The organism is Uliginosibacterium flavum (assembly GCF_040566545.1).
In the GTDB taxonomy this organism is placed as follows: domain Bacteria; phylum Pseudomonadota; class Gammaproteobacteria; order Burkholderiales; family Rhodocyclaceae; genus Uliginosibacterium; species Uliginosibacterium flavum.
The window spans coordinates 112489-154943 of sequence record NZ_JBEWZI010000012.1 but is presented as its reverse complement, the minus strand read 5'-3'; the positions used below and the strand labels follow the sequence as shown (position 1 = coordinate 154943).

39 protein-coding genes and 1 pseudogene (1 of these 40 running past the window's edge) are annotated in these 42455 nt (G+C 61.9%); 23 read left to right on the top strand and 17 right to left on the bottom strand.

Translation table 11 applies throughout. The features are described 5' to 3' along the window. The first annotated feature begins 48 nt into the window (after nt 1–48). The gene (locus ABXR19_RS12725; RefSeq protein ID WP_354601521.1) at nt 49–975 is read left to right on the top strand and encodes a restriction endonuclease subunit S; all 927 of its coding nucleotides are present in this window, start codon (nt 49–51) and stop codon (nt 973–975) included. A 204-nt stretch (nt 976–1179) separates the two neighbouring features. On the opposite strand, the gene creD is transcribed toward ABXR19_RS12725, so the two are convergent. Beyond that, a complete protein-coding gene (gene creD / locus ABXR19_RS12720) occupies nt 1180–2529 on the bottom strand; it encodes a cell envelope integrity protein CreD (RefSeq protein WP_354601520.1) in 1350 nt (449 codons plus the stop codon). A 232-nt stretch (nt 2530–2761) separates the two neighbouring features. Here creD and ABXR19_RS12715 point away from each other — a divergent pair, with 232 nt between their 5' ends. The 5 genes from ABXR19_RS12715 (at nt 2762) to uxuA (ending at nt 7210) form a co-directional block, all read left to right on the top strand. Continuing rightward, the gene (locus ABXR19_RS12715) at nt 2762–3805 is read left to right on the top strand and encodes a dienelactone hydrolase family protein (RefSeq protein ID WP_354601519.1); all 1044 of its coding nucleotides are present in this window, start codon (nt 2762–2764) and stop codon (nt 3803–3805) included. Nucleotides 3806–3990: 185 nt separating this feature from the next. Continuing rightward, the gene (locus ABXR19_RS12710; RefSeq protein WP_354601518.1) at nt 3991–4878 is read left to right on the top strand and encodes a LysR substrate-binding domain-containing protein; all 888 of its coding nucleotides are present in this window, start codon (nt 3991–3993) and stop codon (nt 4876–4878) included. A 173-nt stretch (nt 4879–5051) separates the two neighbouring features. Further along, entirely contained in the window at nt 5052–5909 is an 858-nt protein-coding gene (locus ABXR19_RS12705) for an SDR family oxidoreductase (RefSeq protein ID WP_354601517.1), read from the top strand. A 14-nt stretch (nt 5910–5923) separates the two neighbouring features. Then, nucleotides 5924–6130, top strand: a complete 207-nt coding sequence (locus ABXR19_RS12700) for a hypothetical protein (protein ID WP_354601516.1) — start codon at nt 5924–5926, stop codon at nt 6128–6130. Between the two features lie 24 nt (nt 6131–6154). After that, a complete protein-coding gene (gene uxuA, locus ABXR19_RS12695) occupies nt 6155–7210 on the top strand; it encodes a mannonate dehydratase (protein ID WP_354601515.1) in 1056 nt (351 codons plus the stop codon). A gap of 316 nt (nt 7211–7526) precedes the next feature. Here the strand turns inward: uxuA and tyrS are convergent, their stop codons facing one another. Further along, nucleotides 7527–8801: a tyrosine--tRNA ligase gene (tyrS, locus tag ABXR19_RS12690; RefSeq protein WP_354601514.1), complete on the bottom strand. Its 1275-nt coding sequence runs from the start codon at nt 8799–8801 to the stop codon at nt 7527–7529. A 259-nt stretch (nt 8802–9060) separates the two neighbouring features. Here tyrS and ABXR19_RS12685 point away from each other — a divergent pair, with 259 nt between their 5' ends. Continuing rightward, nucleotides 9061–9246 carry a CsbD family protein gene (locus tag ABXR19_RS12685; protein WP_354601513.1) on the top strand — a complete coding sequence of 62 codons (186 nt, stop codon included), beginning with the start codon at nt 9061–9063 and terminating at the stop codon, nt 9244–9246. 91 nt (nt 9247–9337) lie between these two features. Beyond that, nucleotides 9338–9529 carry a hypothetical protein gene (locus ABXR19_RS12680; RefSeq protein ID WP_354601512.1) on the top strand — a complete coding sequence of 64 codons (192 nt, stop codon included), beginning with the start codon at nt 9338–9340 and terminating at the stop codon, nt 9527–9529. A gap of 46 nt (nt 9530–9575) precedes the next feature. Here ABXR19_RS12680 and ABXR19_RS12675 read toward each other — a convergent pair whose 3' ends face one another. The 3 genes from ABXR19_RS12675 to ABXR19_RS12665 form a co-directional block, all read right to left on the bottom strand. Then, complete coding sequence (locus ABXR19_RS12675; RefSeq protein WP_354601511.1) at nt 9576–11039, bottom strand: choice-of-anchor I family protein; 1464 nt, start codon at nt 11037–11039, stop codon at nt 9576–9578. Between the two features lie 408 nt (nt 11040–11447). Beyond that, entirely contained in the window at nt 11448–12461 is a 1014-nt protein-coding gene (locus ABXR19_RS12670; protein WP_354601510.1) for a zinc-binding alcohol dehydrogenase family protein, read from the bottom strand. A gap of 11 nt (nt 12462–12472) precedes the next feature. Further along, complete coding sequence (locus tag ABXR19_RS12665; protein ID WP_354601509.1) at nt 12473–13435, bottom strand: DMT family transporter; 963 nt, start codon at nt 13433–13435, stop codon at nt 12473–12475. 109 nt (nt 13436–13544) lie between these two features. On the opposite strand from ABXR19_RS12665, the gene ABXR19_RS12660 reads away from it, so the two are divergent. Beyond that, a complete protein-coding gene (locus ABXR19_RS12660; protein WP_354601508.1) occupies nt 13545–14441 on the top strand; it encodes a LysR family transcriptional regulator in 897 nt (298 codons plus the stop codon). 88 nt (nt 14442–14529) lie between these two features. Here ABXR19_RS12660 and ABXR19_RS12655 read toward each other — a convergent pair whose 3' ends face one another. The 8 genes from ABXR19_RS12655 to ABXR19_RS12620 form a co-directional block, all read right to left on the bottom strand. Next, on the bottom strand, nt 14530–15213 hold the full coding sequence (locus tag ABXR19_RS12655) for a thiopurine S-methyltransferase (protein WP_354601507.1): 684 nt from the start codon (nt 15211–15213) through the stop codon (nt 14530–14532). A gap of 530 nt (nt 15214–15743) precedes the next feature. Then, nucleotides 15744–18896 carry an efflux RND transporter permease subunit gene (locus tag ABXR19_RS12650; protein ID WP_354601506.1) on the bottom strand — a complete coding sequence of 1051 codons (3153 nt, stop codon included), beginning with the start codon at nt 18894–18896 and terminating at the stop codon, nt 15744–15746. A gap of 178 nt (nt 18897–19074) precedes the next feature. Beyond that, the gene (locus ABXR19_RS12645; RefSeq protein ID WP_354601505.1) at nt 19075–20583 is read right to left on the bottom strand and encodes an efflux RND transporter periplasmic adaptor subunit; all 1509 of its coding nucleotides are present in this window, start codon (nt 20581–20583) and stop codon (nt 19075–19077) included. Further along, on the bottom strand, nt 20580–21845 hold the full coding sequence (locus ABXR19_RS12640) for a TolC family protein (protein WP_354601504.1): 1266 nt from the start codon (nt 21843–21845) through the stop codon (nt 20580–20582). The genes ABXR19_RS12645 and ABXR19_RS12640 overlap by 4 nt, the downstream gene beginning before the upstream one ends. Further along, a complete protein-coding gene (locus ABXR19_RS12635; protein WP_354601503.1) occupies nt 21842–22336 on the bottom strand; it encodes a cupredoxin domain-containing protein in 495 nt (164 codons plus the stop codon). The genes ABXR19_RS12640 and ABXR19_RS12635 overlap by 4 nt, the downstream gene beginning before the upstream one ends. Nucleotides 22337–22346: 10 nt before the next feature. Beyond that, entirely contained in the window at nt 22347–22679 is a 333-nt protein-coding gene (locus ABXR19_RS12630; protein ID WP_354601502.1) for a copper-binding protein, read from the bottom strand. Nucleotides 22680–22753: 74 nt separating this feature from the next. Further along, nucleotides 22754–23122, bottom strand: coding sequence for a hypothetical protein (locus ABXR19_RS12625; protein WP_354601501.1), 369 nt, complete (start codon nt 23120–23122; stop codon nt 22754–22756). An 89-nt stretch (nt 23123–23211) separates the two neighbouring features. Beyond that, nucleotides 23212–24522 (bottom strand): putative acyl-CoA thioester hydrolase, encoded by a 1311-nt coding sequence (locus tag ABXR19_RS12620; protein ID WP_354601500.1) that lies wholly within the window; start codon nt 24520–24522, stop codon nt 23212–23214. A gap of 352 nt (nt 24523–24874) precedes the next feature. On the opposite strand from ABXR19_RS12620, the gene gatB reads away from it, so the two are divergent. From gatB to ABXR19_RS12605, 3 genes and pseudogenes are all read left to right on the top strand, one after another. Continuing rightward, nucleotides 24875–26338 (top strand): Asp-tRNA(Asn)/Glu-tRNA(Gln) amidotransferase subunit GatB, encoded by a 1464-nt coding sequence (gatB, locus tag ABXR19_RS12615; protein ID WP_354601499.1) that lies wholly within the window; start codon nt 24875–24877, stop codon nt 26336–26338. 57 nt (nt 26339–26395) lie between these two features. Continuing rightward, nucleotides 26396–26695 carry a hypothetical protein gene (locus tag ABXR19_RS12610; protein WP_354601498.1) on the top strand — a complete coding sequence of 100 codons (300 nt, stop codon included), beginning with the start codon at nt 26396–26398 and terminating at the stop codon, nt 26693–26695. Nucleotides 26696–26713: 18 nt separating this feature from the next. Next, nucleotides 26714–27475, top strand: a pseudogene (locus tag ABXR19_RS12605) (YoaK family protein); the annotation flags it as partial. 217 nt (nt 27476–27692) lie between these two features. Here the strand turns inward: ABXR19_RS12605 and ABXR19_RS12600 are convergent. The 3 genes from ABXR19_RS12600 to groES all read right to left on the bottom strand — a co-directional run bounded on the left by ABXR19_RS12600 (nt 27693) and on the right by groES (nt 30606). Beyond that, complete coding sequence (locus tag ABXR19_RS12600; protein ID WP_354601497.1) at nt 27693–28292, bottom strand: hypothetical protein; 600 nt, start codon at nt 28290–28292, stop codon at nt 27693–27695. A gap of 225 nt (nt 28293–28517) precedes the next feature. Continuing rightward, nucleotides 28518–30161, bottom strand: a complete 1644-nt coding sequence (gene groL / locus ABXR19_RS12595) for a chaperonin GroEL (protein ID WP_354601496.1) — start codon at nt 30159–30161, stop codon at nt 28518–28520. A 154-nt stretch (nt 30162–30315) separates the two neighbouring features. Continuing rightward, nucleotides 30316–30606 (bottom strand): co-chaperone GroES, encoded by a 291-nt coding sequence (gene groES, locus ABXR19_RS12590; RefSeq protein WP_354601495.1) that lies wholly within the window; start codon nt 30604–30606, stop codon nt 30316–30318. 306 nt (nt 30607–30912) lie between these two features. On the opposite strand from groES, the gene ABXR19_RS12585 reads away from it, so the two are divergent. From ABXR19_RS12585 to ruvA, 11 genes are all read left to right on the top strand, one after another. Beyond that, nucleotides 30913–31455, top strand: a complete 543-nt coding sequence (locus ABXR19_RS12585; RefSeq protein ID WP_354601494.1) for a hypothetical protein — start codon at nt 30913–30915, stop codon at nt 31453–31455. A gap of 154 nt (nt 31456–31609) precedes the next feature. Continuing rightward, a complete protein-coding gene (locus ABXR19_RS12580; protein ID WP_354601493.1) occupies nt 31610–32440 on the top strand; it encodes a hypothetical protein in 831 nt (276 codons plus the stop codon). Nucleotides 32441–32658: 218 nt separating this feature from the next. Continuing rightward, nucleotides 32659–33339 (top strand): hypothetical protein, encoded by a 681-nt coding sequence (locus tag ABXR19_RS12575; RefSeq protein ID WP_354601492.1) that lies wholly within the window; start codon nt 32659–32661, stop codon nt 33337–33339. 30 nt (nt 33340–33369) lie between these two features. Beyond that, nucleotides 33370–35046 carry an OmpA family protein gene (locus ABXR19_RS12570; RefSeq protein WP_354601491.1) on the top strand — a complete coding sequence of 559 codons (1677 nt, stop codon included), beginning with the start codon at nt 33370–33372 and terminating at the stop codon, nt 35044–35046. 154 nt (nt 35047–35200) lie between these two features. Continuing rightward, nucleotides 35201–36001: an ABC transporter permease gene (locus ABXR19_RS12565; RefSeq protein ID WP_354601490.1), complete on the top strand. Its 801-nt coding sequence runs from the start codon at nt 35201–35203 to the stop codon at nt 35999–36001. Nucleotides 36002–36009: 8 nt separating this feature from the next. After that, nucleotides 36010–36840: an ABC transporter ATP-binding protein gene (locus ABXR19_RS12560; RefSeq protein ID WP_354601489.1), complete on the top strand. Its 831-nt coding sequence runs from the start codon at nt 36010–36012 to the stop codon at nt 36838–36840. Between the two features lie 5 nt (nt 36841–36845). After that, entirely contained in the window at nt 36846–37673 is an 828-nt protein-coding gene (locus ABXR19_RS12555; protein ID WP_354601488.1) for a hypothetical protein, read from the top strand. Between the two features lie 49 nt (nt 37674–37722). Then, entirely contained in the window at nt 37723–38439 is a 717-nt protein-coding gene (locus ABXR19_RS12550) for a PspA/IM30 family protein (RefSeq protein WP_354601487.1), read from the top strand. A 1-nt stretch (nt 38440) separates the two neighbouring features. Next, on the top strand, nt 38441–40270 hold the full coding sequence (locus ABXR19_RS12545) for an ATP-binding protein (RefSeq protein WP_354601486.1): 1830 nt from the start codon (nt 38441–38443) through the stop codon (nt 40268–40270). Nucleotides 40271–40283: 13 nt separating this feature from the next. Beyond that, entirely contained in the window at nt 40284–40733 is a 450-nt protein-coding gene (locus tag ABXR19_RS12540; protein WP_354601485.1) for a hypothetical protein, read from the top strand. A 250-nt stretch (nt 40734–40983) separates the two neighbouring features. Next, the gene (ruvA, locus tag ABXR19_RS12535) at nt 40984–41571 is read left to right on the top strand and encodes a Holliday junction branch migration protein RuvA (RefSeq protein ID WP_354601484.1); all 588 of its coding nucleotides are present in this window, start codon (nt 40984–40986) and stop codon (nt 41569–41571) included. A gap of 233 nt (nt 41572–41804) precedes the next feature. Here ruvA and queE read toward each other — a convergent pair whose 3' ends face one another. Continuing rightward, on the bottom strand, nt 41805–42455 hold the 3' portion of the coding sequence (gene queE / locus ABXR19_RS12530) for a 7-carboxy-7-deazaguanine synthase QueE (protein WP_354601483.1). It continues 3 nt past the right edge of the window; only the last 651 of its 654 coding nucleotides appear in the window; its start codon lies beyond the right edge, outside the window; its stop codon occupies nt 41805–41807.

Genomic DNA, 42455 nt, shown 5'->3' with positions numbered 1-42455 from the left:
CCCGAGTCAGCAGCTTCGCCAGAGGGGCTGAGAAGCTGAAGGCGATTTATGCGTTATGAGTTGTGTGGAATGGTATGCAATAAACCGGGGGTTTGCTCGACAGACATCCTAGTCTTCAGATTTAAATCTGAAACCAGCGCCATATTTTATGCGGATTACTTCCGAACAAGTTCATTTAATTCTGAAGTTTTATTAACGGTAGTAGGGCAACAACTTCCTCGAACATCGTGGGAGAGTATTCGAAAAATTCGAGTCCCAGCCCCCAATCCTGACGTGCAAAATGAAATCGTCGCCGAATGCGGTACCGTGGATGATGAAGTTACCTCCGCCCACGCCAGCATCGCAGCAGCTAGCACTACTGTCGAACGCAAGATCGCGCAGATTTACGCCTCGTCCTCACAAGTAAAAAAACTGCCGCAAATCGCGTTTATCAACCCATCCAAAACGGAACTACGCGCTATTTCTGACGATACGCTGGTTTCCTTTGTCGAGATGGCCTCGGTTAGTGAAGGAGGCCAGATCACCCACCGTGAATCACGCTCCTTGGGCCACCTGCGCAAAGGCAGTTACACCTACTTTGCGGAAAACGACATCATCGTCGCCAAGATCACCCCTTGCATGGAAAACGGTAAATGCGCCTTGGCACAAGGGCTGGAAAACAGAATGGGGATGGGTAGTACCGAATTTCATGTTCTTCGTGCGGATCCGGAACAGGTGCTCCCTGCCTATCTTTTCGCGCTGATCAATCGCGCGACCATCCGGAATGCTGCTGCCAAAGTCATGACCGGCTCAAGCGGTCACCGGCGCGTCCCGGCAAGCTTTTACGAAAATCTGGAAATCCCTTTGCCAAAACTGGCCGAGCAGCGCCGCATCGTCAATGAAATCGAAGTCGAGCAACACGCCATTGCCGCCGCCGAAGCCATCATCGCCGCCGCCCCGGCTCGCAAACAAGCGATTCTTCAGCACTATCTGTAACACCCATTTGTCGGCGGTAAGAAACGGCTTTGAAATGGTGAAAGAGGAATGTCAGGAGGACTTTGAGGCGTTGTTGTAATCATCCGGCGCAATGCGCTGCGCTTCGATTGCTCCCTACATAGATCTACCTGCTAAGCCGCACCCAGCGGACCTCTCCCGGCATGCTGCCTGAAGAAGTCCGCCCCGCGCGACTCTTGAAGATGCTCAGCTCAGCGTTTTATCCTCGCCGCGCACCGCCAACAGAGCATGCCAATCCACTTTGCGCGTGGCCACCATCACGCAGGCCAGCAGGGCGAAGAGCAAGAGTGAGCCCATCAGCAGCGCGTTCTGCTCCGACAGCAGGATGACATAAAGCGCGCCGTACAAGGCACCCAGACCGAGCGTGAAGCCCGTTGCCAGACACAGGCTGCGCAACAGATGCGCGCTGTAGAAACCGATCAGCAGCACGCAGGCGCTGGCCGCCGCCAGATAGGCCAGACCGAAACCCAGCTGCTCGGACAGCGACAGCAGCATCAGGAAGAAAATCAGCAGGGCGGCGCCGATCAGCAGGTAATTCATCGGATGCAGATTCAGGCGACGCAGCAGTTCGAAGAGCAGGAAAGCGCCCAGGGTCAGGGCGATGAACAGCTCGGCATACTTGCTGGCGCGATCCGACATGGAGTAGATATCTACCGGATCGATCATGCTCACCGCAAAAGCATCCACGGCCAGCCCGCTCGGCGCGCGGGTGGCGGCTTGCCAGGTCTGGCGTGCATTCGAAGCCAACGCGCTGATTTGCCATTCCGCTTCGAATCCTTTATCGCTGATCGTGCGCGTCACCGGCAGGAAGCGCCCGCCAAAGGACGGATGCGGCCACGCGGAATTCAGCTGGGCGCTGGTCTCGCGGGCCAGCGGAACCATGCGGAAGGCATCGGTGCCGGCCAACTCCAGCGCCAGTTCGAAATTAACCGTGCGCCCGGCCAGCGTGTCCGCGTTCGGCAAGCTGGCATGCGCGCCGCTGCTCATCTGTTCGAAGCCGGTGCCCGCCTCCATCGCCAGTAACTGATTGTCGAGCTTGAGCACCGCCTTGCGCAGGCCGCGCGGATCGCTTACGGCCAGCACTGCGCGCGCGCCGTTGATGCGCAGCGTCGACACCGGCTGGCTGCGAACCAGACTCTCCAGCGCCGGCATTTTCAGCGCCCCCGCCAGCTTGCCCTCCAGCACATAGGCATTGATGTGGAAGATGCCGCGATGACGCGGATCACTGCGCAAGGCCGCATTGAGTTTGAGCATTTCGGGCAGCACGATCATTTCGTGCTTCAGCGTGCGCGCGTCCTGACGCAACACACTGCCATCCTTGCCCAGCACCGGCTCGTTCCAGCGCTCGGTGTAATCCACCACCAGCACCAGACCCGCCAGGGTCTGGCTCTCTGCCAGGCTTTCGGCAATCGATGCCCGCGCCACATCGCGATTCATGATGCGGTCTGACACCACGCCCCGCACCATCGTCCCGGCGACGAACAACAAGACCGCCAGCACGCCAATCATCAGCATTTTGAAAAGAAAACTGCGCATGAATATCTCCTGCAAGGATTGAACACCCGTGCAGGATGAAGTCGCGAGGTGAGGTGGCAATGAGCGCTGTGTGAAGCGACGGTGAAGTCCCCGGAGCCGCTCAGGATGATTTGATCGTCACCCTATGCAAAATTGCTGCAGCCCAGACAAATTGCCAACAATTTTGTCAGTGGAATACGGACGTAAACACCACTATTGTTTTCTTAGGCATTACTTGCGAAGGGGTCATCACATGCGCACCAAATTTGTAAGTGGGTGGCGGGCGTTGTTTCTCGTTTTAATCACGGTGTGCGCCTTGGCGCCACTGAGCGGGCGAGGGCAGGAGGCTGTGGGTGACTTCAAGGCCGGGCAGCCAAGCGGTGTCTATGCCTTCGCCAGCAGCACGCCAAAGACATTGCCGGACTTGCTCAAACCCGATCCCAAAGCCGACGCCGTAAACATTACAGGGCATCTGTTCATGCCGCCGGGCAATGGCAAGGTGCCTGCGGTGCTATTGATGCACGGTTCCGGCGGTATTTACGCGGCAATGCTTGATTACTGGCCGAACTTGCTCAATGCACAGGGGATTGCTGTGTTTTCGCTCGACCGGTTTGGTCCGCGCGGCGTAAAGAGTACGGCGGAAGATCAGTCCCAAGTGCCGTTTTCGGCAGATATTGCGGATGCTTTTGCGGCATTGCGCTTGCTGGCTTCACATCCGCGCATTGATTCTCAGCACATCGCCATCATGGGATTTTCGCGCGGAGGTATTGCCTCGTGGCGCACGGCGGTCGAACGAATCATTGCGGCACAACAACCGGATGGTCTGCGCTTCGCTGCGCACATTCAGGCGTACTCGGGAGGTTGTGCCGGGTCGTTCCGGCTGATCGTCAAACCGGGCGTTTTCTCCAAGGCGCCGGAACTGTGGATGCATGGCGAAGCAGACGACTACACGCCCATTGGCCCTTGCCGGGATTATGCACAGCGAATCGGCGATGCTGGCACACCGGTTGAGTTCGTGCCACTGCCAGGCGCGTATCACAAGTTCGATTATGACGATCAGCGTCACGTAACCGTGCGTGGCGCACAGCGCACGGTCGAAACTTGCCCGCTGGAAACCGATATTGAAACGCTGGCCGCTTACGACCGCACCACGGGCCTGCGGATCTCTGGCGCTGCGTACCAGAACGTACTCAAAACGTGCAGTGCACTGGGGGCGAGCGTACAGGGCAATACGGCGGCGCGTGACAAGGCCGGGCAGGCAACGGTGAGCTTTCTGCGCAAAGTGTTCGGGCTTTAATCAAGGCGCAGGCTTCCACAGGTGATGGTTTGGCCCCGGCTGCATTCGGGCGCTATCGCCAGATCGAGTCTCCGCCGAGAAGCGATCATGTCGTCGCGCATAACCGCAGAAACCCTGATTCTGCGGTTATGCGGCGCAGGTGTAAGCTCGCGCCGGGCATACAGCGTTCGGCAGAGGGCTTCAGAGTGGAAATCCGGCAGTTGAAGTATTTCATTGCAGTGGCCGAGGAACGCAACATCAGTCGGGCGGCAGCGCGCTTGCACATCTCGCAGCCGCCGCTAACGCGGCAGATCCAGGCCCTCGAAGAGCAGATGGAAGTTGCCCTGTTCAAACGCACGCCCTGGGGTGTGGAGCTGACCGAGGCGGGTGCGATGTTTCTGGAGCATGCTCGCCAGATCAAATCCCATGTCGAGTTGGCCAGCGAACAGGCGCGGCGAGCCGGCAAGGGACAGATCGGGCGCATCGATGTCGGCGTGTTCGGCTCGGCCATGCTGAACATCGTGCCGCAAATCCTGAACAGCTTCTCGGCCAGTCATCCAGACGTGAAGCTGGTGCTGCACAGCGCCGCCAAAGGGCCGCAGATCGAAGCACTGCATCGCGGCCGGATCATGATTGCCTTTGATCGCTACCTGCCGGAGACGCCCGAACTGTGCGTTGAAACCGTCTGTGCCGAGCCGGTGTACGTGGCGCTGAACACGCGCCACCCATTGGCGGCACAGGAACAGGTCGATATCGAACAATTGCGCGATGAACTACTGATCGGCGAGCAGGATTCCAGCATGTTCACGGCCACCCGCGAACTCTTCCGCCATCACGGTTTCGAGCCCCATACGCTGCAGAAAGCCGCCGACATGATTGCCGCGGCGGTAATGGTGGCAGGCGGTTTCGGCACGGCGCTGGTGCCCGATTCGGTGCGCAGCCTGCAATTGCCTAACGTCGTCTATCGCCCGCTGACCGGAGAGGTCGAAGCCCGGGTGCTGTTGCACTGCGCCTACCGGCGCGACGAATCCAGCCCGCTGCTGGCCGCACTGCTCGACACCGTGCGCGCTTTCCGCGCTGACACCCCCGCCTGAGGCTGGGCGGGCTCCCCATACCGCAAAGGTATCGTGGAAGACTTATTTGGAATTGGACGGTATGAAGTTCCTGCGCGATGCTGATCTCATCCAGCGCGCCAGTCACCGCCCGTCCGCATCAGGATCGAGTCGACTCCGCTGACACAATTTTTAAAGTCGAGGAGACCCGTTCCATGCAACAAGCCTTTTCTGTAGATCTTGGCGGCAAGGTCGCCGTCGTAACCGGCGGTGGCGGCGTGCTATGCGCCGAGATGGCCCGCGCGCTGGCCAGCAGCGGCGCCCGTATCGCCATTCTGGATCTGAAGCTGGAGGCGGCTGAAGCCGTCGCCGCCGAAATCCGCGCGGCCGGTGGCGACGCCATCGGCCTGGCCGCCAACGTACTGGAGCGCGCCTCGATTGAGCTGGCGGCTGCAGAAGTGCTGAGCCGGCTCGGCCCCTGCGATCTGCTGATCAACGGCGCCGGCGGTAATCACCCCAAGGGCACGACCACGCGCGAAACGGCCTCGGTGGCCGACCTGACAGAGACCGATCCGGCCGTGGTGACCTTCTTCACCCTCGACCCCGAAGGCATGCGTTTCGTGTTCGACCTGAATTTCCTCGGCACCTTGCTGCCTTCGCAGGTTTTCGCCAAGCAGATGCTCGGCCGCGATGGCTGCTCGATCCTCAATATCTCGTCGATGAATGCCTTCCGCCCACTGACCAAGATTCCGGCCTACAGCGCCGCCAAGGCAGCGGTCAGCAACTTCACGCAATGGTTGGCAGTCCATCTGGCGCCGCTGAATATCCGCGTGAATGCCATCGCCCCGGGCTTCTTCGTCACCAACCAGAACCGTGCCCTGTTGTTCTCGCCGGCCGGCGAACCAACGGCACGCGCCGGCAAGATCCTCGGCAACACGCCGATGAAGCGTTTCGGCGAAGCAAATGAGCTGACCGGCACCTTGCTGTGGCTGGCCAGCAACGCGGCTTCGGGCTTCGTGAATGGTGTGGTCGTGCCGGTTGATGGCGGTTTCTCAGCCTATTCCGGCGTTTGATTGAGGGCGCCGCGATGATCATGCAAGTCTGGATCGTGTGGAGCGACAGGCCGCTGGCGGCCTTTTCGTCAGAAACACGTGCGCGTACCTATATTGAAGATAACAAAGCCGAGAAACGCTGGGCCTGTTGCCCCGCCAACATTAACCCGGAAGCTTCGGCCGCAACATTCCTGCCCGTGCAGGGCGCGCCGCGGCGCATGCAGGCCAGCGCGGCCCACTGATAAATCCACCCAAGGAGATCCATAATGAAAATGTCATTCCGCTGGTATGGCGACAGCGACCCCGTCACCCTCGAATACATCCGCCAGATTCCGGGCATGCATGGCATCGTCTCGGCCGTGTATGACGTGCCGGTCGGCGAAGTGTGGCCGATCGACAAGATCCAGGCGCTGAAGGCGAAGATCGAAACCGCCGGTCTGGCCTTCGACGTCATCGAATCGGTGCCGGTGCATGAAGACATCAAGCTCGGCAAGCCGACGCGTGACCGCCTGATTGCCAACTACCAGCAAAGCATCCGCAATCTGGCCGCCTGTGGCCTCAAGGTGATCTGCTACAACTTCATGCCGGTTTTCGACTGGACGCGCACTACGCTGGCCAAGAAGCTCGCCGATGGCTCCACGACACTGGCTTTTTCAACGCAGGAAGTGGAAGAAATCGACGTCTCCAAGGGCATCTCGTTGCCCGGTTGGGATGCCAGCTACAAGGCTGATGAACTCAAGGCGCTGCTCAACGAGTACAGCAAGGTCGACGAAGAGAAACTGTGGTCGCACCTGGAATACTTCCTCAAGGCCATCATCCCGGTCGCCGAAGAAGTCGGCATCCAGATGGCCATCCACCCCGACGATCCTCCGCGTCCGATCTTCGGCCTGCCGCGTATCGTCAAGAATCGCGACGACCTAGCGCGCATCCTGAAGATTGTCGACACCAAGGCCAATGGCCTGACGCTGTGTTCGGGCTCGCTCGGCGCCGGGCCGGAAAACAATGTCGAAGCGCTGGTGCGCGAATTTGGCGGCCTCGGCCGCATCCATTTCGCCCACCTGCGCAACGTCAAGGTCTCGGCCAACGGTGATTTCGAAGAGACCGCGCACCGCTCCGACTGCGGCTCGCTCGACATGGCAGCGATCATCAAGGCCTACCACGACGTCGGCTTCACCGGCTACGTGCGCCCGGACCACGGCCGCATGATCTGGGGCGAAACCGGCAAGCCCGGCTACGGTCTTTACGACCGTGCGCTCGGCGCCGTGTATCTGAACGGACTGTGGGAAGCGGTCGACAAGTTCGGAGTGCCCGCGCAACGCTGATCGCGCTGCACGGCGAATGAAAGCCCGGTACCGCGCAAGCGGGCCGGGCTTTTTTAATGGTGTAAAGCCTCATGGAATAACGATGTACAGCGGGGTAGCCTGAAGACTGAATCCTCGCAAGCCTGCCAGGGCCATATCCTTGTAGACCAAAGAGGGTCGAGACTTTGCGAGCAAATGTGCCTGAGATCCTCGCTGGCGCTATGTCTTCGGGCATGAGTGCCGGACAGGCAATCCGGGGGCGGCTCTTCGGGACATTGACCAAAAAAAGCCCGCCGATTTGCGCCGGCGGGCTTTTGTTTGGGTGCGAGCTTGCGGCTCAGATCCAGCGGATCATCGCGTAGTTTTTCTTGCCCCGGCGCAGCAGGCTGAAGCGGCCGAAGAGGCGCTCGGCCTCGCTGAAGGCGTGATCCAGCGCGTCGGTTTTGGCACCGTTGATGGACACCGAACCGCTCTGAATGAAGGTCTTGGCTTCGGTCTTGGATTTCGCCAGTTCGCTTGCCACCAACACTTCGATCAGGCTGCTGACGGATTTTTCAAGGGCGACGCCCGGTACGCCGTCTTGTGCGAGCTGTTCCAGGTCGCCTTCGGTCAGCGCGGCCAGATCGCCAGAGAACAGGCTGGCGCTGATGCGCTGCGCGGCCTCCAGCGCGGCAGAGCCGTGCACCAGCGCGGTCGCTTGCTCGGCGAGGACGCGCTGGGCTTGCGGGCGGCCTTCCGCGGCCTTGTCGGCCGTTTCGATGGCGGCGATTTCAGCGACCGACAGGAAACTGAAGTAGCTGAGGAATTTGTACACGTCGGCGTCCGCCGTGTTCAGCCAGAACTGGTAGAAGGCGTAGTGCGAAGTCTTCTTCGCGTCCAGCCAGACGGTGCCGGATTCGGTCTTGCCGAATTTCGTGCCGTCGGCCTTGGCCACCAGCGGCAGAGTCAGGCCGAAGACCTGTTTGTGGTTGAGACGCCGCGTCAGGTCGGTGCCGGCAACGATGTTGCCCCACTGATCGGAGCCGCCGATCTGCAGCACGCAGTCGTGGCGCTTGTTGAGCTCGGCAAAATCGTAACCTTGCAGCAGGCTGTAGGAGAACTCGGTGTAGGAGATGCCCTCGCCTTCGCGGTTGATGCGCTGCTGCACGGATTCTTTCTTGATCATGACGTTGATCGAGAAGTGCTTGCCGACGTCGCGCAAAAATTCCAGCGCGCCCATGCCGCTGAACCAGTCGTAATTATTCACCATGACGGCGCCATTGCTGCCGGTGAAACTCAGGAAGGGTTCGACCTGGGCGCGGATCTTGTCCACCCAGCCGGCGATGATGTCGGGTGTGTTGAGCTTGCGCTCGGTGGCCTTGAAGCTGGGGTCGCCGATCATGCCGGTGGCCCCGCCCACCAGGGCAATCGGCTTGTGGCCGGCGAGCTGGAAGCGTTTGAGCACCAGCAGGGGCACCAGCGAGCCGATGTGCAGGCTGTCGGCAGTCGGGTCGAAGCCGCAATACAGCGTGAGCGCGCCCTTCGTCAGCAATTCATCGAGCGCCTCGGCGTCGGTGGCCTGGGCAATCAGGCCACGGGCATGCAGATCCTGCAGAAGGGGGGACTGGTACATCACGGTTTCTCCACAAAGCCGGCGCACAGCGTGCGCGCCACATGAATCAAAGGCGCGATTCTAACAGGCGGGGGCGCCCGTCAGATTCCGGGCATGGCATGGTTGGCGATGTGGCTGCTTCGGACAGGCCGTTCGCCGAGCTGATTTGCTTATGGGCGCCAGCGTACAGAAGCGCAGGAGTTCAAGGCCTATTGTCTGCAACAAGGGGCTGGACGGTTCAGCACCCCAGACCTGCAACCAACATGAACAGGAGTGCACCATGAATAAAGATCAAGTAAAAGGCCGTGTCGACGAAGCAACCGGCAAGGTGAAAGAGGCCGCCGGCAAGGTGGTCGGCAATCCCACGCTGGAGCTCAAGGGCAAGATTCAGGGCGCCACCGGCAAAGTTCAGGCTGCGTTCGGTGATGCCAAGGAAGAGATCCGCAAATCCACGCGAGCTAAGTAATACGAGCGCTCGCGTGTGGAATATCACGGGCAGCAGAGCGATCGGCTACCCGTGATGTTGTTGCCCCGGAAAGCACATACAGGAACACCTCATGAAAGACACACAGGCCAAAAGCGCCGTTGACAAACCAGAAGACGCGCGGAAGGAATCGACCCGCAAGACCGTCTATAGTCCCTCACGCGAGACCGTGGGCAACTTCGAAGCCGGTGCGCGCAAGGCTCAAGTGGCTTTCGCCGAAGCACTGAAAAAGATTCGCCAAACGGACCAAGGTCCGCAGAAATGAAAAGGGCCGGACAGGGTCCGGCCCGGCAAAACAATTTGCGGTAGATTCAGGCAGCGCGGCGACGCATGAAGCCGAGCAGGCCCAGACCGCCAAGCAGCATCATCCAGCTGGAAGCTTCCGGCACAGGCGCCAGGGCATACAGCGTCGTAGTGTTGGAGACTTCGTTGGCAATCGCCAGGTAATGCTTGCCATCCATCGTGAAGCTAGTGAGGCCTTCAGGCGCCACGTCGCCATTGGTGACGATCATGTCGATGAAGACTGAATTGGCCGGGTCGGTGATGTCATACACGGCGACCGCGCCCTTGGTCGTGCGCTCCAGGCCGATGAAGGCATAGGTACGACCGTCGATGACTTTCAGGGTGACGCCTTCCGGTTCCACGCCCTTGTCATCGCTGCGACCGTCGTCGTAAATGCCACGCGCGATGGCTTCGGCATCCAGTTTGTTGCCGCTGTCGAACACGATGTTGCCGGCGGCATCACGGATGCTGAAGGAACGGCCGCCGAAGGTGACCAGATTGCCGGCCGTGGAATCGGTGGTGGAGATGTTCAGGCGGGCCAGATCGCCGGTGGCGCCCAGCGTGCTGGCGCGCGCCTTGTCGCCGTCGTCTTCGCGCGTGTCGCCTTCGTTGGCCATGACCAGATAGGTCTGGCCGTTGGCCTGATAGGCGGCGATGCTGTCGGGCTGATACAGACCGCTGACGTTCACCGTCTTGAGCGAGCCAACGTCCTTCTTGTCATTGGTGTCGATGGCATTCGCGGTGGTGTTGAAGCTCTTGGTGCCCAAGCCGACCACGCTGGTGAAGGTGTTGCTGTTCAGATCCAGCACGCCCATCGCGTTGGCTTCCTGCAGGGTCACATAGGCTTTCGTGCCGGTGGCATTCACGGCAATGTATTCGGGTTCGAAATCCATCGGCGTCGTGCGTACGCTGCCCGTAATCGGCACGCCACTGAAGCCGGCGGTGGCGACCAGAGTGCGGCTGTTCATGTCGATGATGCTGACGCTGCCGGCTGGGTCAAAGCCCGTGTAGCTGGTCGGCGAGGCTTCGTTGGCAACCAGCAGCTTGCTGCCGTTCGGCGTGAAGGTGAGCATGTCCGGCAGGGCGCCGACGGTGAAGGAATTGGTGCCGCTGGCCAGCGCCAGGGTGCTGGTGTCGAAGAGCTTGACCACGCCTGGATCGGTGCGCACCGAGGATTCGATGGCGAAGGCCGCAATCCCGTTGTTGATGGCGACGCTGTTGATGCTGCCCCAGGCAGTTGTGTCGATATGCTGGATCAGGCTGCCGGTGCGGGCGTTGAGCACGTCCACGCCAACGATGCCGGCAACCCACAGGGTGTTGGTTTGCGCATCGAAAGAGGCGATTTCGGAAAACTGACCACCTGTGTGGCTGAAGGTCCAGGCCTGGCTCAGACCGGTGAAGGGCGTAGCGGCCGAAGCGGCCAGCGGGCTGAGGGCGCAGGCCAGCAGGGTGACGAGGTGACGGGGCTTGAAGGGCAGAGTGGGTGCGGGCATCGGGCAAACCTTTTTTAAGAGATCGAGGCGGGGCCGGGTGAGTTCCCGGAACCTGCGCGCGATTCTTGCCCTGCCCTGTTACACCGGCGTGACAAGGGCCTTCATGGCAGTGGCCTGCAGAGCCGCAGCGGACGGCCCTCTACGGGCAGGCTTGCTGTAAAGGCAAGCGGGGTGCGGCTCTGCAAGGCATGGCACGCACGCAAAAAAGCCCGCAAACCTGAGTTTGCGGTACTGCTGTTTATTCAGACTTTTGACATCAAATTTCCGTCGTTCCCGCGAAGGCGGGAAGCCAGCGGCGTTCGCAAAGTCTCTGGATTCCCGCCTTCGCGGGAACGACGTGAGAGGGGTTGTTGATCCCTGGGTGAACTGTAGTAAGCCAAGGCGGGCTTTTTTGGCGCGCGCTGCGGCTTAGCCCCAGCCTTCCAGCACGATCTTGCCCCGCGCCTTGCCGGATTCGAGCAGGGCGTGGGCGCGCTGCAGATTCGCCGCATTGATCACGCCAAAATGCTCGCCCAGGGTGCTGCGGATCTGGCCGGCATCGACCAGAACTGCGAGGTTTTCGAGGATGTGGTGCTGGGCGATCATGTCCGGCGTGCTGAACAGGGCACGCGTGAACATCAGCTCCCAGTGCAGCGAAATCGATTTGCGCTTGAGCGCGCTGACGTCCAGCGCCTTGGGGTCGTCGATCAGGCCGAAACGCCCCTGCGGCAGCAGGCATTCGACGATCTGGGCAAAGTGCTGATCGGTCTGGGTCAGACTCACCACGTAGCGCACTTGCGGAATGCCAATGCGCTTGAGTTCCTCGCTCAAGGGCTGGCTATGGTCAATGACGTGATGAGCGCCGAGCTCGCGCACCCAGGCCTGGGTTTCCGCCCGTGAAGCCGTGCCGATCACGGTCAGCCCGGTGAGCTGGCGCGCCAGCTGGGTCAGGATCGAACCGACGCCGCCGGCCGCGCCGATAATCAGAATGGCGTCCTCGCTCGTGCCGCCCTGCTTCACTTCCAGGCGATCAAACAGCATCTCCCAGGCGGTCAGGCTGGTCAGCGGCAGGGCTGCAGCCTGCGCGTCAGGCAAGGATTCTGGCGCGTGGCCGACGATGCGTTCATCCACCACATGCCGCTGGCTGTTGGCACCGGCCCGCGCGATGGAGCCGGCGTACCAGACGCGATCGCCGGCCTTGAACAGACTGACCTCGGGGCCGACGGCAAGCACGCGGCCAACCGCATCCCAGCCCAGCACTTTGGTCTCACCGGGCGGCGGCGTGGCGCTTTTGCGCACCTTGGTGTCGACCGGATTCACAGCGATGGCGCTGACCTCCACCAGCAGCTCGCGCCCGCTGACTTGCGGCTCGGGCAGCTCAAGGTCGAGCAAAGCATCGGCATGCTCGATGGGCAGGATGTTCTGGTAGCCAACAGCTTTCATGGTCGTTCCTCTCACTTGCACGCAGCCAAAGCCGGCTGCAAATTTTTTGTCATTGCCGCCTTGCGGCCGCCGAGTTGGTTCAGGACCAGACTCAGCAGTACCAGCGCCGCGCCGACCAGCTCCCAGTGGCCCAACGCATGGCCGCGCAGCACGCCGACCGCGAGGGCCGTCAGCGGCACCACATTGATAAAGAGCATGCCACGTTGCGCGCCGATCTGGCGGATGCCCTGATTCCAGCACAGCACGGCGACAACGGCCGCCAGCAAGACCAGAAACAGCAGGGCCGGAGCCAGCGCAGGCAGGGCGCTCGCAGCAGGCAGACGAAGGCCACCGGCCGCACCCACGACAAGCCAGAAAACCCCAAGCGCCAGCGCGCCGCCCGTGCCGCTGAGCGCCGTGTAACGCAGCGGAGACCAGTGCGGGAAAGCGGCCGCGCCCATCGAGTACAGCACCCAGCAGGTGCCGCCGGCAATCATCATCAGCGTGGGCAGTACGGCGGCATGTTCGGTGAGGCGGCTCAGATGGCCGTCGGTGGTCAGCAACACCACGCCGAGCACCGCCAGGGCCAGCGCGCCGAAGCTGCGAGCCGCCGGCCGTTTGCCGCTGCGCGCCCACTGGATCATCACCGCGATCAAGGGTTGCAAGGCCATCACGATGGCGCCGAATTCCGGTCGCGACATGCTGACGCCGTAGAACATCAGCAGATTGAAACCGGCAAAGCCCAGCGTGCCGAGCCCCAACAGCTTCCAGCCGTGGCCTTCGAGCCCGAGCGCAGCCGCGCCTTCGCGCCAGGCCAAGAGGGCAAGGAAGATCGGCGCGGCGATACCGTAGCGCCACAGGCTCATCGAGATCGGATCCATGTCGGCCAGCACCGCCTTAGAGACCGGGAAGGCGACGCCCCACATGATCGTGGCCAGCACCAAAGCCAGGGAGGCCCAGGCGGTTGGGCTGAGAAGTTTTGAGGTTTTTTGCATGATGTGGACCTCTGCTGGGTCGGGGATGGGGTAAGTGCAGTCTAGAGTTTCTTGATCTGCTAAAAAAGCGCTACAGTCGAACAGGATTGTTTCTGAATAGGCGCAAATCATGGAACGACTGATCAACATGGCGAGCTTCGCGGAAGTCGTCGAGGCGGGCGGATTTTCGGCGGCGGCGCAAAAACTGGCTTGCTCGCGGGCAGTGGTCAGCAAACGCATCAGCGCGCTGGAGAAGGATTTCGGCGTCACCCTGCTGCATCGCACGACCCGGCGCCAGAGTCTCTCCGAGGCCGGCGAGGCGCTCTACGCCTACTGCCGGCGCGTGCTCGACGAAATGAACAGTGCCGAGGCGCATCTGCACGAACTGGCCAGCACGCCGCGCGGCACCCTGCGCGTAACCGCGCCGCATTCCTACGGCACGCGCGTGCTCGGCCCGCAGCTCGCGTCCTTCCTGCAGCGCTTCCCTGAGATTCGCGTCGAACTGCAGCTCAGCGACCAGATGGCCGATCTGGCCGGGTCCGCCGTGGATATCGCGGTTCGCCTGACCAATACGCCCGCGCCGGGCCTGGTCGCGCGTCATCTGGCCGAATTGCCCTATGTGATCTGCGCCGCCCCGGCCTATCTGCAGGCGCACGGCACGCCGCAAACTGCGCCCGAGCTGCGTCAGCACAATTGCCTGTTCTACGCCGGTGACGTGATCCAGAATCCCTGGCGCATCACCAGCCCGGCCGGCGAAATGCTGGACATCGAAGTGCGTGGCGTGCTGGTCGTGAACAGTGTCGAAGTGCTGCGTGCCACGGCCTGCGAAGGTCTGGGCATCATCGCCATGTCGCGTTATCTGGTCGACGCCGAATTGCAGCGCGGCGAGCTGGTCGAGATCCTTGGCGATTGCCACATGCCGCCGCGCCAGATCCACCTCGTCACCCTGCCGGACCGCCTGCTCCCCGCCAAGACCCGCGCCTTCATCGACTTCCTGCTGCCAGGGCGCTCGGTCGCTATGCGCTGAGAGCGTTGCCTGAATAGCTGCCTGAAGAGCCTCACCGGGCGGACTTCTTCGGGCATGCATGCTGCACAGGCAAGCGGGGTGCGGCTCTTCAGGCTATCTGTTCAGAAACCTGTTTCCGGCCCTTCGTGCGCAACAAATAGACCTTTTCCTCGGTCCGCTGCGCTTCTGCCTGTTCGTGGCCGGCGTGGGTTTCAAAGCCCGCCTCGCCGTGCAGCAATTCGATGCTGAAGCGCGTCTGATACAGCGCCAGAATTTCCTCATCGATCACGAAGCTGTTCTCCGCATCGCCGGCCTCCGGATAGCCCGTTGAGAGCAGCAACACCGGACAGGCTGGCGGCAAGAGGTTGGCCAGATGACTGACGTAGCGCTGGCGCAGCTTGGGGCCGAAGGCCTGCATGGCGGCGTGGTCGTACACGGCCGTTACATCGGCAAGTTCAGCTGAGCCCAGATCGAAATAATCGCCGCAGAAGATATCCACCTGATCGGTATGCCAGCGCGTGAGTTTGCCCTGCCGGCTTGACTGCGGGACCAAGTGCTTGGCAGCGAAGAAGGCCGCTACAGCAATCGGGCTGATTTCGACGCCGACGAGGCGGCAGTGCTGTGACAGCAGCCAGGCCATGTCCAGGCTCTTGCCGCACAGCGGCACGAAAACCTTTGCGTCGGCCGGCAGCGCCAGGCTCGGCCAATAGGTCTGCAAGAGCGGATTGACCTGCATCTGGTGAAAATCGATCTGATCCGCCGCCCAGGCCTGCTTCCAGAGTTTGCAAGACATCGCCATTTTTCCTGTATCTGATTGCGTGAAAGCACAGGAAACAAAGGCGAGAACGCCTGACCACTTTTGTTTGCCACTACGCGTAGAGCTGGGAACGCGCCGCCGCTGACCGGCCTGTTGAGCTGAGTGTAGCACTGAGGCGTTAGCGCCCCGAACCGCCGCTTTGCCTGGCATTGACAGCGAATCAGTATGTGTTGCCTGCTACGGCGCACACGCCGCCCGATTGCAGCGCCTCCTGCGAAGCTGAAGAGAAACGCATGCCGGCAGAGAGCCGGCAGCAAGTCGCCGCCGCCCCCTGCGTGATCGCCTACGAAGTGGAAGGCGTGCTCGATGATGGCGGCACGGTTGCAAGGGTCACGCCTGCATCCAAGGGGCGGCGCAATAGGCGCGCAGACTTTGCAGATACCTGCCTGAAGAGCCGCATGGGGCGGACATCTTCAGGCAGGTATCTCGCAGATGCAAGCGGGGTACGGCTCAGCGTAGGTTAGGTTCGGAGCGCTGCGACAACCCCCGTCACGCCTTGGCAAGGCTCATGATGGCTTGCTGCGCGAATCCACCCTGCTGACTCGTCTCCTGCGCATCAACAAATACGCCGCCGGCACCAGAAACATCGACAGCAGCGGCGCGGTGATCATGCCGCCGACCATCGGTGCGGCGATGCGCTGCATCACCTCCGAGCCGGTGCCGCCGCCCCACATGATGGGCAAGAGGCCGGCTAGGATCACCGCCACGGTCATGGCCTTGGGCCGCACGCGCAGCACCGCGCCTTCGCGGATTGCGTCGAGCAGGGCTTCGGTATCGCTCATGCCTTTGTCCAGACGTTCCTCCCAGGCGTGCTTCAAGTACAAAAGCATGATCACGCCGAACTCGGCCGACACGCCGGCCAGCGCGATGAAACCGACCGCCCCGGCCACCGACAGGTTGTAGCCGAGCAGCCACAGCAGCCAGATGCCGCCGACCAGCGCGAAGGGCAAGGTTGCCATGATCAACACGGCTTCATCGACGCGGCGGAAGCTGAGGTAAAGCAGCAGGAAAATGATCATCAGGGTGAAGGGCACGACGATCTTCATCTTGGCGGCCGCACGTTCCATGTACTCGAACTGGCCGGACCAGGCCAGCGAATAGCCGGCGGGCATCTTCACCTGCTCGCTGACGGCTTTCTGCATGTCATGCACCGTGCGCGCCAGATCGCGGCCACGGATATCGACATAGACCCAGCCGGAGAGGCGCGCGTTTTCGCTTTTCAACATGGGCGGGCCATCGCTGATGCGGATCTGGGCCACATCGCCGAGCGACAGGCGCTGGGCGCGCGGGCCGACGATGGGCAGCTCGCGCAGCTTCTGCAGCGAATCGCGCAGCTCGCGCGGGTAGCGCACATTGATCGGATAGCGGGCGAGGCCCTCGATGGTCTCGCCGACGTTCTCGCCGCCGATGGCTGCACTGACCACGCTTTGCACATCGGCGATGTTCATGCCGAAACGCGCGGCGGCGTCGCGGTCGATGTTCACGTCGATGTAGCGCCCGCCGGTGAGGCGCTCGGCCAGCGCCGAGCTGACGCCGGGGACGTCCTTGACCACGCGCTCGATCTGGGTGGTGAGGCGTTCGATCTCGGTGAGCGAGGCGCCGCCGACCTTGATGCCCACCGGGCTCTTGATGCCGGTGGCGAGCATGTCGATGCGGTTGCGGATCGGCGGCACCCAGATGTTGGCGAGGCCCGGCACCTTGACGATGCGGTCCAGCTCTTCGATCAGCTTCTCGCTCGTCATGCCCGGCCGCCATTCGCTCTTCGGTTTGAACTGGATGGTGGTTTCGAACATCTCGATCGGTGCCGGATCGGTGGCCGTTTCGGCGCGACCGGCCTTGCCGAAGACGCGCGCGACTTCGGGCACGCTCTTGATCAGGCGGTCGGTCTGCTGCAGCAATTCGCTGGCCTTGCCGGCGGAGAGCATGGGCAAAGCCGTCGGCATGTAGAGTAGATCGCCTTCGTCCATCGGCGGCATGAACTCGCCACCGATGTGCTGCAGCGGCCACAGACTCAGTACCAGGAGCACCAGCGCGGCGGCCAGCGTGGCTTTGGGCCAGGCCAGCACGCCGTTGAGCAGCGGGCGATAAATCGCAATGAGGGCGCGGTTGAGCGGATTCTTGTGCTCGTCCGGAATCTTGCCGCGAATCAGATAACCCATCAGCACCGGGATCAGCGTCACTGCCAGAGCGGCCGAGGCGGCCATGGCGTAGGTCTTGGTGAAGGCCAGCGGTGCGAACAGCCGGCCTTCCTGCGCCTCCAGCGTGAACACCGGGATGAAGGACAGGGTGATGATCAGCAGCGAGAAGAACAACGCCGGGCCGACTTCGGCGGCGGCGTCGCCGATGATCTGCCAGTGCGTCTCGCCGCGAGGCTCTTCACCCGGGTGCGCGTGTTTCCACTTTTCCAGATGCTTGTGGGCGTTCTCGATCATCACCACAGCGCCATCCACCATCGCCCCGATGGCAATCGCGATGCCGCCCAGCGACATGATGTTCGCATTGACGCCCTGATAGTGCATGACGATGAACGCCATCAGGATGCCCAGCGGCAGCGAGATGATCGCCACCAGCGACGAGCGCAGGTGAAACAGGAAGATGAAACACACCAGCGCCACGACGATGAATTCTTCCAGCAGTTTGTAACTGAGGTTATCCACCGCGCGCTCGATCAGATCGCCGCGATCATAGGTCGCCACGATCTCGACGCCTTCGGGCAGGCTGGGTTTAAGCGCTTCGAGCTTGGCCTTCACTGCGTTAATCGCTTCCAGCGCGTTCTTGCCTGATCGCAATACGACCACGCCGCCCGCCACTTCGCCCTCGCCATCCAGTTCGGCGATGCCGCGTCGCATCTCCGGCCCGATCTGCAGCGTAGCAACGTCCCCAAGGCGCACCGACACGCCGGAGGCTTCACTCATCAGCGGGATCTTGCGGAAATCGTCGAGCGTCTGCAGATAGCCCGAAGCGCGCACCATGTACTCGGCTTCACCCAGTTCCAGCACCGAGCCGCCGGTTTCCTGATTCGCCCGCATCAGCGCATCGATCACCATGGCATGACTCAGGCCGTAGGCGCGCAGCCGGTCCGGATTCAGCACCACCTGATACTGCTTGACCATGCCGCCGACCGAAGCGACCTCGGCCACGTTCGGCACGGTTTTCAACTCGTACTTGAGGAACCAGTCCTGCAGGCTGCGCAGCTGGGCGAGGTCGTGCTTGCCGCTCTTGTCGACCAGCGCATAGCTGTAGATCCAGCCCACGCCGGTGGCGTCCGGCCCCAGCGCGGTTTTGGCCGATGGCGGCAGGCGTGACTGCACCTGATTCAGGTATTCCAGCACGCGCGAACGCGCCCAGTACAGGTCGGTGCCATCTTCGAACAGCACATAGACGAAGGAATCACCGAAGAAGGAGAAGCCGCGTACCGTCTTCGCCCCTGGCACCGAGAGCATGGTGGTGGTGAGCGGATAGGTGACCTGATTCTCGACGATCTGCGGCGCCTGTCCCGGATAGCTGGTGCGGATGATCACCTGCACGTCGGACAGATCGGGCAGCGCATCCAGCGGCGTGCGCAACGCGGCGTAAACGCCCCATGCGCTCAGCATCAGCGTGGCGAGCAGAACGAGGAAGCGGTTGCTGATGGACCAGCGGATCAGTTTGGCGATCATGGCTGATCTCCAGCGCAGAACCCGTCATTCCCGCGACGGCGGGAATCCGGTGTCTGCAAGCCTTGCCGGTCAATCAAAGAAGCAAGCAAAAGCCGCTGGGTCCCCGCCCCCGATCGGGTCGAGGGCAGGCTCTGCGCGGGGACGATGCTGCTGGGTGCCGCGGTGTTGAAGGTTTCGCTCATTTCCCACCCCCAATCACCATCACATGCGTCAGCTGCGGCTCGCCGCTGGCGGGTGTGGTGAAAGCGATGTGCACTTTCTGGCCGGGCTTCAGATCCTTGGGCAGGCCGTCCTTGGGCAACTTGAAGCCCATGGTCATCGCGCCCCATTTCAGTTCGGGAATAGCCGGATGGGAGAGCATCGCCATGCCATCCACTTCGGATTCGAACACCGCTTCGACCTGATATTCCTTCGCCGTAATGGCCAGCGGCTCCGCGACACGCGTGCCGACTGAACGCAGGCTGGCTTCCGAATCGAGCAGGAACTGGCCGGAGACAACGACCTTCTGCCCGGCGGCGAGGCCATTCGTAATCTCGATCTGGCCATTGGCTTCCTGGCCGGTCTGCACATCGACCGGGCGGTACTTGCCTTCACCTTCGGCGAGCATCACCACGCTGCGCGTGCCGGTGCGGATCAGGGCTTCGGCCGGAATCACCAGAGCGGGCTTTGCTGCGCCGCCGAGTGAAATGCGTACGAACATGCCGGGCGACAAACGAGCGCCGGGATTGGCGAGCTCGATGCGCGCCTTGAGGGTGCGGGTGGTCGCTTCCACCTCGGGCAGAATGGCCTGCACCCGGCCCTTGAACACCTGCCCGGAGAAGCCCGCCAGCATTGCCTCTACAGGCATGCCTGTTGTCACCAGGGCGGCTGCGCTTTCCGGGATTTCGGCATTCACCCAGACGCTGTCCAGCGCGTTGATCTGGAACAGCGTGGCGCCGGCCATCACCGTCATGCCTTCGCGCGCGGCGAGTTCGATCACGCTGCCGGCGACCGGCGCGTGGATCGTGATGCGCGCCTGTGCCTTACCTTCACGTTCGACTTTGGCGATCAGCGCGTCGTCCATGCCAGCCTGACGCATGCGTTGGCGTGCGCCGTCGACCAATGCTGGCATGCCTTCGCCCTGCATTTTCTTCACCGCGAGGAATTCTTCCTGCGCAGCGATCCAGTCCGGCACATACAGCTCGGCGAGGGCTTGCCCCTTGCTGACGCGGTCCAGGGTGGCGCGCACGAAAAGTTTCTCGACGAAGCCGGTATTGCGCGCCTGTACCACGGCCAGCCCGCGTTCATTCCAGGCCACGCTGCCGCTGACTTCGATCTTCGGCGCGAGGCTGCCCTGCACGACTTCGACGGTACGCAGACCCAGGTTCTGCGTCTGGCGCGGGCTCACGCTGATGCCGCCAGCATCGGCAGCATCGGCAGCATCGGCAGCTTCGTCGGCGAAGACCGGCTGAAGCTGCATGTCCATAAAGGGCGATTTGCCGGGTGCATCAAACTTCTGGCCGGGCACCATCGGATCCTGCCAGTACAGCACCTTGCGGCCACTGGCGGGGTCGATCTTGTCACCGGCACCCGCAGCGACTTGCGGCGTGACGGAATGGCGGGTGCCGAGCTGATAGGCGCCGTAGCCGACCGCGCCGAAGGCGAGCAGGACGGCGAGGGTGAGGACTTTCTGCTGGGTACTGATCATGGTTGTGCTCCTAGCGCAGACGAGGATTGGTCCTCTTGCGGGTTCAGGAAATTGAGTTGCGCCCAGGTGCGGGCAGCTTCCAGCGCGATGCGCTGGCGTTCCATCTGGGCGTCGACGGCCATGCGCCGCGCTTCAAGCACGCGCGGCAGGCTGCCGGAGCCGGCGCGATAGGCGGTCAGTGCGGCCTCAGTTTGCTGGCGGCTCAGCGGAATCAGAACTTCGTCATAACGTTGGAGGCGTTCGCGGCTGTTCTGCAACACGGCAAGATTGCCGCGGAGCTCGCTCAAGTAGGCGCGCTGCATGTCGTCCTTGCGGGCGCGTGCTTCGTCCAGCTGAGCCAGTTTGGCGCCGAGTTCGCGATCCTGCCGGTTGGCGCGATCCCAAGGCAGGGGCATCGACACGTTCAACGAAACCATGTTGGCGTAGCTGGGCCCGCGGAAGCCATACATCAGCTCGACGGCTATGTCCGGCTTGCGATTTTCGCGTGCCACGCGGGCATCCGCTTCGGCGACGGCGACCATGCCTTGCTGGGTGGCCAAGGTCGGATGTTCGCCAGCGTCTTCGCTGAGGTTCTGCGGCTGCCAGTCCAGCGCAGCGATGGGAGGTGGCGCGTCCAGCGGCCGTTCGGCAGCGTCGCCGATCCAGCGCGCGAGCCGACTGCGGGCCATGGCGATGTCGCGCTGCATCTGAGCGAGTTGATCCTGTGCGCGTTCGATGCCCAGGCGGTTGGCAAACACATCGGCCTGCTCGCCGCGGCTGGCACGAAAGGCCGCTTCGGCGGCCTGCTGTTGCAGGCGCAGTTCGGCGACCTGTTGTTCCAGCAGGCTGCGCATGCTCTCCTGATAGGCCACGTCCAGCCAGGCCAGGGTCGCGTCGCGACGCGTGTCGGCGAGGATCTGGCGTTGGCTGATCCGCGCCAGATCGCCTTCACGGCTGGCTTTGTCGGCACGCGCCTGGCGCTTGTCGCCGCGTGTGAATTCCTGCATCAGGCCGACCTGGCGCATGGTCATGCCTTCCTGCACCAGACTCCAGGCCATCTCGCCGGCGACCGGCACGTTATTGACGCCCAGCTTCAACACCGGGTCGGGCAATTGTCCGGCCGCTACCGCCATTTCACGCGCAGCGGCTTCCTGCGCGCGGCTGGCAGCGATCTGCGGTGCATGGTTTTCGGCGAGACGCCGGGCTTCGTTCAGCGAGAGTGGCTCGGCTGCCAGCAGGGGGCTGGCGAGTAGCACGGCCAGCCATAGAAAGTGTCGTGTCATGGTTTCACCTCGATTGTGCCGCGCATGCCGGCCTGGAAATGCCCATTGATCAGGCAGGCAAAGGCGAACTGGCCGGCGCGATTGAAGCGCCACACCAGCGCACGCGATTGCCCGGCCGGGACGTGGGCCATGTGGGCTTCGGCATGTTCCATGGTGGGGAAGCGCTTCATCATTTCGGCATGCTCGGCCAGTGCGGCGGGCGTGCCGATGACCAGTTCGTGCAGCTGTGCGCCTGCGTTGGTGATGATCAGGCGCACGGTCTCACCGCGTTTGACACTGAACGTGTCGGGGCTGAAGCGCATGTCATCGCCCATGCTGATGCGGATTTCACGCCGCACCGCCTTGGCTTGCCCGGCAATGCCCCAAGGAGTCTGCTCGGCATGCATGGCGGACGGCCTGGCGGCAAGGCGGTCTTCGTGCGCGAAGGCCGGCAGTGTCAGGCCGCTGAGGGCGAGACACAGCCAGACCATCCGCAATGGTCTGTGGATCATGATGGGCTCCTCAGCGCTGAATCAGCGTGACGGTCAGCACACCGCCGGGCTCTTCGGCACGGAAGCGCACCGGATCACCTGCCTTCAGATTCTTGGGCAGTTCGATGCCCGCCTTGATCGCGAACACCATGGTCATGGGCGACATGCCGAGGTTCTTCAGTTCGCCATGCTTGAGGGTGATTTTGCGGGTCTTGAGATCGATAGCACGCACTTCGCCGCTGCTTAGTTCAGTACTGACGGCAGCTGTGGCGGGCATGTCGTGCCCCGTATGCTGAGCTTGGGCGGGAAGGGCGAAGACGGCAAAGCCGAGTGCGGTGGACGCAATGAGGGTGCGGATTTTCATGGCAATTTCCTGATCAATGAATACGACAGACAACTGGCAGCGTAGAAAACCTGCCAGAAATACGTAGCTTGGGTTCAGGAAATGGCGCGCGGGGGGCGCTCCAGACCGTCCGGGATGAAGCCGCTAGGTTTGCGGGAAAGCAGGGAGAGGTAGGTGTTGTCGCCGGACTGGTTGAGCGGCGCAGGTGAAAGGCTGGCGTTCAGGATCGCGCCAGTGCAGCAACTGCTGCAGACCTTCAGCTTGACGGAGTTGTGACTGTCTTGCGTGGATTTCTCAGGTGCTGAGTGATCCACAGACTGGGCCATGCCGCTATGGCAATCCGTCATCTGCGCTGGCCCGGAGTGCTCGGCCACACTCATGGTCATGACGGCCGCCGACACGCCCTGTAGCGGGACGGTCAGCATGATCAGACAGATGAGGAGGAGGCGGAAGCGACGGGCCATATCGGCAGTTTAGTACGGATACCGGAATTTTGGTTCCCGGCAAAAGGGATTGGCCGCAGCCAATCCCTTTGTGTGGCACCAACGCCGGACTATTTGACCGCTGTCGCGGGGCCTGCGCCCGGACCGAAATTATTGAACTCCCACAGGCGGTTGAAGCCCGCGTCATCCAGATCGCGCGCCGGATTGGCGTTGCCGCTGTGCATGCGGGTGGTGGTGGCGGCGCGATCCCAAGGTGTGTTGATGCTGAAGCTGGCATCAATGTAGCTGTCGCGGATCACCAGCTGGCCATTCGGCGTGCTGCCCATCAGGTAGCCGGTGCCGCTGGCACCCTGATCCCAGGATCGGCCGAGGAAACTCGTACCCAGCGCCTGATGCGCGGCATCCCCCGTGAAACGACTGTTAACTACGAGGAAGCCGAGCGCGGAGTCGGCCAGCGTATCCGGCGCGAAGACGATGGCCGGCCGATTCTGGCGGCTGGCGACGATGTGGAACTGGCAGTTGTCGAACACGGCATGCGCCCGGCCGAAGACAAAATCGGTGTCGCCCTCGATGTAGCTGTCCTTGACGTAAACGCGAGCGATGCGGTCGGTGGGATAAGTGCCGAGCTTGTTCGGAATCGTCGGTGCTTCGCCGACATTGGCCAGAAAAGTGTCCTGGCGGCCGATCAGGCGCACGTTTTCCAGCTGGGTTTTGTCACCATCGGTGCGCAGCGCTACGGCCTGATGCGTGCCGCCATCCACACTGTCGAGCAAGGTGTTGGTGATCGTCAGATTGGCGATCTGGAAACCGGGCGATTGCGCCCACACCACGGCCGAGCAAGGTGTGTCGATCTTCTTGCCGCCTGGCAGGTCGGCGCAGGCCTTGAACATTTCCCAAGCCGGATCACCTTCCTTGAACTGGCCGGCCGGATTGACGGTTTGCGCATACACGGCGGGCAGCACGATGGCGTCCAGGGTGAGTTCCAGCTTCACGTCAGCAGGCTTGCTGCCGGCCCCTATCAGGGTGATGGGCGGGGCGCTGATCGGCACGTAAACGGCGCCAGTGTAGGTGCCGGGCAGGATTTTGATGAACTGACGCACCGCCTTGCCTTTGTGGATTGCCGCATTGACGGCTTCCTGCACGCTGGCGTGGCTGCCACCCTTGCCGACGACGAAGTCCGGCGTGCTGTCGAGGTAGATCGCTACCGGTAGCCATGGATCAGGTGTGGGCGAGGCGAGCAGGCCATTGGCTGCGAAGTAACGTTCCATCGTGAACTGGCTGGCTTCCTCGGCAGAAAGCACCGGGCGGCTGGCGCTGCCGGGGGCGATTTGGGGGGAAAGGGGTTTCTGACTCATCAGGCTGCATCCGCTCAGGGCCAGCATCAATAGCGATGCGGCCGTGTTTGCTACAAGAGAATTCATGGATTTGCTCCTCCCGGGAAGGGCATGCGTGCCGGCTCTTGGCGTGGCACCGGTCTCAACCCTAACATTGCCGCCATCTCGTCTCAAGCCTCGAAGTGCAAGGATTTGATACGGTTTGCGCTGGCTCAGAAGCTTGGGTCGCGGCGCGCAGCATGGCATGCCGGAGAACCGCGCGCCATAAGCATCTTCGAGCATGTTCTGTGCCCGGGCAGGTCAGGCAAGCTTGTACGGGCAGCCTGCCCTGAGCGACCGTCGGCACGCGCCTCTGCGGACAGCTTCACAATCAGAATCGATGCAGCCGGTGGCTTGCGTTAAAATCAGCAGTTCGCCAAACCTGTTCTGAAAGCCTGTCATGCGTAGCGATTGGGAAGTTGTCATCGGCCTGGAAACCCACGCCCAGCTCAACACCGCCTCCAAGATTTTCTCCGGCGCCAGCACCGCCTTTGGTGCCGAGCCGAATGTGCAGGCCTGTGCCGTGGATATCGCCCTGCCCGGCGTGCTGCCGGTGCTGAACAAGGGCGCGGTCGAGCGCGCCATCAAGTTCGGTCTGGCCATCGGCGCCGAAGTGGCCGAGCGTTCCGTGTTCGCACGCAAGAATTACTTCTATCCCGACCTGCCCAAGGGCTACCAGATCAGCCAGTTCGAGCTGCCCGTAGTCGTCGGCGGCGAAATCCCGATTCAGGTCGGCGAAGGCGACAAGGCTTACACCAAGATCGTGCACCTGACCCGCGCCCACCTCGAAGAAGATGCCGGCAAGAGCCTGCACGAAGACTTCCACGGCCAGAGCGGCATCGACCTGAACCGGGCTGGCACGCCGCTGCTGGAGATCGTGACCGAGCCGGACATGAATTCCAGCGCCGAAGCCGTGGCCTACGCCAAGGCGCTGCACGCGCTGGTGCAATGGATCGACATCTGCGACGGCAACATGCAGGAAGGCTCTTTCCGCTGCGACGCCAACGTCTCCGTGCGCAAACCCGGCCAGCCGCTGGGCACGCGGCGCGAGGTCAAGAACCTGAACAGTTTCCGCTTCCTGCAGCAGGCCATCGATTACGAAATCAACTGGCAGATCGAGACCCTGGAAGATGGCGGCACGATCCAGCAGGCCACCGTGCTCTTCGATCCAGATACGGGCGAAACCCGCGTGATGCGCACCAAGGAAGACGCGCACGACTACCGCTATTTCCCCGACCCCGACCTGCTGCCGCTGGTGATCAGCGAGGAGTGGAAGGCGCAAGTTCAGGCGACGATGCCGGAACTGCCAGGTCAGCTGGCCGCGCGTTTTGAGGGCGAATACGGCCTGTCGGCCTACGATGCCGCCGGCCTCACCGCAGACCGCGACACCGCGATGTACTTCCTGAATGCCGTGAACGCCGCCGGTGGCGCGCACATCGCCCAGGTGCCCAAACTCACCGCCAACTGGGTGATGGGTGAACTCGCCGCGCGCCTCAACAAGCAGGAACAAGGCATCGCCGCCAGCCCGGTCGACGCCTCGCAGCTCGCCGGCCTTGTCGTGCGTATCGCCGACAACACCATCTCCAACAACATCGCCAAGAAAGTTTTCGAAGCGCTGTGGAATGGCGAAGGCACGACGGCCGATGAAATCATCGACAAGCAAGGCCTCAAGCAAGTCACCGACGCCTCAGCCATCGAACCGATCATCGACGAAGTGCTGGCGGCCAATGCGCAGAACGTCGCCGAATACCGCGCCGGCAAGGAAAAAGCCTTCAACGCGCTGGTCGGTCAGGTCATGAAAGCCAGCAAAGGCAAGGCTTCGCCCGCGCAGGTGAATGAATTGTTGAAGAAGAAGCTGGGCTGAATGGCACTTCGGGCGAGCGGTTTGATGTACGGCAGAACGAGCGGTGGATTCGCCGTCGTGCGCGCCAGCCTGTTCGCGGGACTGCTGCTGCTCGCTCCGTTTGTCCATGCGGCAGAGATCACGCCGCCCGCCAGTAGTTATGGTTTTGACTGGCTGAAGCCGAACAGCACCCGCTGTGCAGTTTTGCAGCCAAAACTGAGTTCGCGATTCAAATCCTGCCAGCGTGAAGAGAATCCCTTCGGTCTGACCATGAAAGCCTGGGTCTGTCGCGTCAACGACCGAAGCGAGTACTTCTTCTTTGCCACCTGGGCGCAGTGTCAGGAAGCGTTTGAAACCATGCAGGCAAACGCACCCTAGAGGACGATTCCCCGCACCATGCCGTTCCAGTATGTTAGACGCCTGACCGGGCGCAGCCGCAGCGCAGAATCCAATCTGCATCTGGGCTTCGTGTTGGCTTTCGTGGCGGGTGCGACCAACGCGGGGGGCTTTCTGGCGGTGCAGCAGTACACCTCGCACATGACCGGCATCGTCTCGGCGATGGCCGACAATCTGGCGCTGAGCCATCTCGGTCTGGTGCTCGATGGTTTGGGGGCGCTGTTGTCTTTCCTGTTCGGCGCGGCGGCTTCGGCAGTGATGATCAATTACGCACGGCGCGAACGCATGCACAGCGAGTTTGCCCTGCCCTTGCTGCTGGAGGCCGCCCTGCTGCTGTGCTTCGGCCTGCTCGGCGGGCAGATGGCGAAGATCGAAGGCCTCTTCGTGCCGCTCACCGTGATGCTGTTGTGCTTCATCATGGGCCTGCAGAACGCGCTGGTCACCAAGCTCTCAGGAGCCGAGATCCGCGCCACCCACCTCACCGGCATGATCACCGACATCGGCATCGAGCTGGGCAAGCTCTTCTACTGGAACCGCATTCACCTGAAACAGCCCGATGTGCTGGCGAATCGGCGACACCTGCGCATCCTGGTATTTCAGGTCAGCTGTTTCTTCGGCGGCGGCCTGATCGGCGCGCTGGGCTTCAAGCACCTGGGCTATTTCTCGACCGTGTGGCTGGCAATGTTACTGATCGTGCTGGCAGCCTTGCCGGTCGTTGATGATCTGCGCGTGTTCGGCCGGCGTTTCCGGCGCAAGGAATTCTGAAAAAAGCAGGAAAGCGTGATTGCGAGGCCCTGCTCGAAGAGGCGCGCTGCACCTTGCTCTCACGGCATGCATCGCGGAGAAGCCCGCCCATAGCGGGTTTCCGGGTCGGTGATTCGTCGGGCAGGTTCGGAGCGCAGCGACAGCCTCCATGGGCAATCGATAGATCGTGGTGGAGCCACCCGGATTTTGCACACCTTATGTGTGTCACTGCTTGCTAAGAAGGACACGCCCATATTTTTTCACCTGGCCCAGCACCCCCGGGGAACTGCCAGCCCATATGAGTTACGGAATCAATAACGGCGCAAGCAAGCTCCGTAACGTGACGTTGAACTTGATCCAGAAATGCCATGTCAATTGGCGTTTCGAATATTTCATTGTCTTTGTTGATAAAAAGCGGCAATGATTTGCCGTCTTCATCTGGTGCCCGCCAAGACCCATGGCATAATACATTGCGAATCTTCGTCGCAGATTTAATGTCATCCACGAGTTCATCAACGTTTTTAATTGTCGCATTTTGGCTTGAACGAACAGCTTTCCCGTATGACTCTGCCAGACTCCAAAGTTGATCAGTAAGCGCTCTTTGTAGCTGTGGCAACCACGCCTCGTAAGCAGCGTCGATTTCTTGGGCGCTGTAGTTGCGAGTCGCCGTGAATGCAAAGATTGCCTTTCCTAGGATCTCTTCAAGGAAGCCGAAGGTCGCAACAGTTCTTCCTAGTTGCTCCCAAAACTTCGCTGAATGACGATGAGTTGGAAACTGTACTGGAAGCCCGTTCCTATCAATGATCGTTCGTCTTATTTTCGGAGCATCTTTCATCGTTATTTCTCCCTATAACAGCCGCTGCGAGTCAAATCAGGCACTACGGTAGCCCATAAAACAAAAACCCCGCCGAAGCGGGGTTTCTGCTTTTGTAGTGCTGTGCGCTTGGGGCGCGATTTTGCAAGCAGGGCGCGTCAGCTCAAGGCGCCCAGCGCGCAGACAGTACGTGAGTACGGCAAGCGCTGGGCAACGCAGAGATGGCGCGTTCTGCGCAGCAAAAAATTACATGCCCATACCGCCCATACCGCCCATACCACCCATATCCGGCATACCGCCAGCAGCCTTGTCGTCAGCCAGTTCAGCCACCATGCAGTCGGTGGTGAGCATCAGCGAAGCGACGGAAGCGGCGTTCTGCAGTGCGGTGCGGGTGACCTTGGTCGGATCCAGCACGCCCATTTCAACCATGTCGCCGTAGGTGCCGTTGGCAGCGTTGTAACCGAAGTTACCCTTGCCTTCGAGAACCTTGGCCACGACCACTGAAGGCTCGTCACCGGCGTTCTGGACGATCTGACGCAGCGGCTCTTCGATGGCGCGCAGCACAATCTTGATGCCGGCGTCTTGATCCGGATTGTCACCCTTAACCGAGCTGATCATGGAACGGGCACGCAACAGGGCGACGCCGCCGCCAGCCACGATGCCTTCTTCCACAGCAGCGCGGGTAGCGTGCAGTGCGTCTTCAACGCGAGCCTTCTTTTCCTTCATTTCCATCTCGGTGGCTGCGCCAACCTTGATCACGGCAACACCGCCGGCCAGCTTGGCCTTGCGCTCTTGCAGCTTCTCGCGGTCGTAGTCGGAGGTGGAGGCCTCGGACAGTGCTTCGATCTGGGCAACACGTGCCTGGATTGCATCGGCAGCGCCGTTGCCGTCGATGATGATGGTGGTTTCTTTTTCGACTTCGATACGCTTGGCTTGGCCCAGATCAGCCAGGGTGGCTTTCTCGAGGGACAGGCCGACTTCTTCAGCGATCACTTGGCCGCCGGTCAGGATGGCCAAGTCTTCCAGCATCGCCTTGCGACGATCGCCGAAGCCCGGAGCCTTGACGGCAACAGTCTTCAGGATGCCACGGATGTTGTTCACGACCAGGGTTGCGAGGGCTTCGCCATCGACATCTTCAGCCACGATCAGCAGCGGACGGCCGGACTTGGCAACTTGTTCCAGGATCGGCAGCAGATCGCGGATGTTGGAGATCTTCTTGTCGTAAAGCAGAACAAACGGGTTATCCAGCGCAGCGATCTGACGATCCTGATTGTTGATGAAGTACGGGCTCAGATAGCCACGGTCGAACTGCATGCCTTCGACGACATCCAACTCGTTGTCGAGGGACTTGCCATCTTCAACGGTGATCACGCCAGCCTTGCCGACTTTTTCCATCGCGGTAGCGATGATTTCGCCCACGGAAGCGTCGCTGTTGGCCGAAATGGAGCCGACTTGAGCGATTTCCTTGGTGGTCGAACAGGGCTTGGACACATTCTTCAGCTCTTCGATCAGGGCTGCAACAGCCTTGTCGATGCCGCGCTTCAGGTCCATCGGGTTCATGCCAGCGGCCACGAACTTCATGCCTTCGCGCACGATGGCTTGTGCCAGCACGGTCGCGGTGGTGGTGCCGTCACCGGCCACGTCGGAGGTCTTGGAAGCAACTTCCTTGACCATCTGCGCGCCCATGTTCTCGAACTTGTCTTTCAGTTCGATTTCCTTGGCGACAGAGACGCCGTCCTTGGTCACGGTCGGGGCGCCATAGCTGCGCTCCAGCACGACATTGCGACCCTTCGGGCCCAGCGTCACCTTGACGGCGTTAGCCAGGATATTGACGCCAGCGACCATGCGCTCACGTGCGGAATCACCAAACTTGACTTCTTTAGCTGCCATTTCTTACTCCGAAATAATTTGAAATTCGTTGGGGGATAAAACCGGAGGATGCGCGTCGCGACCGGGGCGCGATGAAGGCGAGGCGCGGAGACGTACGCAAGTACGTTGAGCACCGGAACCTTCAGCCCGGCCCGCGCTTAGCGCAGGACCGGTTTTACTTTTCGAGAACGCCCATCAGGTCATCTTCACGCATCACCAGCAGCTCTTCACCATCGACCTTGACGGTCTGGCCGGAGTACTTGCCGAACAGCACGCGGTCACCAGCTTTGACGTCGAGCGGACGCACGCTGCCGTTTTCCAGGATCTTGCCATTGCCCACGGCAATGACTTCGCCTTGATCGGGCTTCTCAACTGCAGAACCAGCCAGAACGATGCCGGAGGCCGTTTTTTCTTCGGCTTCAATACGTTTGATGACCACGCGGTCGTGCAAGGGACGAATCTTCATATTCACTCCTGTTAAGGGATTGATTGATAAATCTTTGGGTGCAATACACCCGGGGGAAATCGGGGAGGGTCGGCCGTTTGAAACCGGCGACTGTTAGCACTCTCCCCTGACGAGTGCTAATGATAGGGGCGGGATGGGTGGATTTCAAGGGCGACAGCCGCACAAAAGTCGAAAAAGCCCGCCACAGAGGGCTTTCATCGGCTGAACCGGCAGACTGTCGGGTTGGCCGTTGTGCGCCCGGCTGGTTTTACGGCAGCATGTCGCGCCGCCTTATGCGGCCCCGAAAACCCAAAAAAGGATCGCGCCGTGAAAAAAGCATTGATCGCCATCTGCGTACTGAGCGCCGCCTGCGCACTGGCGGGCTGCAAGAACCGTGAAGAACAACTCGAAGCCGAGCGCAGCAAGGGCGCGGCGATGGTTGAAGACAAGGCGGCCATGGTCAAGGGCGTCGGTCAGGCCCTGCAGAACGATGGCAAGAAAGCCGCCGCCGAGATCACCACCGGTGTAGGCAAGGTGTTTGGCGGCGTGGCCGAAGGCGTGGATCGCGCCTATGAAGCCAAGATCGTCATGGATGCCTCGGCCAGCGCCCGCAAACTCGCCAGCGAACGTGCCGTGCGGCTCGGCGCCGATGGCGAGAAGAAGGACGGCGTGAAGGTCTATGTGCTGTCTGGCGAAGCTTTCAAAGGCAAGTTGCAGTTGCGTGCTCAGGATGGCAAGGGTGTCGAGGTCGGTCGCAGCGACAAGGTTGAAAGCACGCTGGATGCGGATGATGCCACCTACGTTGAATTCCGCTTCGACAGCGCCACGCCGATGAGCCGTGTCGAGAAATACGTGCTGCACGCACTCTGAAAGCTACTCGCCCGCAAAGCCGCCTGCAGAAACGCGCTGCAGGCATGCTACCGGGAGAAGCTTGTCTGATGGGCCTGTCCACAAGCACTGCCCGTAGAGCAATGCTGCGCGGGGCTCTTCGGGCACGTGAATACAAACGCTTCGTCGCAATGCCATGAAACGCTGGGCTCTGATCGCGCTGGCCATCTTCGCCAGCTGGCTGCTGGATCGTGCCGGCTGGCTCAAAGCCATCTTGTGGGGCGGGCTGTGGCTGCTGCTGGTCTTGCTGGTGCTGGCGCTCTGTGGCTTCCTGCTTGATTGCGTGATCCACAGCCAGCGGCCCGCCAATGCGCCACGTCGCCCTGGCCTGTTCCGGATCGTACGGGAGAGCCTTCAGGAAGTTCGTGAAGGGCAGGCGCGGGAAGCTTGGCAACAGGAGCAAGCCGCCGCCCTCGCAAGCACAGAACGCGCAGCGCAGACCGGCGAGCTGGCGGCGCTCGAAGCGCTCACCGCGCAAGGTCTGGGCGATGCCTGGATGCTGCTGGCGGAACTTCAGGCCGACCCCGCCTCGCCCCAGCATGACGACACGGCCGCCACCGCCAGCTACCTGCGCGCGGCCGAAACCCGCAACTGGGTCAACGACCGCGCCAGCCACGCATATTCAATGTGGGAGGCGCGCACGTTTCTGGGCCTGGGCGCCACGCCGGATTACGCCGCCCTGATCCGGCGTTGGGAATCCCATTACGTGCCCGGCGATGGTCACGAAGTGGAGCTGGCCTGGTTGTATGCCAATGGACATGGTGTGGCCGCCAATGCAGAACGGGCCTGGCACTGGCTGGCCCTGCATCAGGCGCGCTGGGGCGAGCGCGACGCGCCGCAGCTGCCGGAAGGTGATGCTGCCAGTCTGCGCGCGGCACTTTGCCCGCGCGTCAGCCAACGCGTAAGGGCTCGTCTGGAAAAAGAAGCGCATGCATACGCGCATGCGGAGTTCGTAGCCTCGCGCTGAAAGTATCCTGCCTGAAGAGCCGCGCGCACCCTGCCTCTACAGCATGGCATGCCGAAGAAGTCCGCGGAAAGCGGCTCTTCAAGCATGCCCCGCCAGCTGGACGGTCGGGCCGGGCTCTGGGCATGCGGCGCGCATTGATGCACACTTGCGCCTTGTGCCTTTACTTTGCGTTTATGGCACACAACACTATTTCGTCGGGGGATGGAATGAGCGGATTCATGAGGGCCTTGGAAAAGGTCGGACTGGTGGAGCGGGAAGGCTCCGATGAGGTGCCTGACGCGATTGCGGACAGCAGCGATGTGGATGCCCTGATCGCCCGCGAACTGGCTGCTGCGCCAGTCGCCCCGCGCGTTACCGAGCTGGTGCTGGAGATGCCAGCCGCGCCGGGTGAAGCCATCAGCGCTCGCAGTTTCGAAAGCATTTTTGCCGAAGCCGCGATTCCGGCCTCGCCCTATCCGGCTGAAAAGATGCTGCGTCTGCTTGATGGCCTGAAGGCCATGGATGTAGCCTCACGCAAGATGGCGGTACAGGCGATGGATGCGGCTGACGAAGCGTGGACGGTGGATGACGCCGTGCTGGATGCGCAGCGCAAGATGCAGGCACTGAGTGCCGAAAAAACCCGCGTTGCCACACAGGCGCAACAGATTGTGAGCCAGAATCAGCAACTGGCACAGGCGCGCGACGAACTGCAACGCAGCAAAGTCGAAGCCCTGCGCATCGAGATTGCCGAGCTGGAACGCGCGATGGCCACCGAGATCGAGCAGGCCGGCGCCGACAAGGCCAACTGTCAGGCGGCTGGTGAAAACGCCCGGTTGGCGGCGCAGCGCGAAGAGACAAGGCTGGACGCGGAAATCCAGCGTCTGGGCAGCCTGCCCGGCCTGTTCGGCAGCAAGAATTGAATCCCGATTACTGAGCGAAGGAGTACTGAAATGGCACGTTTGACTCCCATGGCCAAAGGCCTGGTGGCCTTGATCATCCTCGGCGGCGCAGGCGCGCTGGCCTGGAATTTCGGCTTGAAGGAAGTGGTGTCCGGCCTGCAATCGGGCACGCAACAGCAGGCCACGACTGGCCAGCCGGGCGAAGCCGGCAAGAAGCCCAGCGCCGCACCGCCCAAAGCGGTGTCCGGCCCACTCGGCTCCAGCGGCAATCCGCTGCGTGTGTCCATCGTCAGCTTCCACGGTTACGCGCCGGCGCTGGTCGCCAATGGCAACTCGCTGACCACGCAAGCCGGTTCGATCTATGCGAACAAGGGCGTGAATGTGGAATTCGTGATTCAGGACGATATTCCGACCCTGTCGACGATCTTCGAATCGAACACGGCACAGTGCGCCTGGCGCACCTCGGATTTCTGGGCGCAGGAACAACCCAATCTGCGTAACGCAGGCGGTGATGGCCGCGCCATCATTGTGGTGGACAACACCCAGGGCGGCGACGCAATCATCACGCGCGATCCATCGGTGCAACGCGTCGAAGATCTGGCTGGCAAGTCCATCGCCCTGCTGCAATACACGCCTTCGCATGGCATGACCATCGATGCGCTCGAAAGCTCCAGCCTGTCGGCACGCAAGCGTGAGACAGTGAAATACGTCTATATCAACGCCGAGGAAGGCACGGCGGGCGTGCGCGCTGCGCTGGAAAGCGGCAGCGTGGAGGCCGCTGCGCTGTGGGACCCGGATCTGGCGCTGGCCCTGAAGAACGTTAAGGGCGCGCGCGTGGTGTATTCCACCAAGACCGCGACCAACCTGATCTATGACGTGATGGTGTGCAACAAGAAGGCGCTCGACAATCCGGCCAACACCCAGGCCTTTCAGGCCTTCGTCGGCGGCTGGCTCGATGGCGTGAAGGAATCGCGTGCCAATCCGGACAAGGCCGTCGCCGCGCTGGAGAATACGGAAGAGTTCTTCAAGCTGCTGGTCAAGGATCAGGGGCGCGACTTCGTCAAAAGCCTGTTCAGCAACGTGGTGTGGACCGGTCTCGATGACAACGCCCGCATCCTCGGTCTGGCAGGCGGCACCAATCACTATGAGCGCGTGTATCGCCGCTTCGACGGCATTTACCGCGCTGCCGGTGCGCTGGCCAATCCGAATTCGCCGGTGATCGCGCCGCAGGACTCCTTCGACTACCGCTTCATCAAGACGCTGCTGGAAGGCAACCAGTCCGCCAAGACGGCCGCCGCCAAGCCGGAATTCACCTTCTCGCAGCAAGGCCAGGACAAGGCCGCCCAGCAGACCGCCATCGTCACCAAGCCGGTGATGGTCAGCTTTACGAGTGGCTCGGCCGATCTGAACAAGCGCGCTCAGCAGGTGATCGACAAGGAAATGGCGCCCTTCATCGAAAACAACGGTTCGGCCTATTTCGAAGTCTCCGGCAATACGGATTCAGTCGGTTCGCGTGACGCCAATCTGCGCCTGTCGCTGCAGCGTGCGCAGGCCGTGGTGGATTATCTGGTGAAGGAATGGGACTTCGACCGCGCGCGTTTCAAGGTCATCGGCTCCGGCCCGGATCGTCCGCTGTGCAATGAAGCCAATCCGGGCGCCGAAGGTCTGGATCTGGAAGCCTGCCGCGCCAGTAACCGCAGCACGCGCGTTGCCTTGCTGACCCGCTAACACACCAGCCCCTCCCTTGCAGGGCGCGCAATCCATTGCACTGGATTGCCGCGATGCGGGCGGCAAGCGTGCTTGCCGAAACCCCCGCCTCGCCCCCAAATGGGAGAGGCTAGCTTCGAGAAGTCGCGCTGCGACTTTTACGTTAAGGATGCTCATGTCCATCTGGAATCCGGCTCAACCGATCTCGCACCGCAATCGCAGCCTGCTGGGGGCGGGGGCGGTGATCGCGGTCTTGTTGCTGTGGTCGCTGCTCAGCGGCCTCGAACTGGTGGCGCCGAACAAGCTGCCGGCGCCCTGGAAAGTCGCGAATGCGTTCGCCTATCTGGCCTGGGATGCCGAGAACGGCCGCAGCCTGCTGCTCACCGCCACGCTGTGGTCGCTGGGCCGCGTGGTCGCCGCTGGCCTGCTGGTGATCTGTATCGGCATTCCGCTGGGCGTGCTGATGGGTGCCTCGCCTTACATCAACGCCACGCTGTCACCGCTGGTCGATCCCTTCCGCTCGGCGCCTGTCGTCGCGCTGCTGCCGATCATGGTGATGTGGTTCGGCATTGGCGAAGGCATGAAGATCGCCTTCCTGTTCCTCGGCGCGGTGGTGTATCTGATCCCGATGGTGCGCGATGCGATGCAGGCCGTACCGCAGACCTACTGGATCGCCACGCGCGATCTGGGCGGCACGGATTGGGAATGTATCCGCAAGGCGGTGCTGCCGATGGCCATGCCGCGCATCGCGGACGCCATCACGGTGGCCGTCTCGGTGATGTGGACCTACATCACCGTGGCCGAATACGTGAATGCGCGTGAAGGCCTCGGCCAGTTGATCCAGAATGCACGCCGCTTCTCGGCGATGGACCAGGTCTTCGCCGGCATCATCGTCATCGTCGCGCTGGCGCTATTCACCTATCAGGGCATGCGCTGGATCCGTGCCCGTGCCTACTCCTGGGAGAGTGGCCAATGAGCGAGCCCATGAACGCCCCTGCCAATGTTTCCATCGACCTGCGCAATATCTGCCAGGAATATCCGGGTGAAGCCGGCCAGCCGTCGCTGCGCGTGCTGGACAACATCAATCTGTGCATCGACAAGCCCTCCATCACCATGCTGCTGGGCCCGTCCGGCTGCGGCAAATCCACCCTGCTGCGCATGATGGGCAGCGTGCGCCCGCTCGGCGTACCGACGCCCAGCAGCGGCGAAGTGCTGATCAATGGCGTGCCCTGCGATGGCCCGCACGATGACGCGGTGATGGTCTTCCAGCGCTACGCCAACCGCCCCGATCTTTCGGTGTGGGACAACGTCGCCTTTCCCTTCGCGCTCAAGCTGTGGCGCGAGCGCTTCAAGCGCAGCGAGTGGGAGGCGATGGTCGAAGAGGCGCTGGCCGCCGTGGGCCTGGCCGACAAGAAGAAAATGCTGCCCGCCCAGCTTTCCGGCGGACAGAATCAGCGTGTGGCCCTGGCGCGTGCGCTGGTGCTTCGCCCCAAGATCCTGCTGATGGACGAGCCTTTCGGTGCACTCGATGCGCAGACCCGCACCGAAACCCAGATCCTGCTCAGCGAACTGCACCGTCAGCATCCCTGTGCCGTAGTCTTCGTGACCCACGACGTAAGCGAAGCCTTGCTGCTGGGCGACCGGGTGGTGGTGCTGTCTTCGCAGCCTGCGCGCATCGCCGATGATTTCGAAATCAGCGAGCCGCGTCCGCGTTCAACAGCCTGGCGCCGATCCACCGAGGCGGTACGCCTGGAAGAACGCATCCTGGACAAGCTGCATGGCAGTGCGCAGGGTCAAGTGCGGGTCACGGTATAAAAAGCATGAGCGAGTTCGATTCCAGCGACACCGAGCAGCCCTCCTACCTCAAGGAGCTGCTGTTTTCGCAGAGCAATGTCCTCAGTGTCCTCGCCGGCACAGCGCTGGCCATTGCCTTGTCCTTCCCGTTTGGCGCCAAGGGTTTCATCCTGCCAATGATCGGCGTCGGCACCCTTGAAGCGCTGGCCGCACTGTTCATCCCGACGCTGCCGAGTTTCCGCAGCAAGGTCGATGCGCGTCTGCGTGCTGAAAAACGCAATGAGCTGATCGCCCATCTGCGCGGCCAGATCGAGGAAGTCGTCTCGCAGGGTCATGCCAACTGGAGCATCTTCGAGCGCCTGCAGGAAAAAACCCGGGCCCTGCGCGAACTGCAGGCCGTGCGTGGCGAACGCGCCATCAGCGAGCGCGATGTGGAGCGCGTGGCCGATGCGGCCGTGCAGTTCCTCTCCAATTGGCTGGTGGCGATCAGCATCGAAAGCCGCCTCAAGACACTCAATCGCAAGGATCTGGAAGTGCGCCGCAGCGAAGTCGGGGATCGTCTGACTGAAGACCCGAGCAATTCCTCGCTCAAGCGCGCCCTGCGCGATATCGAAGAATTGCTGGAGCGCCGCGAGCGCCTGATCAATCGCCGCGCGGCGGTGGAGGCCGGCATTCTGGCCCTGCCCGATGCGGTAGAAGAAATCATGAATGCTGCGCTGACCTCACGCGGTGCCGACGACGCCAGCCAGCGCCTGCAGGAAGCGGTGAATCGCCTGCACGAAGAAGAGGAGGCCGAAGCCCTCCTCGAACAGGAACTGAAACTGCCGAACCTGGCGAGCAAGCAACGCGCCTGAAATCTGCCCGCACAACAATTGGAAGCACCCTCTTTTCTGGAGAAACCGCATGGCCGACATCAATTTCTTTTCCCGCCTTTCCAACTTGTGGACCGGCTTTGTTTCCCTGTGGATCGCGGATGTGGAAAAGGAACATCCGGATATTGCCTATGAAAACGCCATTCGCAATGCAACCACGCGTTTCGTTCAGCTGCGCAACGCCACGGCCGCACTGATCCGTCGCCGTGACGAACTGAGCGGCCGCCGCGAAAAGGCCCAAACTGAACTGAGCCAGGTCGTCACCGAGCTGGAAGCCGCAATCATCCAGAACGACCGCGAACTCGGTGCCATCCTGCTGCAGAAGAAGAAGGCGCTGGATGCCGAGCTGGCCGAGCTGGCCGTCGAATCCGAAGCCGCTGGCGCCGAAGCCGACGATGCCAAGAGCTCGCTGCTGTCGATCCAGGCCGACATCAACAAACTGAAGGCCGAGCGCGATCGCATGCTGGCCCAGTTCAAGAGCGCCAAGGCGCGTCTGGCGATCCAGGAACAGATGGACGGCCTGTCGGTAGATGCCACAGTCGAGGCGCTGGACAAGGTGCGCGACCACATCAAGAACACCACCGCCGAAGCCCGTCTGGGGGGCGAACTGCGCAACAGCGATATCGATGTGCGTCTGCAGAAGCTGCGCGCTTCCTCGGGTGCTGTCACCGCCCAGTCCGAGTTCGACCAGCTGGTGAAGGCCCGCGCGGCCACTGGCCAGCAAGCCGCAGCTGGCAAGCAGCTCTGACATGGCAGGCCTGGAAGCCGCTCCCGTATTGGCTGTCGGGGCAGGTCCGCTGCCGGAATGGGCCGAGACCATCCGCCGCAAGTATCTGGGCGGCGAGGCCTCGATCTTCATCCTGCACGGCAATATTTTCGACCGCGTGCTCAGCAACGGCCGCCTGTGGGAGCTGACCGATTTCCTCGCCCACTGTGTGCTGTGGCAATCGCGCGAACGCATCCTGCATCTGGACCCGACGCGGGGCGTGCGTGCCCTCAAGGGCAAAGCCGAACACCTGCTGGAGGCGCCCGCCGACGGCGACTGGCTGGCCGCGCTGGAATCCAGCGTGATCGGCGGCAGCGACAAGCTGGCGCTGATCGTTTCCTACGCCTCCAGCCTGATGCCGGCCGGCGACGAAAGCTTCCTGAGTTCGCACGACCGCCTCAACGCCGTGCGCCTGCATCGCTGGTCGCTCGACCCGGCACTGGCAGCCAAGGACAACATCGTTTTCCTGCTCAGCGAATCACTGGTGGAGCTGAACGCGCGTCTGCTCTCCAACCCGCGTATCGCCGCCGTGGAAGTGCCGCTGCCGGATTTCGCCACGCGCGAAGCGGCCGTGAAGCACGTCGATCCGGACGCCAGCCCCAGTGACGCGGCCCGCCTCGCCCAGCACGCGGCCGGCCTGCGCGTGATCCAGCTGTGCCAGTTGCTGACGCCGGCCACGCAGAGCACGCCGGATGATGCCGCGCGCACCGCACTGATCCAGCAATTGCTGGGCAGCAGCAAGGATGCCGACGAGCGCGCCCGCAAGCTCGCGACGCTGACGCAAGGCATGGCGGTGGAGGACATCCGTCACCTGATCAACCCGGAAAAGCCCGCCGCCGATGCCGCGCCGGTCGATGAATACGCCGAGGTGTTGCAGGTGCTGCACCGGCGCAAGCGCGAGATCATCGAGCGCGAATGTTCCGGCCTGATCGAATTCGTCGAATCCTCGCACGACCTCTCTGCCGTGGGTGGCAACGAAGCCATCAAGGCCGAGCTGATGCAGGTCGCCCATGCAATCAAGACCGGTGAGACCAATCGCGTGCCCATGGGCATGCTCTTCGTCGGTCCGATGGGCTGCGGCAAGACTTTTGTGGCCAAGGCCTTCGTCAAATCCTCTGGCCTATCGGCCGTGACGCTGAAAAATTTCCGCTCGAAATGGGTCGGCTCGACCGAATCGAATCTGGAAAAAGTGCTGTCCATGGTTAAGTCGCTCGGCCCGATCATCATGATCATCGACGAGGGCGACCGCAGCTTCGGCGCCGGCTCGGAAGACGGCGACAGCGGCACCTCCTCGCGCATCATCGCGCGCCTCAAGGAGTTCATGAGCGACACCGACAATCGCGGCAAGGTGCTGTTCATCCTGATGACCAACCGCCCCGACAAGCTGGATATCGATATCAAGCGCGCCGGCCGTCTGGATCGCAAGATCCCCTTCTTCTATCCGGAAGACGTGGCAGCGGTGGAAGCCAGCGTGCTGGCCCTGGCCAAGCGTTACCGCTTCAGCCTGCAGGCTGTGGAAACCAGCATGCTGGAGCGACTGGTCGGCTATTCCTACGCCGATATCGAAGCCGTCATGCTGATGGCCAACGATCTGGCGCAGACGGCACAGACGGCGGAGATTTCGCTGGCCACGCTGGAGCAGGCGATCACCGACTACCTGCCCAATCGCGATCGGCGCATGGTCGAGTTCATGGAGCTGCAGGCCGTGCTGGAATCCTCGCGCCGTTCGATGCTGCCGCGCAAATACCGTGAATTGAGTGAAGAAGCCCTGCAGCTGCAGATCAAGCAGCTGCGTCTGGAACTGCGACTTTAAGGAAGGAAATCCCATGAGCAACCCGACCCTTGGCATCAACCACGTTCAGGTCTTCGTGCAAGGCATGAGCGAAGTCTCGCACTGCGATGGCGTGCATCCGGCCGAGATGACCATGCTGCGCGGCTTCTACGACGCCTGTCAGCGCGATGCGAGCGCCATCACGCGCTTCGACGATCTGATCAATACACCCTTGTCGCTGGAGCACGCCCGCCAGGTTCTGGACAGCGGCGAGCTGCGCACCGAATTCCTGCGCTCCTGCGTCTTCCTCGGCTACGCCGATGGCAGCTACTCCGCCAAGGAACGCGCCAGGATCGTCGAGTTCGCCAAGGCCTTGTCGGTCGAAACGGAGAGCCTGCATGAGATCGAAGCCGAAGTCGCCGATGTGCTGATGAGCCAGATGGCCCCGCTGCAGAACATCGACGCAGTGCGCGAAGTCGCGCGCAAGACCTTGCCGCAAGAATGAGTTGAACCGGCTGCGGCCTGCCGGGTGAATTCGTAGGTGCGACTCCAGTCGCACGCCGCGCGTGGCTGCGGACTGAAGGCTCTCCTGAGCTCGTCGAAGGGTCCGCCCTACGAAAGCATATGCGCCCTGCTAAGCTGTGTGCTAACCCGGCTGCGGCACGAGCCGCGAACAGATGCCATCATTCCGGGCTTGACCCACTCATACCCAAGCCCCTCCCGGCTTGTTTTACCCCTTACCCGGAACCCTCGTCATGATCGGTCGTTTGTCTGGAACCCTGCTTGCCAAGAATCCGCCCCAGATCCTGCTGGATGTGAATGGCGTCGGCTATGAAGTGGAAGTGCCGATGAGCACTTTCTACAACCTGCCCAATCTCGGCGAGCGCGTGATCCTGATCACCCATCTGGCGGTGCGCGAGGATGGGCATTTCCTCTACGGTTTCGCGACTGAGGATGAGCGCGTCACTTTCCGCCAGTTGCTGAAGATCTCCGGCATCGGTGCGCGCACGGCGCTGGCGGTGCTGTCTGGCATGTCGATTGCCGATCTGGCAAGTGCCGTGGCGCTGCAGGAAGCCGGCCGTTTGATGAAGGTGCCCGGCATCGGCAAGAAAACCGCCGAACGCCTGCTGCTGGAGCTCAAGGACAAGTTCGCCAAGGTGCTGCCCGGCGTGGCGGCAGCCAGCCTGTCACCGGCCCACGCGGCGCAGTCCGACATTGCGCATGCACTGCTGGCGCTGGGTTACAACGAGAAGGAAGCGGGCGCCGCACTCAAGCAGTTGCCGCCGGACGTCAGTGTCTCGGATGGGATTCGGGCGGCGTTGAAATTGCTGTCGAAAGGCTGAAAAAGCCTGCCTGAAGAGCCGCACCTGGATTGGTTCTACGGATAGGTATGCTGAAAAGGCCCGCCCATGCTATCTCTGCATGCATGCTGAAGAGGCAGTCTGGACGCGGCTCTTCAGCCATGCACCGGGCTCATTCCGTTTCCAGATCAATAGTGCCGCGAAGACGAGGCGCTGACAGTGCTGGAGCACGGCAAGCCGAAGTCGACAAATGCAGTATTGATCTGGAAATGGAATCAGACGCCGGTCCGCTCGCCCCAGATAATGCGGTGCATCTGCAATTGCATGCGCACGGGCAGATGATCGCGCAGCACCCAGGCAGCCAGATCCTGCGGATCCAGCTTGCCCTGCACGGGCGAGAGCAGCACGGTGCAACGCTGCGGAATCTGGTGTTCCTGCAGTTGCTCGCGCGCCCACAGGTAATCGGCTTCGTCGGCGATGACGATCTTGATCTCGTCACTGCTGCCAATGAAGGTCAGATTGGCCCACAGATTCTTGTCGACCTCGCCTGAACCCGGCGCCTTCAGATCCATGATCTTGGCGACACGCGGATCGACGCTACTCACGTCCAGCGCGCCGCTGGTTTCCAGTGACACGGAATAACCGACGTCGCACAGGGCGCGCAGCAAAACAAGGCAGGGTTTCTGGGCCAGCGGTTCGCCACCGGTCACACACACGTAGCGCGTGCCGTGGCGGGCCACTTCGGCAAGGATCGCGTCCAGATCGCGCATCTCGCCGCCCGTGAAGGCGTATTCGGTATCGCACCACACACAGCGCAGCGGGCAGCCGGTGAGGCGCACAAACACGGTGGGCAAACCCACGCGCGTGGACTCGCCCTGCAGGGAATGGAAAATTTCGCTGATGCGCAGGCGCGGCGAGGTGCTGCT

Bases quoted from the DNA above. Each gene is read 5' to 3' on its own strand.
- ABXR19_RS12725 (WP_354601521.1), top strand. From the start codon at position 49: ATGCGTTATGAGTTGTGTGGAATGGTATGCAATAAACCGGGGGTTTGC.
- creD (WP_354601520.1), bottom strand. From the start codon at position 2,529: ATGCGCAGTTTTCTTTTCAAAATGCTGATGATTGGCGTGCTGGCGGTC.
- ABXR19_RS12715 (WP_354601519.1), top strand. From the start codon at position 2,762: ATGCGCACCAAATTTGTAAGTGGGTGGCGGGCGTTGTTTCTCGTTTTA.
- ABXR19_RS12705 (WP_354601517.1), top strand. From the start codon at position 5,052: ATGCAACAAGCCTTTTCTGTAGATCTTGGCGGCAAGGTCGCCGTCGTA.
- ABXR19_RS12700 (WP_354601516.1), top strand. From the start codon at position 5,924: ATGATCATGCAAGTCTGGATCGTGTGGAGCGACAGGCCGCTGGCGGCC.
- uxuA (WP_354601515.1), top strand. From the start codon at position 6,155: ATGAAAATGTCATTCCGCTGGTATGGCGACAGCGACCCCGTCACCCTC.
- tyrS (WP_354601514.1), bottom strand. From the start codon at position 8,801: ATGTACCAGTCCCCCCTTCTGCAGGATCTGCATGCCCGTGGCCTGATT.
- ABXR19_RS12685 (WP_354601513.1), top strand. From the start codon at position 9,061: ATGAATAAAGATCAAGTAAAAGGCCGTGTCGACGAAGCAACCGGCAAG.
- ABXR19_RS12680 (WP_354601512.1), top strand. From the start codon at position 9,338: ATGAAAGACACACAGGCCAAAAGCGCCGTTGACAAACCAGAAGACGCG.
- ABXR19_RS12675 (WP_354601511.1), bottom strand. From the start codon at position 11,039: ATGCCCGCACCCACTCTGCCCTTCAAGCCCCGTCACCTCGTCACCCTG.
- ABXR19_RS12670 (WP_354601510.1), bottom strand. From the start codon at position 12,461: ATGAAAGCTGTTGGCTACCAGAACATCCTGCCCATCGAGCATGCCGAT.
- ABXR19_RS12665 (WP_354601509.1), bottom strand. From the start codon at position 13,435: ATGCAAAAAACCTCAAAACTTCTCAGCCCAACCGCCTGGGCCTCCCTG.
- ABXR19_RS12660 (WP_354601508.1), top strand. From the start codon at position 13,545: ATGGAACGACTGATCAACATGGCGAGCTTCGCGGAAGTCGTCGAGGCG.
- ABXR19_RS12655 (WP_354601507.1), bottom strand. From the start codon at position 15,213: ATGTCTTGCAAACTCTGGAAGCAGGCCTGGGCGGCGGATCAGATCGAT.
- ABXR19_RS12650 (WP_354601506.1), bottom strand. From the start codon at position 18,896: ATGATCGCCAAACTGATCCGCTGGTCCATCAGCAACCGCTTCCTCGTT.
- ABXR19_RS12645 (WP_354601505.1), bottom strand. From the start codon at position 20,583: ATGATCAGTACCCAGCAGAAAGTCCTCACCCTCGCCGTCCTGCTCGCC.
- ABXR19_RS12640 (WP_354601504.1), bottom strand. From the start codon at position 21,845: ATGACACGACACTTTCTATGGCTGGCCGTGCTACTCGCCAGCCCCCTG.
- ABXR19_RS12635 (WP_354601503.1), bottom strand. From the start codon at position 22,336: ATGATCCACAGACCATTGCGGATGGTCTGGCTGTGTCTCGCCCTCAGC.
- ABXR19_RS12630 (WP_354601502.1), bottom strand. From the start codon at position 22,679: ATGAAAATCCGCACCCTCATTGCGTCCACCGCACTCGGCTTTGCCGTC.
- ABXR19_RS12625 (WP_354601501.1), bottom strand. From the start codon at position 23,122: ATGGCCCGTCGCTTCCGCCTCCTCCTCATCTGTCTGATCATGCTGACC.
- ABXR19_RS12620 (WP_354601500.1), bottom strand. From the start codon at position 24,522: ATGAATTCTCTTGTAGCAAACACGGCCGCATCGCTATTGATGCTGGCC.
- gatB (WP_354601499.1), top strand. From the start codon at position 24,875: ATGCGTAGCGATTGGGAAGTTGTCATCGGCCTGGAAACCCACGCCCAG.
- ABXR19_RS12600 (WP_354601497.1), bottom strand. From the start codon at position 28,292: ATGAAAGATGCTCCGAAAATAAGACGAACGATCATTGATAGGAACGGG.
- groL (WP_354601496.1), bottom strand. From the start codon at position 30,161: ATGGCAGCTAAAGAAGTCAAGTTTGGTGATTCCGCACGTGAGCGCATG.
- groES (WP_354601495.1), bottom strand. From the start codon at position 30,606: ATGAAGATTCGTCCCTTGCACGACCGCGTGGTCATCAAACGTATTGAA.
- ABXR19_RS12580 (WP_354601493.1), top strand. From the start codon at position 31,610: ATGAAACGCTGGGCTCTGATCGCGCTGGCCATCTTCGCCAGCTGGCTG.
- ABXR19_RS12575 (WP_354601492.1), top strand. From the start codon at position 32,659: ATGAGGGCCTTGGAAAAGGTCGGACTGGTGGAGCGGGAAGGCTCCGAT.
- ABXR19_RS12570 (WP_354601491.1), top strand. From the start codon at position 33,370: ATGGCACGTTTGACTCCCATGGCCAAAGGCCTGGTGGCCTTGATCATC.
- ABXR19_RS12565 (WP_354601490.1), top strand. From the start codon at position 35,201: ATGTCCATCTGGAATCCGGCTCAACCGATCTCGCACCGCAATCGCAGC.
- ABXR19_RS12560 (WP_354601489.1), top strand. From the start codon at position 36,010: ATGAACGCCCCTGCCAATGTTTCCATCGACCTGCGCAATATCTGCCAG.
- ABXR19_RS12555 (WP_354601488.1), top strand. From the start codon at position 36,846: ATGAGCGAGTTCGATTCCAGCGACACCGAGCAGCCCTCCTACCTCAAG.
- ABXR19_RS12550 (WP_354601487.1), top strand. From the start codon at position 37,723: ATGGCCGACATCAATTTCTTTTCCCGCCTTTCCAACTTGTGGACCGGC.
- ABXR19_RS12545 (WP_354601486.1), top strand. From the start codon at position 38,441: ATGGCAGGCCTGGAAGCCGCTCCCGTATTGGCTGTCGGGGCAGGTCCG.
- ABXR19_RS12540 (WP_354601485.1), top strand. From the start codon at position 40,284: ATGAGCAACCCGACCCTTGGCATCAACCACGTTCAGGTCTTCGTGCAA.
- ruvA (WP_354601484.1), top strand. From the start codon at position 40,984: ATGATCGGTCGTTTGTCTGGAACCCTGCTTGCCAAGAATCCGCCCCAG.